The organism is Klebsiella sp. 28 (assembly GCF_018223905.1).
In the GTDB taxonomy this organism is placed as follows: Bacteria; Pseudomonadota; Gammaproteobacteria; order Enterobacterales; family Enterobacteriaceae; genus Klebsiella; species Klebsiella pneumoniae.
In genome coordinates this window covers 1-49049 of the sequence record NZ_JAGRQY010000083.1, presented here as the reverse complement: position 1 = coordinate 49049, position 49049 = coordinate 1, and the positions used below count along the sequence as shown (strand labels likewise).

Annotated in this window: 47 protein-coding genes and 1 pseudogene; 19 read left to right on the top strand and 29 right to left on the bottom strand. The window is 57.6% G+C overall.

Going from position 1 to position 49049, the window contains the following annotated elements; all coding sequences use genetic code 11:
- Positions 1 to 478: 478 nt before the first annotated feature.
- Positions 479 to 3256 carry a flavocytochrome c gene (locus tag KHQ28_RS14755; protein WP_211777626.1) on the top strand — a complete coding sequence of 926 codons (2778 nt, stop codon included), beginning with the start codon at positions 479 to 481 and terminating at the stop codon, positions 3254 to 3256.
- 67 nt (positions 3257 to 3323) lie between these two features.
- Positions 3324 to 4274 carry an FAD:protein FMN transferase gene (locus KHQ28_RS14750; RefSeq protein ID WP_032419015.1) on the top strand — a complete coding sequence of 317 codons (951 nt, stop codon included), beginning with the start codon at positions 3324 to 3326 and terminating at the stop codon, positions 4272 to 4274.
- Here the strand turns inward: KHQ28_RS14750 and dcuR are convergent.
- On the bottom strand, positions 4255 to 4974 hold the full coding sequence (gene dcuR / locus KHQ28_RS14745) for a two-component system response regulator DcuR (protein WP_004176303.1): 720 nt from the start codon (positions 4972 to 4974) through the stop codon (positions 4255 to 4257). The genes KHQ28_RS14750 and dcuR overlap by 20 nt on opposite strands.
- Positions 4971 to 6587: a sensor histidine kinase gene (locus tag KHQ28_RS14740; protein WP_004183910.1), complete on the bottom strand. Its 1617-nt coding sequence runs from the start codon at positions 6585 to 6587 to the stop codon at positions 4971 to 4973. The genes dcuR and KHQ28_RS14740 overlap by 4 nt, the downstream gene beginning before the upstream one ends.
- A 155-nt stretch (positions 6588 to 6742) precedes the next feature.
- Here KHQ28_RS14740 and KHQ28_RS14735 point away from each other — a divergent pair, with 155 nt between their 5' ends.
- The 3 genes from KHQ28_RS14735 (at position 6743) to mqo (ending at position 10102) form a co-directional block, all read left to right on the top strand.
- Positions 6743 to 7099, top strand: a complete 357-nt coding sequence (locus tag KHQ28_RS14735; protein WP_016529947.1) for a hypothetical protein — start codon at positions 6743 to 6745, stop codon at positions 7097 to 7099.
- Between the two features lie 163 nt (positions 7100 to 7262).
- The gene (locus tag KHQ28_RS14730) at positions 7263 to 8183 is read left to right on the top strand and encodes an N-acetylmuramic acid 6-phosphate etherase (RefSeq protein ID WP_032105167.1); all 921 of its coding nucleotides are present in this window, start codon (positions 7263 to 7265) and stop codon (positions 8181 to 8183) included.
- 308 nt (positions 8184 to 8491) lie between these two features.
- The gene (gene mqo / locus KHQ28_RS14725) at positions 8492 to 10102 is read left to right on the top strand and encodes a malate dehydrogenase (quinone) (RefSeq protein ID WP_076750587.1); all 1611 of its coding nucleotides are present in this window, start codon (positions 8492 to 8494) and stop codon (positions 10100 to 10102) included.
- Positions 10103 to 10262: 160 nt separating this feature from the next.
- Here mqo and KHQ28_RS14720 read toward each other — a convergent pair whose 3' ends face one another.
- On the bottom strand, positions 10263 to 10658 hold the full coding sequence (locus KHQ28_RS14720; protein WP_015958364.1) for a hypothetical protein: 396 nt from the start codon (positions 10656 to 10658) through the stop codon (positions 10263 to 10265).
- Positions 10659 to 10660: 2 nt separating this feature from the next.
- The gene (locus tag KHQ28_RS14715; RefSeq protein ID WP_032419483.1) at positions 10661 to 11839 is read right to left on the bottom strand and encodes a hypothetical protein; all 1179 of its coding nucleotides are present in this window, start codon (positions 11837 to 11839) and stop codon (positions 10661 to 10663) included.
- Positions 11840 to 12491: 652 nt separating this feature from the next.
- On the opposite strand from KHQ28_RS14715, the gene KHQ28_RS14710 reads away from it, so the two are divergent.
- Positions 12492 to 13418 carry a LysR substrate-binding domain-containing protein gene (locus tag KHQ28_RS14710; protein ID WP_032419014.1) on the top strand — a complete coding sequence of 309 codons (927 nt, stop codon included), beginning with the start codon at positions 12492 to 12494 and terminating at the stop codon, positions 13416 to 13418.
- Here the strand turns inward: KHQ28_RS14710 and mdcH are convergent.
- The 9 genes from mdcH to KHQ28_RS14665 all read right to left on the bottom strand — a co-directional run bounded on the left by mdcH (position 13408) and on the right by KHQ28_RS14665 (position 21726).
- Entirely contained in the window at positions 13408 to 14310 is a 903-nt protein-coding gene (gene mdcH / locus KHQ28_RS14705; protein ID WP_032419013.1) for a malonate decarboxylase subunit epsilon, read from the bottom strand. The two genes, KHQ28_RS14710 and mdcH, sit on opposite strands and share 11 nt — an antisense overlap.
- Complete coding sequence (locus tag KHQ28_RS14700; RefSeq protein ID WP_004152239.1) at positions 14310 to 14927, bottom strand: malonate decarboxylase holo-ACP synthase; 618 nt, start codon at positions 14925 to 14927, stop codon at positions 14310 to 14312. The genes mdcH and KHQ28_RS14700 overlap by 1 nt, the downstream gene beginning before the upstream one ends.
- 3 nt (positions 14928 to 14930) lie before the next feature.
- A complete protein-coding gene (locus KHQ28_RS14695) occupies positions 14931 to 15890 on the bottom strand; it encodes an AEC family transporter (protein ID WP_023341493.1) in 960 nt (319 codons plus the stop codon).
- Between the two features lie 136 nt (positions 15891 to 16026).
- On the bottom strand, positions 16027 to 16827 hold the full coding sequence (gene mdcE / locus KHQ28_RS14690; protein WP_032419012.1) for a biotin-independent malonate decarboxylase subunit gamma: 801 nt from the start codon (positions 16825 to 16827) through the stop codon (positions 16027 to 16029).
- Positions 16827 to 17660 (bottom strand): biotin-independent malonate decarboxylase subunit beta, encoded by an 834-nt coding sequence (locus tag KHQ28_RS14685; protein ID WP_004143105.1) that lies wholly within the window; start codon positions 17658 to 17660, stop codon positions 16827 to 16829. Before KHQ28_RS14685 ends, mdcE begins: the two co-directional genes overlap by 1 nt.
- Positions 17653 to 17952: a malonate decarboxylase acyl carrier protein gene (gene mdcC, locus KHQ28_RS14680; protein WP_004143106.1), complete on the bottom strand. Its 300-nt coding sequence runs from the start codon at positions 17950 to 17952 to the stop codon at positions 17653 to 17655. The genes KHQ28_RS14685 and mdcC overlap by 8 nt, the downstream gene beginning before the upstream one ends.
- Positions 17953 to 17969: 17 nt before the next feature.
- Positions 17970 to 18812, bottom strand: coding sequence for a triphosphoribosyl-dephospho-CoA synthase (locus tag KHQ28_RS14675; protein WP_032419011.1), 843 nt, complete (start codon positions 18810 to 18812; stop codon positions 17970 to 17972).
- Entirely contained in the window at positions 18812 to 20467 is a 1656-nt protein-coding gene (gene mdcA, locus KHQ28_RS14670) for a malonate decarboxylase subunit alpha (RefSeq protein ID WP_002903677.1), read from the bottom strand. The genes KHQ28_RS14675 and mdcA overlap by 1 nt, the downstream gene beginning before the upstream one ends.
- 224 nt (positions 20468 to 20691) lie before the next feature.
- Positions 20692 to 21726 carry an AI-2E family transporter gene (locus tag KHQ28_RS14665; protein ID WP_002903679.1) on the bottom strand — a complete coding sequence of 345 codons (1035 nt, stop codon included), beginning with the start codon at positions 21724 to 21726 and terminating at the stop codon, positions 20692 to 20694.
- Between the two features lie 442 nt (positions 21727 to 22168).
- Between KHQ28_RS14665 and kpnE the strand changes: the two genes are divergently transcribed.
- Positions 22169 to 22531: a multidrug efflux SMR transporter subunit KpnE gene (kpnE, locus tag KHQ28_RS14660; protein WP_002903681.1), complete on the top strand. Its 363-nt coding sequence runs from the start codon at positions 22169 to 22171 to the stop codon at positions 22529 to 22531.
- Positions 22518 to 22824 (top strand): annotated as a pseudogene (gene mdtI / locus KHQ28_RS14655) (multidrug/spermidine efflux SMR transporter subunit MdtI). The gene kpnE and the pseudogene mdtI overlap by 14 nt, the downstream one beginning before the upstream one ends.
- A gap of 43 nt (positions 22825 to 22867) precedes the next feature.
- Here the strand turns inward: mdtI and KHQ28_RS14650 are convergent.
- The 4 genes from KHQ28_RS14650 to KHQ28_RS14635 form a co-directional block, all read right to left on the bottom strand.
- On the bottom strand, positions 22868 to 22984 hold the full coding sequence (locus KHQ28_RS14650; RefSeq protein ID WP_002903685.1) for a hypothetical protein: 117 nt from the start codon (positions 22982 to 22984) through the stop codon (positions 22868 to 22870).
- A gap of 13 nt (positions 22985 to 22997) precedes the next feature.
- Complete coding sequence (locus tag KHQ28_RS14645; protein ID WP_002903687.1) at positions 22998 to 23810, bottom strand: serine protease; 813 nt, start codon at positions 23808 to 23810, stop codon at positions 22998 to 23000.
- Between the two features lie 938 nt (positions 23811 to 24748).
- A complete protein-coding gene (gene asr / locus KHQ28_RS14640; protein ID WP_002903693.1) occupies positions 24749 to 25168 on the bottom strand; it encodes an acid resistance repetitive basic protein Asr in 420 nt (139 codons plus the stop codon).
- A 164-nt stretch (positions 25169 to 25332) separates the two neighbouring features.
- On the bottom strand, positions 25333 to 26820 hold the full coding sequence (locus KHQ28_RS14635) for a carboxypeptidase M32 (protein WP_004176294.1): 1488 nt from the start codon (positions 26818 to 26820) through the stop codon (positions 25333 to 25335).
- Between the two features lie 216 nt (positions 26821 to 27036).
- Here KHQ28_RS14635 and KHQ28_RS14630 point away from each other — a divergent pair, with 216 nt between their 5' ends.
- On the top strand, positions 27037 to 27129 hold the full coding sequence (locus KHQ28_RS14630) for a hypothetical protein (RefSeq protein ID WP_004206050.1): 93 nt from the start codon (positions 27037 to 27039) through the stop codon (positions 27127 to 27129).
- A gap of 30 nt (positions 27130 to 27159) precedes the next feature.
- On the opposite strand, the gene KHQ28_RS14625 is transcribed toward KHQ28_RS14630, so the two are convergent.
- Entirely contained in the window at positions 27160 to 28410 is a 1251-nt protein-coding gene (locus KHQ28_RS14625; RefSeq protein WP_004176293.1) for an MFS transporter, read from the bottom strand.
- Positions 28411 to 28540: 130 nt separating this feature from the next.
- Between KHQ28_RS14625 and KHQ28_RS14620 the strand changes: the two genes are divergently transcribed.
- The 3 genes from KHQ28_RS14620 to bioD all read left to right on the top strand — a co-directional run bounded on the left by KHQ28_RS14620 (position 28541) and on the right by bioD (position 31610).
- Positions 28541 to 29443 (top strand): LysR family transcriptional regulator, encoded by a 903-nt coding sequence (locus tag KHQ28_RS14620; protein WP_032419009.1) that lies wholly within the window; start codon positions 28541 to 28543, stop codon positions 29441 to 29443.
- Positions 29444 to 29566: 123 nt separating this feature from the next.
- The gene (gene mlc / locus KHQ28_RS14615; RefSeq protein WP_032419482.1) at positions 29567 to 30787 is read left to right on the top strand and encodes a sugar metabolism global transcriptional regulator Mlc; all 1221 of its coding nucleotides are present in this window, start codon (positions 29567 to 29569) and stop codon (positions 30785 to 30787) included.
- A 127-nt stretch (positions 30788 to 30914) separates the two neighbouring features.
- Positions 30915 to 31610, top strand: a complete 696-nt coding sequence (gene bioD, locus KHQ28_RS14610) for a dethiobiotin synthase (RefSeq protein ID WP_002903703.1) — start codon at positions 30915 to 30917, stop codon at positions 31608 to 31610.
- Here the strand turns inward: bioD and clcB are convergent.
- From clcB to KHQ28_RS14580, 6 genes are all read right to left on the bottom strand, one after another.
- Entirely contained in the window at positions 31563 to 32858 is a 1296-nt protein-coding gene (gene clcB, locus KHQ28_RS14605) for a voltage-gated ClC-type chloride channel ClcB (protein WP_004148305.1), read from the bottom strand. The genes bioD and clcB overlap by 48 nt on opposite strands.
- A gap of 133 nt (positions 32859 to 32991) precedes the next feature.
- Complete coding sequence (gene dmsD / locus KHQ28_RS14600; RefSeq protein ID WP_004209765.1) at positions 32992 to 33600, bottom strand: Tat proofreading chaperone DmsD; 609 nt, start codon at positions 33598 to 33600, stop codon at positions 32992 to 32994.
- A 41-nt stretch (positions 33601 to 33641) separates the two neighbouring features.
- The gene (locus tag KHQ28_RS14595; protein WP_004892232.1) at positions 33642 to 34499 is read right to left on the bottom strand and encodes a DmsC/YnfH family molybdoenzyme membrane anchor subunit; all 858 of its coding nucleotides are present in this window, start codon (positions 34497 to 34499) and stop codon (positions 33642 to 33644) included.
- Between the two features lies 1 nt (position 34500).
- Positions 34501 to 35118 carry a DMSO/selenate family reductase complex B subunit gene (locus tag KHQ28_RS14590; RefSeq protein ID WP_211777625.1) on the bottom strand — a complete coding sequence of 206 codons (618 nt, stop codon included), beginning with the start codon at positions 35116 to 35118 and terminating at the stop codon, positions 34501 to 34503.
- A 10-nt stretch (positions 35119 to 35128) separates the two neighbouring features.
- The gene (gene ynfE / locus KHQ28_RS14585; RefSeq protein ID WP_004190280.1) at positions 35129 to 37564 is read right to left on the bottom strand and encodes a selenate/tellurate reductase subunit YnfE; all 2436 of its coding nucleotides are present in this window, start codon (positions 37562 to 37564) and stop codon (positions 35129 to 35131) included.
- A gap of 150 nt (positions 37565 to 37714) precedes the next feature.
- Entirely contained in the window at positions 37715 to 37984 is a 270-nt protein-coding gene (locus KHQ28_RS14580; protein ID WP_002903714.1) for a DUF1161 domain-containing protein, read from the bottom strand.
- A gap of 101 nt (positions 37985 to 38085) precedes the next feature.
- Between KHQ28_RS14580 and KHQ28_RS14575 the strand changes: the two genes are divergently transcribed.
- On the top strand, positions 38086 to 38796 hold the full coding sequence (locus KHQ28_RS14575; RefSeq protein WP_032419008.1) for a YnfC family lipoprotein: 711 nt from the start codon (positions 38086 to 38088) through the stop codon (positions 38794 to 38796).
- Here the strand turns inward: KHQ28_RS14575 and speG are convergent.
- Both speG and KHQ28_RS14565 read right to left on the bottom strand, forming a co-directional pair.
- Entirely contained in the window at positions 38790 to 39350 is a 561-nt protein-coding gene (gene speG, locus KHQ28_RS14570; RefSeq protein ID WP_002903719.1) for a spermidine N1-acetyltransferase, read from the bottom strand. The genes KHQ28_RS14575 and speG overlap by 7 nt on opposite strands.
- Positions 39351 to 39428: 78 nt before the next feature.
- On the bottom strand, positions 39429 to 39770 hold the full coding sequence (locus tag KHQ28_RS14565; RefSeq protein WP_002903720.1) for a DUF1283 family protein: 342 nt from the start codon (positions 39768 to 39770) through the stop codon (positions 39429 to 39431).
- Between the two features lie 108 nt (positions 39771 to 39878).
- On the opposite strand from KHQ28_RS14565, the gene KHQ28_RS14560 reads away from it, so the two are divergent.
- The 4 genes from KHQ28_RS14560 (at position 39879) to KHQ28_RS14545 (ending at position 44061) form a co-directional block, all read left to right on the top strand.
- Positions 39879 to 40241 (top strand): YnfA family protein, encoded by a 363-nt coding sequence (locus KHQ28_RS14560; RefSeq protein ID WP_072143281.1) that lies wholly within the window; start codon positions 39879 to 39881, stop codon positions 40239 to 40241.
- Between the two features lie 113 nt (positions 40242 to 40354).
- Positions 40355 to 41638: an MFS transporter gene (locus KHQ28_RS14555; RefSeq protein WP_004179732.1), complete on the top strand. Its 1284-nt coding sequence runs from the start codon at positions 40355 to 40357 to the stop codon at positions 41636 to 41638.
- Positions 41639 to 41901: 263 nt separating this feature from the next.
- A complete protein-coding gene (locus KHQ28_RS14550) occupies positions 41902 to 43365 on the top strand; it encodes a mannitol dehydrogenase family protein (protein ID WP_023328605.1) in 1464 nt (487 codons plus the stop codon).
- Between the two features lie 264 nt (positions 43366 to 43629).
- Positions 43630 to 44061: a universal stress protein gene (locus tag KHQ28_RS14545; protein ID WP_002903728.1), complete on the top strand. Its 432-nt coding sequence runs from the start codon at positions 43630 to 43632 to the stop codon at positions 44059 to 44061.
- A gap of 50 nt (positions 44062 to 44111) precedes the next feature.
- Here the strand turns inward: KHQ28_RS14545 and KHQ28_RS14540 are convergent, their stop codons facing one another.
- Together KHQ28_RS14540 and ydfG are read right to left on the bottom strand one after the other, a co-directional pair.
- Positions 44112 to 44798, bottom strand: a complete 687-nt coding sequence (locus KHQ28_RS14540; RefSeq protein ID WP_002903730.1) for a GntR family transcriptional regulator — start codon at positions 44796 to 44798, stop codon at positions 44112 to 44114.
- Between the two features lie 91 nt (positions 44799 to 44889).
- The gene (ydfG, locus tag KHQ28_RS14535; RefSeq protein WP_002903733.1) at positions 44890 to 45639 is read right to left on the bottom strand and encodes a bifunctional NADP-dependent 3-hydroxy acid dehydrogenase/3-hydroxypropionate dehydrogenase YdfG; all 750 of its coding nucleotides are present in this window, start codon (positions 45637 to 45639) and stop codon (positions 44890 to 44892) included.
- Between the two features lie 130 nt (positions 45640 to 45769).
- Here ydfG and dcp point away from each other — a divergent pair, with 130 nt between their 5' ends.
- A complete protein-coding gene (gene dcp / locus KHQ28_RS14530) occupies positions 45770 to 47815 on the top strand; it encodes a peptidyl-dipeptidase Dcp (protein ID WP_032419007.1) in 2046 nt (681 codons plus the stop codon).
- Positions 47816 to 47892: 77 nt separating this feature from the next.
- On the opposite strand, the gene KHQ28_RS14525 is transcribed toward dcp, so the two are convergent.
- On the bottom strand, positions 47893 to 48279 hold the full coding sequence (locus KHQ28_RS14525; protein ID WP_004179737.1) for a nuclear transport factor 2 family protein: 387 nt from the start codon (positions 48277 to 48279) through the stop codon (positions 47893 to 47895).
- Between the two features lie 27 nt (positions 48280 to 48306).
- On the opposite strand from KHQ28_RS14525, the gene KHQ28_RS14520 reads away from it, so the two are divergent.
- The coding region (locus KHQ28_RS14520) for a helix-turn-helix transcriptional regulator (protein ID WP_323131609.1) at positions 48307 to 49049 on the top strand (743 nt) is incomplete at its 3' end.

Here is a 49049-nt window from a genome sequence, read left to right as displayed (position 1 = left end):
TTTATATATTGCGCTTTCAATGGCCATTGCAATTGATCAAGATCAAGAAAAGCCGGTGATTTCACTATTTTTTTATTATCAGTATAACCCTATATGATGAGGTGTTATTTTGGCGAAAATATCGATAGATGTTAAAAGAAAAATGAACAATAAATGCTGGAATTATTTTCTGTTTTAGTATCTTTATGATTTTATTGTATTTTTTGTTGTTTCCTTGTCATTGTTTATGTTAACAAAAGTATCCTAATTGTTATCACGCATTTGTATTATGTAAATGCTATTTATTATTTTAATAATACAATAGAGGTAGCGATGTTATTGCTGGGGTTAAATAGTTTTATAACTAACGTAATTGGTTTAGTAATTAAAAAAGGCGCTATATTATTGGCATGACAACAGGAATTAAAAAACCAAAACCATTAATGATTCCGTCACCCCATTCTGAGCTTTTAATATTTTAAAATCTGGAGCGTAACTTATGACCAGTAACGAACGTATTTTGCAGCCATTTACTTTACCAAATGGTACCGAGCTGAAAAACCGTTTGCTCATGGCGCCAATGACCACCTGCACCGGTTATTTCGATGGTACCGTCACCAGCGAGCTGGTGGAGTACTACCGCGCGCGCGCCGGAAGCATCGGTACCATTATTGTCGAGTGCTGCTTTATTGATGACTACGGTCTGGCCTTCCCGGGAGCGATCGGCATCGATAATGATGAAAAAATTGCCGGCCTGGCGAAAATCGCTGAGGCGATCAAAGCCGAAGGTTCAAAAGCGATTCTGCAGATCTACCACGGCGGCCGTATGGTCGACCCGCAGCTGATCGGGGGGCGCCAGCCGGTGGCGCCGAGCGCTATTGCCGCGCCGCGTGAGGGCGCCGCCATGCCGCGGGCGCTGAGCGGAGAAGAAGTGGAAGGGATGATCGCCAAGTTTGGCGACGGCGTTCGTCGCGCCATTCTCGCCGGTTTCGACGGGGTCGAAATTCACGGCGCCAACACCTATCTCATTCAGCAGTTCTATTCGCCGAACTCCAACCAGCGCGATGACGAGTGGGGCGGTAGCCGCGACAACCGCGCCCGTTTCCCACTGGCGGTGCTGGGTATTACCCACAAAATGGCCCGCCAGTATGCTGACGATGCCTTTATCATCGGCTATCGCTTCTCGCCGGAGGAGATGGAGGTCCCGGGGATCCGCTTTGACGACACCATGTATCTGCTGGAAAAGCTGGCCGCCCGCGGTGTCGACTATCTGCACTTCTCGGTGGGTGCCACCCTGCGTCCGTCTATCGTCGATACCAGCGATGCGACGCCGCTGATCGAGAAATACTGCGCGATGCGCTCTGACACCCTCGCCCAGGTGCCGGTGATGGGCGTCGGCGGGGTGGTGAACGCCGCTGATGCCGAGCAGGGCCTCGATCATGGTTATGACCTGATCGCCGTGGGCCGCGCCTGCATCGCCTATCCGGACTGGGCGTCACGTATCGCCGCCGGCGAAGAGCTGGAGCTGTTTATCGACAGCACCCAGCGTGAAGCGCTGCACATTCCGGAACCGCTATGGCGTTTCTCGCTGGTGGAAGCGATGATCCGCGACATGAGCATGGGCGACGCCAAATTTAAACCGGGGACGTTTGTTGAGACCGTCCACGATGACGCCAATGAGCTGGTGATCAACGTCAGCCTCGAAAATGACCATATTGCCGATATCGAACTGGCGGCGAGCCCGGTCCAGACCGTGGAATTCACCACCAGCTTCGAAGAGATCCGCGAACGTATTCTCACCGCCAATACCCCGCACGTCGATGCCATTTCCGGGGCCACCAGCCAGAGCGAGGCGGTGAAAAAAGCGGTCGCCAAAGCGATGCTGAAATCGAGTAAAGCGCTGGCGGCGGAAGAGGGCGGCAATGACGTCGCGCCGAAAAGCTATGATGTGGTGGTAGTCGGCAGCGGCGGCGCCGGTCTGGCGGCAGCCATTCAGGCCCACGACGAAGGGGCCAGCGTGCTGATCGTTGAAAAAATGCCAACCATCGGCGGGAACACCATCAAGGCTTCCGCCGGGATGAACGCCGCGGAAACCCGCTTCCAGCGCGTGAAAGGTATCGAAGACAGTAAGGAGTTGTTCTATCAGGAAACCCTGAAGGGCGGCCACAACAAAAACAACCCGCAGCTGCTGCGCCGTTTCGTTGAAAACGCGCCGCAAGCCATTGAGTGGCTGGCGGACCGGGGCATTATGCTCAACGACATTACCACCACCGGTGGGATGAGCATTGACCGTACCCACCGTCCGCGCGACGGGTCAGCGGTTGGCGGCTATCTGATTAGCGGCCTGGTGCGCAACATCACCAAACGCGGTATTGACGTCCTGCTGGATACCTCGGTGGAAGAGATCCTGATGCGCGGGGATGAGGTTAGCGGTGTACGTCTGATCAACGACGAAAAAGAGGTCATTGAAGTACAGACCAAAAGCATCGTAGTGGCCACCGGCGGCTTCAGCGCTAACAGCGCGATGGTCGTGAAGTATCGTCCTGACCTTGAAGGCTTCGTCACCACTAACCACAAAGGGGCTACCGGGAGCGGTATCGCGTTGCTGGAACGCATCGGCGCCGGCACCGTGGACATGGGCGAAATTCAGATTCACCCGACCGTCGAGCAGCAGACCTCGTATCTGATTTCCGAATCGATTCGCGGCGGCGGCGCTATTCTCGTAAACCAGCAGGGGAACCGCTTCTTCAACGAGATGGAGACCCGCGATAAAGTCTCGGCGGCGATTATCGCTCTGCCGGAACACTATGCTTACATCGTCTTCGACGAGCATGTGCGGGCGAAAAACAAAGCTGCCGACGAGTACATCGCCAAAGGCTTCGTCACCAGCGCCAGCTCACCGCGGGAACTGGCGGAGAAACTGGGGATGGATTACCATGCCTTCCTCGCCACCCTCGAGTGCTATAACGGGGCGGTGGAAAAACAGCATGATGAACAGTTTGGCCGGACCACCGCGCTGCGCGCGCCGATTAACGAAGGCCCGTTCCACGCCATTCGCATCGCCCCCGGCGTGCACCACACCATGGGCGGCGTGACCATTAATACCGATGGCGAAGTGCTGAATGTGGCGCAGCAGCCGATTCGCGGCGCCTACGCCGCCGGTGAAGTGGTGGGCGGGATCCACGGCGGCAACCGTATCGGCGGTAACGCGGTGGCGGATACCATCATCTTCGGTACCCTCGCGGGCCATCAGGCGGCGAAACGTGCCAGAGGATAACCTGTAACCTTGATCCTGCCGGGTTGGCGCTTTCGCCGCCCGGCTTGCCCCTTCTAAGGAGAGCCCGATGTCCGATAACCGCGTCTATAGCTACTCCGCCGTGTTGATGGGCTCGCCCATCCTGCTCAAACTCTGTTCCCACGATGAGGCGATGGCCTCCCGCGTTTTCCAGCTTATCAAGCGCTACGAAGACCTGCTTACCGTTAACCGCGCCGAGTCGCAGGTGATGGATATCAACCATGCCGCCGGGCGTCATCCGGTCACCGTCAGCCGACCGGTCTTTCAGCTGATCCAGTGCGCCAAAGCCGCCAGCATGGTGCGCGACAGCGCCTTTAACCTCGCCATCGGCCCGCTGGTGAAGCTGTGGCGAATTGGTTTTCACGGGCACAGCGTGCCTGACGCGGATGATATCAGAGCCCGACTGGCGCTGACCCGCCCACAGGAGGTGATCCTCGATGAGGCAACCTGCAGCGTGTTTCTCCAACAGCCGGGGATGGAGCTGGATCTCGGGGCGATCGCCAAAGGTTATATCGCTGACCGCGTGCGCGATTATCTCCGTCAGCAGCAGGTGGAGAAGGCGCTGATCAACCTCGGCGGCAATGTGCATACCCTCGGCGAATGGGCCATTGGCCTGAAAAAACCATTTGCCGACGCGCAGGCGCTGATCGGTTCCCTGACGGTCAACGGGCAATCGGTAGTCACCTCCGGGACCTACGAGCGCTATTTCGAACAGGATGGCAAACGCTGGCACCATATTCTCGACCCGCGCAGCGGTTATCCGCTGGACAACGAACTCGACAGCGTGACGGTCATTTCCGCGGATTCTTTAGACGGCGACATCTGGACCACGCTGCTGTTCGGCCTCGGCGTGGAGAAGGGCTGCGCAGCGCTGCGTCAGCGGCAGGATATCGACGCGATTTTCGTTACCAAAAATCGCGACATTATTCTCTCATCGCCGCAGCGGCTGCGTTTTGCGCCGCTGGACAGCGGCTATCGGGTTATTGACTGTACTGCTTAAGCAAACTGTACTGTTCGGCGACCAGGCGGTAGCGATAGACCGGCCGCCCGGTAGCGCCGTAGTGGATAGTGGTATAGAGAATATTGATCTGCGCCAGCCAAATCAGATATTTGCGGCAGGAAACGCGGGAGATATTCACCGCCGCCGCCAGCTCATCGGTAGAGAATTCGACATCCGGATGGGCGTCAATCCACTGGCAGAGTGTGCGCAGCGTTTGCGCGGTTAACCCTTTAGGCAGCTTGCGCGCGTCGCTGGCCTCCGGCGCGCCGCCGTGCAGCAGGCGGTCGACATCGGCCTGTTCGTAATAGGGCTGGCCGGTTATTAGCTTGCGCTTCTCCCGCCAGGTGGTGAGCGCCTCTTCAAAGCGCGGAAACTGGAAGGGTTTAATCAGGTAATCGACCACCCCGTAATGCATCGCGGTCTGTACCGTGGCGGCATCCGCCGCCGAGGTAATCATGATAACGTCGATGGCGCGCCCCGACTCGCGGATGGTCGGCAGGAGATCGAGCCCGCTGTCCTGCTGCATGTAGACATCCAGCAGCACCAGATCGATCTCCTGCTGCGGATCGTTAATCATCTCCTGGGCCTGACTGAGCGTCGAAGCGCTCCCGCTGCAACGAAAGCCGGGAACCCTTGCCACGTACAGGCGATTCAGTTCGGCCACCATGGCATCATCGTCAACAATTAAAACATTTATCACGCAGGTTTCCTTTTACTATCCCAGGGGAGATGAACAAAAAATTGGGTAAATACGCCGGGTTCCGATTCGACGGCGAGGGTGCCGCCGAGCTCGCGCAACTGCTGGTTGGCAAGAAACAGCCCGACGCCGCGATTCTCGCCTTTGGTGGAGAAGCCTTTGTTAAAGATAGCGTCGATGTTGTTCTCCGGGATCCCCGGCCCATCGTCGCTCACTTCACCGCTTAGCCAGCCGTCCTGGTAGTGCAGCAGCAGGCCGATCTCACCCTCCGCCTGGCCGCTCATGGCGTCCAGCGCGTTCTCAATAAGGTTGCCCAGCACCGTCACCAGCACCGTGACCTGTTTCTCGTTCGGACAATCCGGCACCAGGCTCTCCTCCGCCAGCGTCAGGGTAAAGCCGCACTCTGTGGCGCGCTGAATTTTACTTATCAGGAAGCCGGCCACCACCGGGGATTTAATGCGATGTTGAATGTCGCCGATGTCCGCCTGGTAGCGGTGGGCGGTCTGCAGCACGTATTCCTCGAGTTTGCCGTAGCTTTTCATATTCAGCAGACCGAGGATCACGTGCAGTTTATTCATAAACTCATGGGAGGTGGTGCGCAGGGCATCCACATAGCTCATCATGCCGTCCAGTCGCTGCAACAATTGGCTGACCTCAGTTTTATCGCGGAAGGTACAGATGGCGCCGACCACCGCACCCTGGCTGCGAATGGGCACTGTATTGCCGATCAGCAGCAGACCATTGCACCCCAGTTCGCGGTCGTACATTGGCTCGCCGCTCTGCAGTACGGTCTGCAGATCGTCGAGCAGGGGGCTGTGAACGAGAGTCTTATCCGGGCCGGAAAAGAGGATCTCTTCCGCCGCGGGGTTGATGAGATTTACCTCGCCATGGGCATCGACCGCTACCACCCCCTCCTTGAGGGCGTGAAGCATGGCCTGACGCTGCTGAAACTGGGTGGATATTTCGTGCGGCTCCAGCCCCAGCAGCACGCGCTTCAGGCCGCGAACCAGGCTCCAGGTGCCCAGCGCGCAGACCAGCGCGCTGAACAGGATGGTCAGCAGCACGTCCCAACGGCTGTTGGCGATCTGTTCGTCCACTTTACTCAGTGAAATGCCGACCACCACCACGCCGATTTGCTGATGCCGTTCGTTGAACACCGGCGTAAACACCCGTAGCGCCGGGGCCAGCACCCCGTGGTTGATGGCGACATTCTCTTTTCCCTGCAGCGTCGGCTGAATATCGTGGCCGATGAACGGTTTGCCGATGATTGAGCTGTCCGGATGCGAATAGCGAATACCCTGCATATCGGTGACGATAGCGTACAACAGGTCGTTGCGGCGGGTAATGGCCTGCGCCAGCGGCTGAATGATCTGCTGCTGCGGGGGCGCCTCCAGTCCGCGCTTCACCTGCGGCATATCGGCCATGGTGCGCGCCACCGCCAGTGCGGTTTCTTTCAGACCGTCGCGGGTGGCGTTGCTGATCTGCATATACCACAAGGCATACACCAGCAGCAGCACGGCGCCGATGACGCTGCCGATCATCAAGGACACGGCGGTGCTCAGCTTTAACGGTAAGGCGCGTTGGCGAACGCGAGGCGGGTGCTCTGAAGCCTTCATGACGACCCCGGGTAGATTCAGTGAAAGATTATTATCGCCGATAGCGCGGCATACATAAAGCCGTGTAATCAAAGCAAAAGGCCGCTTTTGCTACGGCAGACTCCTTCTGCGCGCGGTACACTGCGGCTTTTCGCCACAGGCTTAAGGGAGACACTATGGAACTGGCTTCTCTGGTCCGGGATATCCTCCGGCAGCGGCACGTTGAACGTCTGGCGCAGCATCGTGAACAGGATAATGAAGCGGAAGCAGAGTGGGAGATCGCCCGCTGGCGGCATCGCAGCGGGGTGGTGATCCAGCGCCGCTATGAGCTCGAGATCGCGCAGCAGGATAGCGCATCCTGCCCGGAGTGCTGGATTGACTGGCAGGTTATCGACGCCGCCGACCAGGAGATCAACCCGATGCGCAAACAGTTTTATAACCTTTGCCAGCAATCCTTCTGGCTGGCTATGCAGGCGGGTGGTGAAGATGAGACCTCAGACAGAATTGCTCAGATAACCGACAATCACCCGTAAACGCGCGTTGGGGACGGTAAACTGTGACCCCGACGGCGGTAAAGCGCAGAACATTCCACTTATAGTGGCGGCAGAGGTTAAATAGTCCTGATGAATATAAGGATATGCATCAGGCCGCTGATTTTGCCGAGATGCGCTTTTTCTGTCGTAAATGGAGGTTGTTATGAGCAGTTCGCTAACCGCGTCAATGCAGGCTCGTCGTCACCCGGAGACCACCCACATCGATCGCCTCGCCACCGCCGATATGCTGGCGATGCTGCATCAGGATGATAAGCAGATATCGGAGGCGGTCGGCGCCTGTCTGCCGGATATCGCCCGGCTGATTGATATCGCCACCGCGACGATAAGCCGGGGAGGGCGCCTGGTCATTATTGGCGCCGGCGCTTCGGGCCGGACGGCCATTGAGGCGGTCAGCGACTTTTCGCCGGACGAGAAACACGCGCTGGTGGGGCTGATTGCCGGTGGGCAGACGGCGGCGATGGCCGAGCGGGAGACTGCGGCGAATAATTATGACCTGGGCGCCTTTGAGCTGCAGTCGCTGGACTTCAGCAACCGCGATATGCTGCTGGCGCTGACCGTCAGCGGCAAGACGCCATGGGTGTGGGGGGCGATGCGCCACGCCTGGTCGCTGGGCGCCCCGATAGCGGTCATCACCCAGCAGCCGACCAGCGAGGCGGCGCAGCTGGCGGATATCATTATTGCTCCGCAGACCGGGCCGGAGGCGGTGGCGGGGTTAGCCAATCCGAAGGCTCAGTTGGCCCAGAGGCAGATCGTCAATATGCTGACAACCGGACTCGCCATCCGTGACGGTCGGGTGTACAGCAATTTGCGGGTGGACGTGCAGGCTGACAATTCGCACTGGGCGGAGCGGCAGATAGCGATTGTGATGGCGGCCACCGATTGCACGCGCAGTGAAGCAAAGGCCGCCCTGGCCAGCTGTCATCAGCACTGCCGCACCGCGATCCTGATGCTGCTCAGCGGGCTTGACGCCTGGCACGCGCGGGAGCTGCTAACCAAACATCACGATCATCTGCGCCTCGCCCTGCGTGAAGCCCAGCGTAGCGCTGTCACTCCCGCCCAGTAATCCCTTCTCTGCCAGGCGCGCGATGAGCATGCGCGCCTGGACTTTTGTAATTAAAGAAATTCTTATCTTTTATTTTACCCGGCAATAGATATTGAATTTTCGACCTTATTTTTTATCCGTCTTCGCTCTGTTTTTAAAATTGATTTTTTAAGTTAAATAACTGTTTGGTTTAAAATGTGAGAGTGTAAATGATATTTTAAAATAAAGTAAAAGTGCGTTAATATGCTGCCTCTTATGACCGTGTGCTACGTGATAATTCTATTATGCCTGCAATGAAAAAAACGATTATTTCCTTAACCGCATTAGCGATGTTCGTCAGCGCGGCGACGCATGCTGAAGCGGATACCTCGAAAAAAACCGACTTCCTGCTGATTGGCGGCGGGATCATGAGCGCCTCGCTCGGCACCTGGCTGCAGGCGCTGCAGCCGGACTGGGATCTGACCATGGTGGAGAAACTGGACGGCGTGGCGCTGGAGTCTTCCAACGGCTGGAATAATGCCGGTACTGGCCACTCGGCGAATATGGAGCTGAACTATACGCCGGAGCGGGCGGACGGGTCGATTGACGTCAGCAAAGCGCTCGATATTAACGAGCAATTTATGATTTCCCGTCAGTTCTGGTCGGCACAGGTGAAACGCGGTATTTTGCACGATCCGCACTCGTTTATTAATTCCACGCCGCATATGAGCTTCGTCTGGGGTGATAATGTGGATTATCTGCAGAAGCGTTATAACGCGCTGCAGCAGACCACCTTATTCCAGGGGATGAAATTCTCCACCGATCACGCGCAAATTAAACAGTGGGCGCCGCTGGTGATGGAAGGCCGCGATCCGCAGCAGAAAGTGGCAGCCACCTGGACGCCGGTGGGTACCGATGTCAACTATGGCGAAATCACTCGCCAGCTGATCGGCAGCCTGAAGAAAAATAACCACTTCACCCTGCAGACCTCCTCTGAGGTAACGGATTTCAAACGTAATGCCGACAACTCCTGGCACGTAACGATTAAGAATGTGCAGAGCGGGGAAGCGCAGACTATTGACGCCAAATACGTCTTTATCGGCGCCGGCGGCGGCGCGTTGAAGCTGCTGCAAAAAACCGGTATTCCGGAAGCGGACAACTATGCCGGCTTCCCGGTGGGCGGCTCGTTCCTGATGACCGAGAACCCGGCGGTCACTGCGCAGCACCTGGAGAAAGTGTATGGCCAGGCTTCAGTCGGCGCGCCGCCGATGTCGGTGCCGCACCTTGATGCACGTTACCTCGACGGTAAGCGCGTGGTGCTGTTCGGGCCATTCGCCACCTTCTCGACCAAGTTCCTGAAAAATGGTTCGTTCTTCGATCTGCTCAGCACTACCACCACCAATAACGTGCTGCCGATGACCCACGTCGGTCTCGACAACTTCGATCTGGTGAAATACCTGGTTAGCCAGGTGATGCTCAGCGATGATGACCGTTTCGCTGCGCTGAAAGAGTACTACCCGGACGCGCGTAAAGAAGACTGGAAACTGATCCAGGCCGGCCAGCGCGTACAGATCATCAAGAAAGACGCAGAGAAGGGCGGCGTGCTGAAGCTCGGTACCGAAGTGGTGGTCGATCAGCAAAAAACCATTTCCGCGCTGCTCGGCGCTTCGCCGGGGGCTTCCACCGCCGCGCCGATCACCCTGAACGTGCTCAAGCAGATGTTCCCGCAGCAGTTTAACTCGCCGGAGTGGCAGAGCCGCATTCACGCTATTGTGCCGAGCTACGGCCAGAAGCTGAACGGTAACGTGGCGCTGACCCAGCAGGTTTGGGATGACACCGCTGCGACCCTGCAGCTGACGAAACCGCCGGTGATCCAGATGCCAGCGGCTGCGCCTACCGCGACCGCCAAGCCGGCAGAGACGCCGCGCGAGGCCTCGCCGCAGCACGATATGGCGCTGTAAAAGCAAACTCGACAGTGAACAAAAGGGAAGACCATGGTCTTCCCTTTGCGACTGGCATCAGTTTGGATTTCGATAATTATTGAACTTCCTGGTTATTTTGTTAATTACCTGGGGGCAAGGTATTTTGATGCATGATGGCAACAGCACCTCATAAAATATCTTAAGAAGAATCTTCTGAATTCTTAATCCTAATCGTATAGGTTTTATCAAATTCTCCGCCTGTCGCGACATTTGTACCAAACAGTCCGCCAGATATTCGTATGGTGACGATCCCATGTTTTACGGGTACTCCCTGCACCCTGACACAATTATGCGCAGGAGAATCATTACAATAACTCAAAGTTAATCCGGTGTCGGATGGGGTTATTTCACCTACAAATCTTTCCTTCCCGTTTTCATCTAAAGCTGATACGGCGCCTCCCTTTATTATTATTTCGCTGGAATAAGCTTTTCCAACTGCTGCATCAGCAAGTGAGCTACCATATGGAGTAACGTCAGCATGTAAAACACAAGCTGACAATAAAGAGGTAATACATACAACGCTCAATTTTTTCATAATCACTTCAATGGCTTGAAAACCATTCCCCCAAAGAATCTGTTGAGAAAAAAACGCACATCTTTTCCCTTTTTTATCCAGTAAGTTGAACGGCCCCAAGAAAATAATTTTAAATTAACATATCCATTATCGTCTTGTGTTACAGAACTATCCCATACAACCCAGTGTGTAGGTAACGTTTTGTTATTTGTACTGCCTTCGAGCAGTCCGTCATTTATTAATGTGACGACTTTAAAGCCTTGCGCTACATACCTATTTAAATCTCGGATTCCTTGGACACCAGCTTGAGTGATTCCTACATTACTAAAGACCATTTCATAACCTGCTTTTTCAAACCATTCCGCTAGTGTGGGCCACATGGTGATACCTGCCACTGGAGAATCGAGAGCATCGAAGCTCAGCGCTGCATTCTCTGAATCCCTCAGGCCAGCAAGCGTTATCCAGTCTAGTCCTAATATTCTTGGCTGCCCATCACTGGTAAAAAACATACCCGTTGGATTTCTACATCCCTCTCCTGGTGAGATTGTCAGTGCGCCTATTTTAGTTTTTCCATATCGCCACAGTTCCCTGGCGGCCTGGGCATATACATCAGGACGGTCTTGTTGCAGACAGTAAAAGAATGCAGCAGGGCCGCACACGCTCGCTCCGGACTGAGAAGGATATGAGAGATTATAGAATCTGTCCTGAATTTCTGATTCTATCTTCTTTTTTTTAAACGGATCTTGCGGTGAACCTATGGGATACTCTCGCGCAATAAATGGACGTTCAGGAATAGTAATTCTTATCTCCTTTGTTTCCCCACCCTCGCTTGCAGGCTTCATTGTTCCTTTTGTCTCAAAATAACAGAGGTTCTCTCGCTTTACCGAAGACCAGGCGTTGCCTGATGCAAAGGCTTCAAGTGTGTACATTTTAGTGAATGGAACGGGGGTCACACAGACCGTATGCAACATGGTTTTGCGGTAAAGATTCATTTCCATAATATAAATTGTCGAGAGTGACTCATCTACATTTCCTGTCATGTGAGTTTGTGTTTCATAAGTTCCAGAAAATGGCTGTTGCTTCACATCTATCAGGCAATATTTATTCCTGCGAGAGTCCATACGATAAATACACAGGTCATAAAGCAAAGAATCTGTTGGAACATTAGATCTTATGCGTGTACTAAGCTTGTAAACTGCCATCATTAATCTCTCAATGTTTAAGTGGCTATCCTTGCCGGCATCATACAACATTCATATCCAACCCACATCCCCGTTTTTGATGGTACTGTACAATGTCTGAAGCAGTCGTTTCCGGGAAAGGCTCAACCTCATTATTTTCGTTATTTACATAACCGCCTGTCCGGGACGAAAATTAAGGTCAACCTTATTAAAAGATTATCTTTAACTTGATTTTGAGCGGCCTGATAGTCTTCACCTTAGTCTCTATTGATATCTCCTTGCCAGTAATGCCAATGTTGGCCACGCAATTGTCGGCGAAGCCGATCTCATTATCACCGGATTTCTGATGGTTTTGCGTACGTACAGCTGGTATGGGCCCGATAAGCGACCGGCTGTCGTGTTTTACAGGCACTGGGCACCTGCTCCGTGTCCAGGCTGGTGCAGGCGAGAGCGCGCGTTTTTTGCCCATATCTGCGTATCGTGAAAGTGATTACGCCGATTGCGGTCCGATGATCGGCGGACAACTGATAAAATTCACAAGGTGATACGTGATTTTTTTGGTTGCTGGTGGCATCGGTCGACAATAGTGGTCGCAATCAAAATAGTTTTCGTGGTTATTGTTATACTGGCTTGAATTTGTAAAAGAAAATTAAACCAGGAGTGTGGAAGGGCCATGCAAGAGGATATTAACCAGGAGATCACCTTCCGCAAGCTGTCGGTCTTTATGATGTTTATGGCGAAAGGTAATATCGCCAGAACCGCCGAAGCGATGAAACTCAGCAGCGTCAGCGTTCACCGCGCGCTGCATACCCTGGAAGAGGGGGTGGGCTGCCCGCTGTTTGTCCACAAAGGGCGCAACCTGCTGCCGCTGCAGGCGGCGTGGACGCTGCTTGAATACTGCCAGGATGTGATAAGTCTGATGAACCGCGGGCTCGAGGCGACGCGCAAGGTTGCAGGCGTCGGTCAGGGGCGGTTGCGCATCGGTACCCTCTATTCTCTGACCCTGGAAACCGTTCCGCGCATCATTATGGGGATGAAGCTGCGTCGCCCGGAGCTGGAGCTGGACCTGACGATGGGTTCAAATAAGATGCTGCTGGATATGCTGGAAGACGATGCCCTCGATGCCATCCTGATCGCCACCAACGAAGGGGAGTTCAATAATACCGCTTTCGACGTGGTGCCGCTGTTTGAGGACGATATTTTTCTCGCTGCCCCGGCGACTGAACGGCTGGATGCCTCACGGCTCGCCGATCTGCGCGATTACGCCGACCGCAAGTTTGTTTCGCTGGCGGAGGGGTTCGCCACCTATGCGGGATTCCGGGAAGCATTCCATATCGCCGGCTTCGAGCCGGAAATCGTGACCAGGGTGAATGATATCTTTTCGATGATAAGCCTGGTGCAGGCAGGCGTCGGGTTTGCGCTGCTGCCGGGGCGGATGAAGAAAGTGTATGAGAAGGATGTACAGCTGCTAAAGCTGGCGGAACCCTACCAGATGCGCCAGCTGATCTCTATCGTCTATTCGCACCATCGCGAGCGCGATGCCGACCTGCTGGCGCTGGCGGCGGAAGGGCGCATGTACGCCCGCAGTATTAATCGCTAAGCCGCTGCGCCAGATGGCGGGCGACGTCCAGGCCGCTGCGCTCCAGCGCAATGGTCTCCCCGCGCCAGCCCGCCTGGCGGGTCAGGCAGGTGAGTACCCCGCCGGGCGGCATCTCGATTGCCAGCCTGGCGTCGCGTTCATCGGCGGCGACCATCGCCTCCTGCCAGTGGACCGGGCGCGCCATGTTCATCGCCAGATCGTCGGCGATCCGCTGCGGATCCCACAGCACGCGCGCCGACGAGCCGCTTAAATAGGCGCGCTGAGGGCGCGTTAAGGTGACGTCGGCAAAGGCTTTTGCCAGCGCTGCGGCGGGTTTATCCAACAGCGCGCAGTGCGACGGCACGCTGACCGCCAGCCGCTGGACTTTACTGGCGCCAGCCCGCAGCGTCAGCTGCGCCACCTCGGCCATTGCCTCATCACGGCCCGCAATCACGAACTGCGTTTCGGCGTTCAGGTTGGCGAGATAAACCTCGTGGCCCTGCATCAGCGCCTCAACCCGCGGGCGGGTCAGGCCCATAATCGCCGTCAGTCCGTAACCTTCAGGATACGCCTGTTCCATTAAGTCCCCGCGCAGGGCCACCAGCCGCAGCGCGCTGGCGAAATCGAGCGCGCCGGCAATCACCGCGGCCGGAAACGCGCCGATAGAGAGGCCGCTGACCATCTGCGGATCCACGCCCTGACGCTGTAGCTCGCGCGCCCAGGCTACCCCGGCGATCAGCAGACAGAGCTGGACCGCACGGGTGTGTTGTAGCGCGTCGGCGCTATCGAGGGTATCGACTTCATCCCCCAGCACGGCGCGCGCCTGGGTGAGGATCGCCTCGCGATCGGGGAGCGCCGCCAGCATGCCGGGGCGCTGGCCGCCCTGGCCGGGAAAGGTAAATAAAATCTTCATTATTCCTCCCTGTGCCACGGCGTCGCGGTTAAGCGCGCGCCGCGGGACGTTTTCAGCAGCGCGCGCCCGTCGCGCAGCCATTCATTAAGGGCGAAGGCGCCGTACGGCGTTTCGACCTGGGTATCCGCGCGGCATGGGAGTTGGGCCACCCGGGTCTGCCATTCCAGCAGCGCCTCGCGGTCCAGCGGCTGTGGCGCGCGGATCAGCAGATCCAGATCGCTGGCCGCATGCAGCACCGGGATCTCGGTTGCCAGCGCGTAGCCGGTACTGCCGGTGACGCCCCAGCCCCAGGGCCAGCGGTGTAAGGTGAGGGCGATAGCCCCCTGGACCGGCGGCTGAGAGACAAAAGGCGAATGGAGTAAGACCTCACGATCAACAAGCATCTCCGGGGTGACGCTGCGCACGATATTGCGCGCCTGTACCCAGCCGGCGGCGCGCTGCTCGCGCTTCATACCCCGCACCCCAACCGGGACGCGGGCCTGGTCGTCAACGTCGCGCCTCACCACCACCGGCAGCGCGGCTCGCCACTGCTGAGCCACCCACGGCTCGGCAATGTCTTCCAGGGCGCTGGCGTGGTTTAACCAAACTAAATCGTGGGGACGCGGCGTTGCTGACATGGTTTACAGTCCTGAAGTCAAAGAGATAAACAGCGGTAGTGACAGGATACACAGAACCGAGCTCAACAGCAGCACGGCTTCAGCATCCGGAGACTGTACGCCGAAGCGGTTGCCGAAGACCACGCCGAAGAAGCCGGCGGCCAGGGCAATCATCAGGATCGCGGTAATGGCAATGGAACCGTGCAACCCAAGTAACATCACCAGACCCCAGGCAATAAACGGCTGCACCAGCAGTTTCACGATGGTTGATGTAGCGATCAGCGCATTGAGCTGCAGTTTACGCGCCGACAGGATCACCCCGGTGAGGAACAGCGCGGCGGCGGTGGCGGCAAGGCCCAGCGGTTTGATCGACGCCAGCAGCAGGTCCGGCATTTTAATGCCGATCGCGGAAAGCACCACCCCAAGCAGCGGGCCCCAGACGATCGGTTTTTTCACCGAACGCCACATCAGCACCGGCAGCATTGCCAGCGTAGAACCGCTGTTTTCTCCCGCGGCGCGGGCTTTTTCACGCTCCAGAATCAGCAGGCAGAACGGGGTCATCAGTACCGAGCCACAGGCGATAGAGACCGCCACCGACAGCGAGGTTGACGCGCCTTCACCGAGTACGCTGCCGAGGATCGGCAGACCTAACGCGGCATAGTTTGGCAGGGCGACGGTGAGGGTCAGCACCGCGGCATCCTGCGGCGTGCGTTTGAACACGCTGGTGGCGAGGAAGTAGATCGCGGCATAGGTGATCCACATCGCGCCGGTCAGCACCACCACCAGCGGCGACTGGGCGACGATCCCGGCCCACGGCGTTTGTACCGTGGCGCTAAACAGCGTGGCGGGTAAGGCAAAATCCATTACAAAAATATTAAGCAGCGAGACGTTTTTGTTATCTACCATCCCGGCCTTACCGGCCCAGAAGCCCAGCAGCATGATAACGAAAATCGGGGCAAGAGCATGAATAATCACATAAGTCATAAATCACCTGTAAATAAGATAGAGTACTGGCGCGATTGTTATTTTTTCTAAAAGCCGTCCCTACCCGGCGCGGTTATTACGCGCTCCGGGGGACGGCTTCCGGCAGGTTTTCTTCTACTACTTACGTACGAACGTCTTACCAGCTGGCGCGCATGCGATCGCGGACCAGCTGCGAGCTGCGGCGGTTTTCCGCGCCCAGACGGCACTTCAGTGAGGTATCGGTGCGCGCGTCAGCGATAGCGTCGCGCAGGGTACGGCTGACCAGCGACAGATCGCCTTCGTCTGGCGCATCCGGATGGTTGATATCGAGCAGGGCGGAGAGCAGGCCGAGCGTCGCATAGTTGCTGACGTCGTAGGCCATCGGCGGAATGGTAGCCGCCAGTTTCTCCAGCGCCTCTACCGTACGCAGCGTAATGCGCGCCGCCGATTCTTTACCCATCGCGTGGACCAGCACGCCGCTATCGTTAAAGGCGATCAGACGGTTGGCCTGGTAGCCATGGGCCAGAAACGCCCCGGACATCGCTTTTCCGACGATCAGGCCAATCACCGGGTGGCCGGCAAGACGGGCTTTGGCGTAGGCGCCTGCTGCACCGGCCAGGGCCTGGTGGATGCCAAAGGCTTCTTCGCGGCGGCCATAGGCCTGGCTCGGGACATCAATTACCGCGACGATCGGCCGTTTGACAGGCTGATCGGCGTCGGCGGCGATGGTTTCGTTGACCACTTTCGCCAGCGTCCAGCCTTCCAGCAGTCCGACTTCGCCGCCGGCGGCGCGCGGGTAGTGGTTGTTGGCGTCAGGCACCACGGCGATAAAGCGGACGCTTTCGCCATCAATCTGGCCATCTGCGACCTGCACCGAAGGGCACAGACCACTCATCAGCGGCGCGTCGGGCGCCAGTTTATTCAGCCACAGCGCGGCGCGGTTTGGGAACTGACTCATTATTTATCCTCCCGGGCAAAAAGCTGTTTAATCTGCGCGGTATCCGCCTGCTGGCGGGTGTCGAACTGGCTCAAGCGACGCAGATAATCGTCATAGTTGTCGCTGCGGTGCTGTACCGGTACGCCTTTGGCGATCGCCTCATTCATTGCGGTTTTAACGGCGTTAACGCCATCGTTAACCAGCGCGTCGACCAGTCCGCTGGCGGCGCGAATTTCGCCGCCGGTCATGCTCCAGATAAACGGCCGGTTGCGGGAGTCGTACTCTTCAATGCCGGCTTCCTGCTCGATAACCTGCGGGCCGTTGAGGCCGAGACGGGCTTCACGAGTGACAATGAGATAGCTGCACAGCGCGGCGGCGATAGACATACCGCCAAAGCAGCCGACGGTGCCGGCGATGATGCCGACTACCGGCGTGTAGCGGCGCAGATCGACAATCGCCGCGTGAATATCAGCGATGGCGGCCAGACCGAGGTTGGCCTCCTGCAGACGTACGCCGCCGGTTTCGAGGCACAGCACCGCCTGCGTCGGGATACCGTTGCGGTTATCTTCCGCCGCCAGCTCCAGCGCGGCGGCCATTTTGGCGCCGGACACTTCGCCCATACTGCCGCCCTGGAAGGTGCCCTCGATGGCAATCACCACCGCAGGCTGGCCGTTGATCGTGCCTTTGGCGACCACCATACCGTCATCGGATTGCGGGACGATGCCCTGGGCGCCGAGCCACGGCGACATAATACCGTCAAACGGATCCAGCAGTTCGCGGTAGCTGCCGTCGTCCAGCAGGGCGTGGGCGCGTTCGCGAGCGCGCAGTTCGATAAAGCTGCGATCGTTACGCATGAGCGGCCTCCTCAAAAACCTGTTCAATACGAATACGGGCGACGCCCGGCGTGGCGCCGAAGTCGTGGATAATCAACTGCCCGGCGGGCAGGCCGTTGATCAGGTTCAACCTGTCGAACAGCGCCTGCCAGCGCGCCTGGCTGTTATCTACTGAGGTGGTGATCTGTACGTTGAGCGTGGCGCTCTGTGCGGCGGTATAAAGTACTTCCATATCGCCTGAACCCACGACTCCTGCCAGCGCTCGGCCGCTCAGGGCGCGGCTGGCAGGAAATGACAATGTAATCTGTTCCATAACATCCTCTGAATGCGTTAGCCGGCAACTCTGTCGAGAAACAGGGTGGCGGCAAGGAGATCGGCGGCGCCTCCCGGCGAGGCGTTTTGCGCCAGCATGATTGCGTCCAGGCGGGCCAGGGCAGCGCGCCCGGCGAAACTGGCGCAACCGCCAGCCGCCAGCACCTCGCAAGCGCCTTGCTGCATGGCCTGCAGCCCGGCCATACCGGCGCGCGACAGCACGCAGGTATCGCTCAGCGAGGTCATGATGGCCATCAGCGCATCAAGCTGCGCCTGCGGCTCACTGGCGCCTCGCGCCCGGCTTTGCTGCAGTTGCGGCAGCGCCAGGCGGGTGATATGCGGGAAACCACACTGCGCTTCCTCGCGGGCGCCTGGCACCTGCCAGCGGCGGCTGGCGCGAAGCCCTTTACTAAAGCTTTTCGGCGCGAAGCCGTCGGGCAGGCGGGCGAGGGCGGCGGCGGCGGCGGCGATCGCCTGTGACTGACCCTCTCCACCCAACATCGCCACCGCGCTGACCAGCAGGCCTAGCGCCCAGATAGCGCCGCGGTGGGTGTTAACCCCTCCCGTCGCCAGCATCATCTGCGCTTCGCCTTCGCGGCCAAGGCGGCCGACGGTTTCGCGCAGCGCGATGTCCGCAGGGCGACGCCAGCTTTGCTCGGCCAGCGCGTGAAAGGTCGGCTGCAGGCTGCGGGCGGAGCGCTCCATCAGCGCCAGATTCAGGTCCTGATGCGCGCCGTTGCCGCGGCTATCCACCAGACCCGGTTTCGGGCTCAGACGGGCTTCGTCAATCAGACAGGCGCTGGCGGTATGCGCCAGCCAGCTGACGCGGCTTTCTGCGTGCAGGGGGGAGAGATTTTTCATTACCAGCTCCGGAATTTTGCCGGTGGGTTGTACAGTCCGTCGGACCACTCCACCAGCTCGGCGACGCTGCCGGCGGCCAGCAGGGAGCGGGTGGCATCGCTGCGGCGAATCCCGAGATCTTCCGGGTAGACCACTTTGCCGCTCTGACGCAGCGCGGCGACGCGTTTGGCGTCCACACCAAGGCCGATATCGGTGATCCCGGCCACCGCGGCGACCATCGCCCGGCGCTCTTCAAGGCTCTCCGCACGGTACAGGTAGGCGATACCCTCTTCGGTCAGGACGTGGGTGACGTCATCACCATAAATCATTACCGGCGCCAGCGGCATGCCGGAGGTTTTCGCCACCTCAACTGCATCCAGCGTCTCAACGAAGGTTGGTTTCACGCCGGCCTGGAAGGTTTCGACCATCTGCACCACCAGCTTTTTACCGCGTTGCATCGGGTCCGGCTCGGTGATCATATTGAGCCATGCCGGGGTGGCGTGGCGGCGACCGTGCGGGTCGTGGCCCATGTTCGGCGCGCCGCCGAAGCCGGAAAGACGGCCGCGGGTGACGGTCGAGGAGTTAGCCAGACCATCCACCTGCAGGGTTGAACCAATGAACATATCTACCGCGTACTGGCCCGCCAGCTGGCAGAAGGCGCGGTTAGAGCGCATCGAGCCATCCGGGCCGGTAAAGAAGATATCCGGGCGGGCACGGATGTACTCTTCCATCCCCAGTTCGCCGCCGAAGCAGTGCACGCTCTCCACCCAGCCGCTCTCGATGGCCGGGATTAAGGTTGGATGCGGATTCAGGGTCCAGTGTTTACAGATTTTGCCTTTCAGGCCGAGCTGCTCGCCATAGGTCGGCAACAGCAACTCGATGGCGGCGGTATTAAAGCCGATACCGTGGTTAAGCGACTGCACCTGATGTTCCGCATAGATGCCCTTGATCGCCATCATCGCCATCAGTATGTGTTCTTGCTTAATCAGGCGCGGATCGCGGGTGAAGAGCGGTTCGATAAAGAACGGCTTGTCGGCAACCACCACGTAATCGATCCACGAGCCGGGAATATCGACGCGCGGCAGATCGCATTCGTCGTCCACCAGTTCGTTGACCTGGGCTATCACAATGCCGTCGTGGAAGGCGGCGGCTTCCACCAGCGCCGGGGTATCTTCGGTACTCGGTCCGGTATACAGGTTGCCTTTGCGGTCAGCTTTATAGCCGGCAATCAGCGCGACGTTTGGCGACAGATCGACGTACAGGCGCGAGTAGAGTTCGATATAGGTATGGATGGCGCCGATTTCGAGCAGGCCATCTTCCAGTAGTTGCGAAATGCGCAGGCTCTGGGTGCCGGAGAAAGAGAAATCCAGCTTGCGGGCAATACCTTTTTCAAACAGGTCCAGATGCTCGCTGCGCCCGACGCTGGGCATAATCATATGCAGGTCGTGGATTTTTTGCGGATTAACTTCCGCCAGCATGCGCGAGAGGAAATCGGCCTGTTTCTGGTTGTTGCCTTCCAGCACAACCCGGTCGCCGGGGGCGAGCAGGTTTTCCAGTACGCTGACCAACTGGTCAGTCGGGATGACCTTACCTGGCATGTTCGCCTCGGCCAGCCGCCGCTGTTTTTCCGTTCGGCGACGGTTCCAGACCCGCCCCGTCGTTTGTTCGGCATTCATTAATAACCTCCTGATTCGACAAATCGTTTTGTTTGTCCTGGTGGAGATTAGTGTGCGACGCGAGGCTATGAGCATCAATTAAGCGCGGTGGCCGATCGTTAGCATCAGAGTAACGATTCCGCCGCAACGTTTGTGATGCGGATCAATAATACATAAGGCGTAGTGGTCTACGGAGAGCGTGTAGGGCAGGGAGCAGGCCGGCGAAGCGCCGGCCTGCGGAAGGACTACTGTTTACTGACATCGCTTAATAAGAAAGCGATACTCTGCCCGCCGCTGGTCTGCTCGAGGGCAATTTTGACGATAATCGTCAACGGCACCGAGAGCAGCATGCCAACCGGACCCAGCAACCATCCCCAGAAGATTAAGGACAGGAATACCACCAGCGTCGAGAGGCCCAGCCCGCGCCCCATGATACGAGGTTCGAGAATATTGCCGAATACCAGGTTGACGATCAGGTAGCCGGCCAGCACTACCAGCGCCTCGTACAGACCACCGAACACCAGCACCTGCAGGATCGGCGGAATGGCCGCCAGCACGGAACCGATATTGGGAATATAGTTAAGCGCGAAGGCCAGTAGCCCCCACATAAAGGCGAAGCGCACATCCAGCAGCACCAGCATGCCCCAGACCACCAGGCCGGTGATCAGGCTTATCGCAGTTTTCAGCACCAGATAATGCGATACGCTGTCGATGGCCCGCTGGATGGCGCCCATGCCTTCTACTGGTCTGGACATTAACTGCTGCAGCTTAGCGGGAAGCTGCGGCACCTCCAGCAGCATAAACACCACCGTCAGCAGCAGCAGAAAAATGGAGGACATGGCGTTCGACAGCTGAGTGAGCAGGCTGGTGACCAGGGTCATTACGGCGTTAGGGTCGATGTACTTATTGAGCTCGACCACCGAAACGGTGAATCCCATACGCTGCAGCCAGGGCGCGATGGTTTGCATCGGCTCATAGAGATAGTTGCGATACTGCGGCAGGGTGCGCGCCAGCTCGTTGAGCGAGGTCCCCAGCGAGGCCAGCAGCACAATGGCTAACATAACAATCAGGCCAATCAGTAGCGAGATCGCCAGCACGCGCGGCACCCGGCAGCGGACCAGGAGCTGGACCAGAGGATTGATGATCACCGCCAGAAAAAGCGCCAGGATAAACGGGACGATTATGTCCGCCGCAAAGCGAATGCCGGTAAGGATGATCACCAGCATGCCCAACATGATGACCATCTTTAATCCGTTAAGTGTAATAATGGGTTTAGCCATAGGATCCCGACCTCAAACTTCCTTGCCTATTAACAGGTTGCGTTACATTAGCATAATGACGCTTTTTTGCAGAACAAACGCATTGAAGAAAAACCGCGGCGTAAAGAATTGCAAAGTCTTTGAATTAAATGTAGCACTATGCTACAAATCTACCTGTGTTTAACTACTGAGGACAATTTTCATCCGCACCGGACGAGAAGCAACACCGCGGATAATTGTAATTTTATGGACAATCAGTTCAGGATGTATATTTTAAATCACCCCGCAGTATCCCTCACTTTTTCCCGTTTTGCCGGCGAACAGCACTGGCATTCGGCGCTATAGTCACCTTCTTTCTGCCTGAGCTGGCGCCAAGCGCACAGCGATATCTACGTCAGAAATTTTCCTGTTTACGTCTCGCGTAAACGGTAATGGATTATATTCTCAAGCAGGAGAAGGGATCATGTTTTATTGGATTTTATTAGCTTTAGCAATTATTGCTGAAATTACCGGCACCTTGTCTATGAAATGGGCAAGCGTGAGCGGCGGGCACACCGGCTTTATTTTAATGCTGGCCATGATTGCCCTGTCATATATTTTTCTTGCCTTTGCGGTTAAAAAGATTGCCCTCGGTGTGGCCTATGCGTTGTGGGAAGGGATCGGTATTTTACTGATTACCCTGTTCAGCGTGCTGCTGTTTGATGAGAGTCTGTCCCTGCTGAAAATAGCCGGCTTGACCACCCTGGTGATAGGGATCGTCTTAATTAAGTCCGGCACCCAGAAAAAAGCGTCTTCCAAGCAGGAGGTGGCCCATGCAGCAGTTTGAGTGGATCCACGCCGCCTGGCTGGCAATCGCCATTGTGCTGGAAATTATTGCCAACGTCTTTTTGAAGTTTTCCGACGGCTTCCGCCGCAAGATCTACGGCTTCCTGTCCCTGGCGGCAGTATTGGGCGCGTTCAGCGCCCTGTCGCAGGCGGTTAAAGGGATCGATCTCTCNNTTCGGTATCGCGGCGACCATCGCCGCCGGCTGGGTGCTGTTTGGTCAGCGTCTGAATAACAAAGGCTGGGCGGGGGTTATCCTGCTGGTAGCCGGCATGGTGTTAATTAAACTCGCCTGACGTCTCGCCGCCTGCAAAGCCAGGCGGCAAATGGAAACTTCCTTCACGCCTGGCCCCGCTGTAATTGTGTCAGGTGACGCTGAGGGCTGCGCAGGTTCACTGCTTTCGGCTGGCGGAAAATCATTTCCGCCAGGACGATGTCAATAATGATATTCTTCACCGGCCTCGGTCCATTACTCACCGGCAAGCGCCTCCAGCTTATCGCGAAAGCCAGTCACCGCAATGGCGCGATTGTCCGCCCGCCAGCGATCCTGCGGGCCGGGGGCCGAACTCTGCACGGCGATCACCTGCCAGCCGTCCTCCGTTTTCAGCAGCAGCGGCGAGCCGCTGTCGCCAGGCAGGGTGTCACACTGATGCGACAGTACGCTGGTTTGCGCCCACCCTGTCACGATGCAATCCTGGTGGCTGTAAAGATTATCGAGATGATCTTCAGGATAGCCAGACTGGGTAACTTTACGGTCCGCCGCCTTCAGCGCGGCGGTGAGATCGGCCTTGCTGCCCGGAAAGAGCGGGATCGGCGTAATGCCAGACGGAGCATAGCGCAGCACGATCAGGCCAAAATCGGACGGCGCCGCAGCGGAAGGGACAATCCAGCCGTCGCCATCGGCTTTCAGGCGTCTGCCTAAGCTGGGATCGACTCGCCCGTCAATGCCGTGGATCTCATAGACCCAGTTGCCCTTGCGGGAAATAAAGCGCAGGGCGACCGCTTTGTCCGGCTTGCCGCGCGGGGGCGTTAATAGACAGTGGCCCGCGGTCAGCGCCAGATGCGGAGAGATGAGCGTCGCCGTACACAGATTGCCGCTGGCGGTTTCCAACTGGCCAATCGCGTCCCACGGACTCTCCTCGGGGCGGTTCACCGCTTTGCGGTCATCGTGACCGAAAAACAACGTCTTAATATCTTTGGCGCTCAGTCCGCTATCATCGGCATGTGCGCCCAGAGGTAACAGATAAAATGAACACAGTAATAACAGAACGTCTCTACGCATATCACTCTCTGGGGAGGCTATGATGTCTATTGACAGTAGCAGGAGATTTAAGTTTTTGAAAGTAAACAATAATTCTAAACAGGCCAAACCGTATACCACATCAGCGCGCGGTGGGGTCTGGCGCTGGTAAAACCTCCTGATTTCAAGCGGTTAATACCAGTGTTCTGCTTGTGCTATTTCCGCAGAAAGTGGCGTCTTGCGCAACAAAATTCATGTATCAGAACGTACTGAATTCGGTTAATAATGCAGCAATTCATCCGTGGGATTATTCCTGGTTTGTCAGCATAATGCCCAAAAATAATACTTTTACCCACCAGATCTTCACCGGAATTCGCACTTCTTTACGCCTCTCGTAATTATTTTCAATGCGAAACATTTTCTCACCGAAAACGTTGTTACCGTCGCCCTGCCGTTGAGTAAATAGAGAGGTAGTACCGGCGATGATAGCCTGAACTCTATTTCCCCTGCGTTCGGAGGGCTTATGTCTAAAAAAGGTATTCGCGCACTGGTTTATGTTTCCCTGGTCTCAGTCGCTATCTGGGGCGCGACCGGCTATCTGGTGATGGAAGCCGTGCGTGCATTGTGATGGGCGCGCCACCCGGCAAGGGCCAGGCGTGCGACATATTACGACTAACATGTCTGGCGTCTTCTGGCGCCGGACATTTTTTTGCGCCGCAGAGAGTCACAGGATAATGGGAAGCGGGGAGCGGGTCAGCGATAGCCGCACGGTATTCATTTTAATGAAAAGCTGGTAGAAGCAGCAAAATGCGAGCGCGGGATAAATAATTAAGAGAGGAAAAAACGGGTTGCAACCACTGCGCATATAATTAGCAGGATCAGGATGAGCTCAAAACGATAGCGCCGCAGCATAGTGCTCTCCAGAAAAAACGGCGCTGAAACAGCGCCGATTATTAAGAAGGTTGGTTCGCCGGGAGGAATTATGCTGCCGGTTGTGCAGTCGGTTTAGCGGCCTGGTGTTTAGTGGTTTTGTGATGTTTTTTCGCTGCCTGCGCTTTCTGGGCTGCCGGTTTAGCCGCAGCTTTGTGATGCTTTTTCGCCGCCTGAGCTTTCTGCGGAGCAGCTGGTTTAGCTGCTACTTTTTTGTGTTTTTTAGCGGCCTGGGCTTTCTGAGCAGCGGCTGGTTTAGCTTCTGCTTTTTTGTGTTTTTTGGCAGCCTGAGCTTTCTGCTCTGCGGCCGGTTTTGCCGCGGCTTTGTGGTGTTTTTTGTGATGGGTGGTCTTGGCAGCCGTGCTGTGGGTGGCAGCCGGTGCCTGAGTGGTGCTTACTGCGTCAGCAGCGAAAGCGGCGGAAGAGAGACCCATAGCAGCGGCAACGACCAGAGCTAATACTTTTTTCATTCTGATATCCTCGAAAAGTTTTCTTAATTTCAACCCCACTGCGGGGCCGGTGAAATCACTATATGCTTGTCTTTTCGAGCTTTCCGTGAGTGTTTGGTATCGGCGTGTAACCGAATGTACAAGACGGGAACGACAGGACGCGCCGGGTAGCCCGGCGCGTATGATTACAGGTAGCGAGTGGTCAGGTGCTCGCGGAAGTAGCGGCTATTAAGATCCTCACCGGTGGCCTGCTGAATCAACTGCGAGGTGGTGAAGCGGCTGCCATGCTGCCAGATATTCTGCCGCAGCCAGTCGAACAGGGCGCTGAAATCGCCTTCCTCAATATCGCGATCTAATGTCGGCAGCGCGCGGCGGGCCGCGGCCATCAGCTGCGCGGCATACATCGCGCCCAGGGTATAGGAAGGGAAATAGCCGAATCCGCCGTCGGTCCAGTGAATATCCTGCATGCAACCATCCCGATAGTTGCCGGTGGTCGACAGCCCCAGCCAGTGCTGCATTTTCTCGTCCCACAGCGACGGGATATCATCTACCTCAATCTCGCCGTCGATCAGCGCACGTTCAATTTCATAACGCAGGATGACATGCGCCGGGTAGCTCACCTCATCGGCATCGACGCGAATAAAGCCGGGTTTCACCTGCTGATTCCAGGCGACAAAATTGTCCTGGCTAAAGGCCGGCCGATCGCCAAACCGCTCGCGCACCGCCGGTAACAGGCGGTTAAGAAACCGCTCGCTGCGTCCCAGCTGCATTTCAAAAAACAGGCTCTGCGACTCGTGGATAGCGGTGGAGCGGGCGAGTCCTACGGGCTGGTCGACCCACGGGCGAGGCAGATTCTGCTCGTAGCGGGCGTGGCCGGTTTCGTGGATCACGCCGAACAGAGCGCTGAGCAGGTCGTTTTCGTTGTAGCGGGTGGTGATGCGCACATCCTGGGGTACGCCGCCGCAGAACGGGTGGGCGCTGATGTCGAGGCGCCCGCCGTCGAAGTCAAAGCCAAGGATACGCATCGCCTGCAGGCCCAGCTCCCGTTGTTCAGCAATGGGGAAAGGCCCCTGCGGGGCGATTAGCGTCTGCTTCGCCTGCTTCTCCACCGCCTGGCTAAGCAGGGAAGGTAGCCACGATTTGAGATCGGCGAACAGGCTGTCCAGCCGCGCGCTGGTCATATCCGGTTCGAAAATATCCAGCAGCGCGTCGTAGCGTGAGCCGCCCCTGGCATCGGCGCGGATCTGCGCTTCCTGACGGCTCAGTCTGACCACCTCGCGTAGGTTGTCGGCAAAGCCCGTCCAGTCATTGGCGGGACGCTGGCTGCGCCAGGCATGTTCGCAGCGGCTGCCGGCCAGCGATTTTGCTTCCACCAGGCTCTCCGGCAGCAGCGCCGCCTGATCGTACTGACGCTGCATTTCCCGCAGGTTGGCCTGTTCAACATCATTAAGATCCTGCTGGCGGGCCTCCTGTAACCATTGTCCCACTTTTTTATCGGTCAGGATCTGATGCTGCAGCACGCCGAGCTCGGCCAGCGCTTCGCTGCGGGCGACGCTCCCGCCCGGGGGCATCATCGCGAACATATCCCAGCCGGCGATGGCGGCGAGATGCGAAAAGCGCGACAGGCGCTGAAAGGTACGGGTAAGCTGCTGATAAGGCGTATTTTCAGTCATAGTGGCGTTCGGTCCGTGACAGGTGAATAAAGAGATTATCGCTTTGCCTCTACACTATCCTGATACGCCCGGCGGGTCGAGCGTTGCGCACAGGGGAAGGGAAAGACACATGGCGGGAGAATAAGCTCACCTCTGTGATCGGTGTGACAGAAAACGGTAACATAACGGTACTAAACTGTGATCGATTACACAGGTCTGGAGGTTCGGGGGTGGTTTATGAATCCGTTCACCTGGCTGTTTATTGCACTGCTGTCCGTTGATGCCGTCAGAGAGCTGATGGGCTTGTCTTCCATAATGGGCATGTGGTGAAACGTGGCCCGCAGGCCACGTCACACGCGACTATTTCAGTCGCTGATGTAAGCAGGTGCCGGTCAACAGCGCGGCAAGGAGCAGCAGCGCGATAAACCCACCGACGCCGTTCCAGCCGTAGTGATGCCAGAATACCCCGCCTAACGTCCCGGCAAGACTTGAACCCAAATAATAGCTGAACAAATACAGCGATGATGCCTGACCGCGGGCGCGGCGGGCGCGTGGGCCAATCCAGCTGCTGGCGACGGAATGCGCGGCGAAGAAGCCAGCGGAAAACAGCAGCATGCCGATGAAAATAAGCCACAGGGAAGAAAAGAGCGTCAGCAGCAGGCCGCAGAGCATCACCGCTGTAAAGCCAAGCATCACCGGCCCGCGGCCAAAGCGTACGGTCATGGCCCCTGCCTTCGGTGAACTCCAGGTCCCGGTGAGATAAGCTACCGACAGCAGGCCTACCACCGCCTGGCTTAACGACCACGGCGACATCATCAGCCGGTAGCCAATATAGTTAAACAGGGTGACAAAAGCGCCCATCAGCAGAAAACCTTCGACGAACAGCAGTGGCAGGCCACGGTCGCGCCAGTGCAGACGGAAGTTAATCAGCAGCGTTTTCGGTCGCAGCGAGGTCGGGCGGAAATGGCGCGACTCGGGCAGGATACGCCAGAACATAATCGCCGCGGCCAGCGCAAAGCCGCTGATCGCCGCCAGCGCCACGCGCCAGCCGAAGAAATCGGTAAAGACCCCGGTCAGCAAGCGGCCGCTCATGCCGCCGATGGAGTTGCCGCTGATATAGAGTCCCATCGAAAAGGCGACGAAACTGGGGTGGATCTCCTCGCTCAGATAGGTCATGCCGACCGCCGCTACGCCGCTCAGCGACAGGCCGATGAGCGCGCGCATAATCAGGATGCCGTGCCAGCTGGTCATCATAGTCGACAACAGTGAACAGCAGGCGGCCAGCAGCAGGGCGGTGACCATCACCGGCTTGCGGCCTATTGCGTCCGACAGCGGGCCGGTAAACAGCAGGCCCACCGCCAACATCGCCGTGGAAATTGAAAGCGAAATACTGCTGCTGGCCGGCGACACCCCAAACTCGTTCGACAGCACCGGCAGGATCGGCTGCACACAGTAGAGCAGGGCAAAGGTGGCCAGACCGGCGGAGAACAGCGCGAGAGTGACGCGCATAAACTGCGGGGTGCCACGCTTAATAAACGGATCCGGGCGGGATGCACCAGCGACGCTGACCTCGCCCGCCGGCACGGTGTCAACGGTTGTTGTACGACTCACAGAGAATTCCTTGCGTAGAAGTTGCTGCTTACCAACAGAGTGTTGTGACCATTCAGCTCACATTTTTAGGGTATGAAAATGTAAATATTCTGTCTAATATATTAATAATCTCAAATAAGACGTTTTAAATATGAATATCGAGTTGCGTCATTTGCGCTACTTTGTCGCCGTCGCTGAGGAGCTACATTTTGGCCGCGCCGCGGCGCGACTGAACATCTCTCAACCACCGCTAAGCCAGCAGATTCAGATCCTTGAGCAGCAGACCGGCGCTCGCCTGTTTGCCCGTACCAACCGCAGCGTCAGCCTGACGGCGGCCGGAAAGCAGTTTCTCGCCGATAGCCGACAAATCCTCGCCCAGGTGGATGAGGCGGCTGCTCGCGCCGCCCGTCTACACCATGGCGAAACGGGTGAGCTGCGCATCGGCTTTACCTCCTCGGCCCCTTTTATTAAGGCCGTCTCCGATACGCTATCGATGTTTCGCCAACGCCTTCCGGATGTGCATATTCTCACCCGCGAGACTAACACCCGCGAACAGATAGTGCCCCTGAGCGAAGGGGCTCTGGATTTGGGGCTGCTGCGCAATACTCAACTGCCGGACACCCTGGCGTGGGAGCGGGTTCTGCGCGAGCCGCTGTTGGCGATGGTCCCGGCGAATCACCCGCTGGCCCGCCAGCGCTCGGTCAGCCTGGCGGCGCTGGCGCGCGAGCCCTTCGTCTTTTTCGACCCGCACGTCGGCACTGGCCTGTATGACGACATCCTCGGCTTGCTGCGCCGCTACGGCCACACGCCGAAGATTGCCCAGGAGGTGGGGGAGGCAATGACGATTATTGGTCTGGTGGCCGCCGGCCTGGGGGTATCGATCCTCCCGGCCTCCTTTCAGCGCGTCCAGCTCAGTGAAATGCGCTGGCTGCCGATCGACGAACAGGATGCGGTATCGGAGATGTGGCTGGTGTGGTCTAAACACCATGAGCAAGGGGCACTGGCAAAACGCTTTCGTGAGGCGCTGCTCTCCTGGAAAAGCGAGCATAATTGAGGCGAAAAGGGGCTGGAAATGTGCGGTAAATCACAAGGCTAAGTAAAAATTTGACGTTCACCGTCGAAGTGCTTCACCATAGCCGAAAGTTTATTTCGAAGCGCGAAAATAAGGGAGTCAATGGTGGTAGCGGATAGTCAACCAGGCCATATCGATCAAATAAAGCAGACCAATGCGGGCGCCGTGTATCGCCTGATTGATCAGCTCGGCCCGGTATCGCGTATCGACCTTTCCCGATTTGCGCAACTGGCGCCGGCCAGCATCACCAAAATCGTCCGCGAAATGCTGGAAGCGCATCTGGTTCAGGAGACCGAGATCCAGGAGCCCGGCAGCCGCGGCCGCCCGGCGGTGGGGCTGATGGTGGAGACCGAGGCATGGCACTATCTGGCGGTGCGCATCAGCCGCGGTGAGATCCATCTTTCGCTGCGTGATTTAAGCAGTCAGCTGGTGGTGGAGGATCAGCTGGAGCTGGCGCTCACCGACAGCACGCCGTTTCTGACGCGCGTTATCGACCATATTGATCGCTTCTTTATTCGCCATCAAAAGAAGCTGGAACGCCTTACCTCCATCGCCATGACGATGCCCGGTATTATCGATACCGAAAATGGCATTATTCATCGCATGCCGTTTTATGAGGATGTTAAAGATGTCCCGCTCGGCGAAGCGCTGGCCAATCATACCGGGGTGCCAGTCTATATTCAGCATGACATCAGCGCCTGGACTATGGCGGAATCTTTGTTTGGCGCCTCGCGCGGCGCCCGGGACGTCATTCAGGTGGTCATCGATCATAACGTCGGCGCCGGGGTGATCACCGATGGGCGCCTGCTGCACGCCGGCAGCAGCAGCCTGGTGGAGATTGGCCATACCCAGGTCGATCCCTACGGCAAACGCTGTTACTGCGGCAACCATGGTTGCCTGGAGACAATTGCCAGCGTAGAAAGCGTGCTGGAGCTGGCGCAGATGCGCATGGCGCAGTCGATGAGCTCGCTGCTGCACCAGCGTCCGCTGAGCGTGGAGTGGCTTTGTCAGGCGGCGCTGCTGGGCGATTTGTTAGCCCGGGACATCATCAGCGGCGTGGGTAATCACGTTGGGCGGATTCTGGCGATCATGGTCAATCTGTTTAATCCGCAGAAAATTCTGATTGGCTCGCCGTTCAATCTGGCGGCAGAAATTCTTTTTCCGGCAATTTCCAGCTGTATTCGGCAACAATCTCTCCCAGCCTATAGCCGGCATATTACCGTTGAAAGTACTCAGTTCTCCAACCGCGGAACGATGGCTGGCGCGGCGCTGGTCAAAGATGCGCTCTATAACGGATCCTTACTCATACGACTGTTACAGGGTTAACATTTTTTCATAGTCACACCAAAAATTGCGCTATCTCAAGCTGACCTCAGACGGCTTCACGTAGACTTTGCCCACCGTTGATTATTTCTCTCCCGTATATTTCATCGACAAAACTGTGGGGTTAGTGATGTTTAAGCGTTTCTTTATTACAGGTACAGACACCTCTGTCGGGAAGACAGTGGTTTCCCGTGCGCTGTTGCAGGCACTTGCTGCCAGAGGCAAAAGCGTGGCCGGGTATAAGCCTGTGGCGAAGGGCAGCAAAGAGACGCCGGACGGTTTACGTAACAAAGATGCGCTGGTGTTGCAGAGCGTCTCCACGCTGGCGTTACCTTATGAGGCTGTCAACCCCATCGCCTTAAGCGAAGACGAGAGCAGCGTGGCGCATAGCTGCCCGATCAACTACGGTCTGCTGTCCGATGGTTTGCAGCGTCTGGCCGCGCAGGTCGAACACGTGGTGGTTGAAGGCACCGGCGGCTGGCGCAGCCTGATGAACGACCTGCGGCCGCTCTCCGAGTGGGTGGTTCAGGAGCAGCTCCCAGTGCTGATGGTGGTGGGGATCCAGGAGGGGTGCATCAACCATGCGCTACTGACAGCCCAGGCGATCGCCAATGACGGTTTACCGCTGATTGGCTGGGTGGCCAATCGGATCAACCCCGGTCTGGCGCACTACGCCGAAATCATCGATGTCCTCAGCAAAAAGCTGCCGGCGCCGCTGATCGGCGAGCTGCCTTATCTACCGCGCGCCGAACAGCGTGAGCTGAGCCGCTACGTCGACTTAGACATGCTCGGCAACGTGATGGCGATAGATCGAATCCCGGCGTAACGTCCGCGACAGCACAGACGACACGACGCAGGTTATCAGCAGACCGGGCAGCAGCGTATACTGCCCGGTCATCTCGCAAATCATCAGGGTTGACATGATCGGCGCATGGGTCGTGGCGGCCAGAAACGCCGCCATGCCGGTCAGACCCATCATGATGGCCATTTCTTCACTTCCCGGCAGCCACAGCCTGCTGAAGCAGGCAAACAGCATGCCCATCGCCAGGCCGACAAACAGCGTCGGGGTAAAGACCCCGCCAGGCGCGCCGGAGCCGCTGCTGGCCAGCACCGCCAGCAGTTTGCAGATAAATACGCCCACCAGCAGCGCACCGGACGGCGGCAGCAGCAAATAGCTTTGCACTACGCTGTAGCCGTTGCCCCATACTGCCGGGGTGATGAGCGATAAGCCGCCGACAATTAGCCCGCCCAGCGCCAGCTGCCACGGCGGCGCCAGCTTCAGTTTAACGAACCCGCGGTGGCTGTAGTCCATCAGCCAGATAAACAGCGGCCCGCACAGCCCGGCCAGCAGGCCAGTCGCCAGCATTAAGCCATAGTGCAGGGCGCTGAGGTTCTGCTGTAACACGACGTGATACAGCGGCGCGGCGCCGCCATTAAGAAACTGCGTCAACAGCAGGGCGATCACCGCCGAGATCACCACCGGCCCAAGCGAGGCCAGCATCAGCGTGCCAAAGAGAATTTCAGCAATAAACAGGCTGCCGGCCAGCGGGGCATGATAGGCGCTGGCCATCCCGGCAGCCGCGCCGCAGGCGACCCATAGCTTCCATTCACTCTGCGGCGTGAAGCGACGGGCAAACAGCGAGGCCGCCAGCGCGGCCAGCAGGATCATGGCGCCTTCCCGGCCAATCGCGCTGCCGGTCACCACGACCAGCAATGACGCCAGCGATTTCACCAGGCTTGCCGGCGTATCGAAACAGCCGTCGCCGGTCTCCAGGGCTTCCATATAATCGGTGGCGGCATGCGGACGCGCGACGCTGCGTCGTTGCCAGAGCCAGAGTAAGGTTCCCGCCGTCAGGCCGCCCAGCGCGGGGGTAACCAGCCGACGCCACGCCGGCAGCGACTGTGCGGCGTTGACCAGGCTCCCGCTGTCATTACTGAGCAACAGCGTCTCCAGCACCACCATAGCGTGGCGAAACAGCGCCACCGCCAGGGCGGCGAGAAGGCCAATCAGGGTGGCGATCAGCAGGCGGCGAAACATCACCTGCACATCAGGATAGGGATGAAGACGATGCATTAGTCACGGCGAGGTTCGGAAAACATTGGCTTATTGTGATAGGGAATAACCTTAGATGCAAAAGCGATAAGTGCGGGTGAAAGGCTGGGAAGCGGCAAAATAAAACCGCGCCGGATATCGGCGCGGCGAAGGGTTAACGATAGAGCGGTTTTTGCGCCACGGCGATCGGCAGATTCTCCTGCCACTGCGCCAGAGTCGCCTGCGCCAGCTGACCCAGCGCCTGATAGAAGGGGTGGGCGGCATGGTCGACAAAGACGCTCAGGAAACGCCCGGACCACGGCAGCAGGTGCCAGGCCAGCAGCTGAGCGAACAACGCATCCTGCTCCGTTTCGCACAACCATGCCGCCAGGAGTAGCACGGTGCCGAAATGATCTTCCGGTTCGTTGCCATCGGCCTCCAGTGCGATACCGTTCTCGCGCATCCACTGGCGCAGAGCCAGCGTGGAATCGCCAAACAGCACAGACTCTTTATCCAGCCAGACAGAGCCCCAGGGCGGCGCCGGCAGGGCCCATGGCCCGATAAACAGGCGCTGCCAGGCTTCCGGCAACGTTTCTTCAGCCGATGCGGCAAACCCTGACGCCAGCGGGGCTGCGACCGGGAAGGGCCACTGCTGCTGCCAGCTCCCGTCCTGGAAGGCGGCGACCAGCGGCGCAATTTCCGCGCTATTCGGCGCATAAGAGAACAGCGCGCCCAGGGTGCGGGCGCTTAACGCGACGGCGTCGCGATTTGGGATCGGCATCATCACTTATTCCTTTCTGCGGCGCGCGCCTGCGCGCCGTCTCATTAACCGGCAACCGCCATACCGACGGTCATATGCAGACCATAAAACAGGCCGCGGCCAATACATTCGGCGATCAAGACCAGCAGCAGGCCGATCAGCAGCCCCGTAGCGCGCGGCGGCTGGCGGCGGATCAGCGGACATAGCCAGCAGCCGAGGCCCAGCGCCAGCAGTACCAGGCGTAGCGCCTGGAGTTTGCCGTAATCTGGCAGCAGGGTGGCCGCCTGCTGAACCGAGCTGTGAAGGGTACTGAGCCCGGCGCTTTGCATAATGATAACTGCGGCGCTGATGACCAGCGCGGCCACGCTCAGTCCGGCAAAAAACCAGCCGTTAAAGTCGACTTTCGCCAGCCGCAGCAGCAGGGCGGCAAACAGCGGCCCGCTGAGGAGCACCGTCAGAAAGAACGCGCTGGTGGTGTAGCCATTGTACCATGTTGGCACGGTATTGATTTGGTAAACCCGGGTCATTGCGAGGACAAACAGCAGCCCTAACAGCATGGCGATCGCCAGCCAGACTTTACCCAGCGTCGCCGGCATTTTTTCCAGCACCGCCAGCAGCCACCAGAATCCGCCCACGGCGAAGAACAGAGCGCCGCTGGCGATTTCGTTGCTCAGCGCCGAGGCGCCGATGTGGTTCAGCGAGTTAAACGCGCGCAGCGGTGAACCGAGATGCATCACCGAAGCAAGAAAACCAATGCCCATCAACAGCCAGATAAAAAACATATTGCGCACCAGCCGCCGCCGGGCTTCCCGTTGGTCCCCCAGCGCCAGCCAGCCAAGACCGCTGACGATGGTCGCGCCGACCACGCACTGACCCAGCACCGTAAACAGCACCAGCGGCCATTCATGCCATCCGTTTCCCATCTCACACCTCCTTCGGGTTCGCCAGGTAACCGGTGGTATCGCCACACGGCCGGGCATTGGCGTTAGGTTTGATAACGATACTCGGCCGGGTAAAGTGCGCCGACGGCAGCGGCGCTACCGCGGCCAGCTGGCCGTGCTTAGCGCGCAGTTCGGCAATCGGCCCGAAATCCAACGCCCGCAGCGGGCAGGACTCGACGCAGATCGGCTTTTTCCCCTCGGCGACGCGCTCGTGACAGCCATCGCACTTGGTCATATGGCCTTTGTCGGCGTTGTACTGCGGGGCGCCGTACGGGCAGGCCATATGGCAGTAGCGGCAGCCAATGCATACCTCTTCGTTGACCACCACAAAACCGTCTTCGCGCTTATGCATCGCGCCGCTCGGACAGACCTTGGTGCAGGCCGGATCTTCACAGTGGTTACAGGCGATGGAGAGGTAATAGGCAAACACGTTCTGCTGCCAGACGCCGTTGTCCTCCTGCCAGTCGCCGCCGGCATACTCATAGATCCGGCGGAAGCTGACCTCCGGAGTCAGGTTCTTGTAGTCCTTACAGGCCAGCTCGGAGGTTTTGCATCCGGTACAGCGAGCGGAGTCGATAAAGAATCCATATTGCGTGCTCATGGTTTACTCCTTAAACCTTCTCGATATCGACCAGGTTGGTATGCTGTGGATTCCCCTTCGCCAGCGGCGACGGGCGGTGGGTGGTCAGGGTATTCATGCAGGCGCCATGGTCGATCCGATCTCCGGTCATATTGGCGTCGTGCCAGGCGCCCTGGCCCATCGCCGAGACCCCCGGCATGATGCGTGGCGTCACTTTCGCCGGAAGACGGACTTCGCCGCGCTGATTAAAAACGCGCACCATATCGCCGTTTTTAATCCCGCGTTTTTCCGCGTCAAGCGGATTGATCCATACTTCCTGGCGACAGGCCGCTTGTAATACATCAACGTTGCCGTAGCTGGAATGGGTGCGCGCTTTATAGTGGAAACCAAACAGCTGCAGCGGATACTGGCTGCGCAGCGGATCGTCCCAGCCTTCAAATGTGGAGGCGTAGACCGGCAGCGGGCTGATAACTTCGTCTTTCTCCAGCTGCCAGCGGGCGGCAATCTCTGCGAGTCGGCTGGAGTAGATTTCAATTTTGCCGGACGGGGTTTTGAGCGGATGCGCTTCAGGATCGCGCCGGAAGTCGCGATAGGCGACGAAGTGGCCGTTCGGGTCTTTGCGCTTGTAGATGCCCATTCGCTTCAGATCCTCGTAGGCCGGCAGCGCCGGATCTTTCGCCACCATTTTGGCGTACAGATACTGCAGCCACTGTTCCTGGGTACGCCCCTCGGTAAAACGTTGATGCACGTCGTCGCCGAGCCGTTTCGCCACTTCGCTTAGGATCCAGTAAATCGGTTTGCGTTCGAACTTCGCTGAGGTGGCGGGCTGAATAAAAATCAGATAGCCCATATTGCCGGCGTAATCGTTAGGAATGATATCCTCCTGCTCAACGGTCATCAGGTCGGGCAGCAGCAGGTCGGCGTATTTCGCCGACGAGGTCATAAAGTTGTCGATAACCACAATGGTTTCGCACTTGCTTTCATCCTGCAGAATTTCGTGGGTCTTATTGATGTCGGAGTGCTGGTTGATGATGGTGTTGCCCGCGTAGTTCCACAGGAACTTGATCGGCACATCCAGCTTCTCTTTTCCGCGTACGCCATCGCGGCTGGCGGTCATCTCTGGACCGCGCGCGATGGCGTCGGTCCAGGTAAAGCAGGAGATGGCGGTCTTCACCGGGTTTTCCAGCACCGGCAGGCGCTCAATGGTGATGGTGTAGGTTGATTCGCGGGCGCCGCTATTGCCGCCGTTGATGCCGACGTTGCCGGTTAAGATCGGCAGCATGGCGATCGCCCGGGCGGTGAGTTCGCCGTTGGCCTGGCGCTGGGGCCCCCAGCCCTGGCAAATGTAGGCCGGCTTGCTCATGCCGATTTCGCGCGCCAGCTTAATGATGCGCTCGGTGGGGATACCGGTAATACGCGAGGCCCACTGCGGCGTTTTAGCGATCCCGTCGTCGCCCTCGCCGAGGATATAGGCTTTGTAGTGACCATTCGCCGGCGCCCCGGCCGGGAGCGTTTTCTCGTCGTAGCCAACGCAGTATTTATCAAGGAAAGGCTGGTCCACCAGATCTTCGTTAATCAACACCCAGGCGATACCGGCCACCAGCGCGGCGTCGGTGCCGGGGCGAATGGGGATCCACTCATCTTCCCGACCGGCGGCGGTATCGGTGTAGCGCGGATCGATGACGATCATTCGCGCGTTAGAGCGCTCGCGGGCCTGCTCCAGATACCAGGTAATGCCGCCGCCGCTCATCCGGGTCTCCGCCGGATTGTTGCCGAACATCACCACCAGCTTGCTGTTTTCAATATCCGAGGTGCTGTTGCCGTCGTTACTGCCGTAGGTGTAGGGCATGGCGCAGGCAATCTGCGCAGTACTGTAGGTACCGTACTGGTTAAGCGAGCCGCCGTAGCAGTTCATTAAACGCGCCACCGGCGACGCGGAAGGCGACGAACGGGTGATGTTGCCGCCGACGATCCCTGAAGAGTAGTTAATGTATACGGCTTCGTTGCCATACTGCGCAACCACGCTCTTCAGGCGGTCGGCGAGGGTATCCAGCGCCTCCTGCCAGCTGATGCGGACAAATTTGCCTTCTCCGCGCTTGCCGACGCGCTTCATGGGATAGTTAAGGCGATCCGGATGATTGATGCGCCGGCGAATCGAACGCCCGCGCAGGCAGGCGCGGACCTGATGGTCGCCGTAGCGGTCGTCGCCGGTGTTATCCGTTTCGACGTAAACCACTTCATCATCACGCACGTGCAGCCGCAGGGCGCAGCGGCTGCCGCAGTTAACCGAGCAGGCGCCCCAGACAATGCGGGTTGTGTCGCCTGTAGCCTGCTGAACTGCCGCCGCGGCGCGGCGCAGCGTAAAGGGCAGGGTCAGCCCGCCGGCGGCCAGCGCCAGGGAGCCGAGGGCTGTAGATTTTAGTAGCGCGCGTCGGCTGACGCCGCCGGGAGATTCCTGATTCGACATTGCTCACTCCATGATAGTTATGCTGTGCGGAGAAGGACCGCCACGTCATTAACAGACGCAGGGGTGAGCGATAATACGTTATGGGTAGCCAGTAGACCTTATCCCTGGTCAATGCAGGGATAAGATCTTTCATTTGAAACCGAAGAGGGCTTACTGAGCGTCGTTTTCGGCGGGACTGTCGCTGTTACGCGTATAGGTGATTTTGAAGGTGTCGTTGGCGCAATGACCGACCACCTGAACCCCGGGCTGGTCTGCCTGATCGTTTGGCACAATGGCCAGGCTGAAGGCGGTTTCCGGTACGCCATTGTTGATGATCTTCTGCTGGATGTCGCTTTTGACCCGTTCACAGGAGTCGGGAGCCGCCAGTACGGCCGTGGAGCACAGCAGTAGCGCAGCGCCGGTGCAGAGGGATAGTTTCATCTTACGCTCCTTATCGATGTTATCCAGATTTAAGCATAGCAGAACTGGTGTAAACAATTGTATTTGCTAATATGATCGGATGTACACAAAAGGAATCGTCTGTGAAAAGATTGTATTGGCTGATCCCGGCAGCGCTGCTGCTGACGGCATGCGACCGTAAAAGCGCCCCGGACGCCTTCACCCCGGAAATGGCGAGTTTTTCCAATGAGTTTGAGTTTGATCCCCTGCGCGGGCCGGTGAAAGATTTTAGCCAGACGCTGCTGGATGAACACGATGTGGTGGTCAAGAAGGTGAGCGCTCAGCTCTCCAGGGAAGGGTGTTTCGATCTGCTGACCCTGGAAGATGTGGAGAACAAAACCGGCGCCACGCTGCTGCTGGACGCCAACTATTACGTCGACGGGCGCACCCACGAGAAGCGGCTGCGCCTGCAGGGCAAGTGTCAGCTGGCGGAGATGCCTGCCGCCGGGGTGAGTTGGGAGACGGATGATAACGGTTTTATTATCAGCGCACGCGGCAAAGAGACCACCGCCACCTACCGCTATGACAGCGATGGCTATCCGCTGGGAAAAACCACCACCGCCAAAGAGGAGCGATTTACCGTCGTCTCAACGCCGTCAAAGGATCCGCGTAAGAAATTGGACTATACCGCCATCAGCACCTTCAACGATCGCACGCTGGGCACGGTGCGTCAGACCTGCGACTACGACGATCACGACAATCCGCTGAGCTGTGAGCTGCAGGTGGTCGATGAAAGCGTCCAGCCGCCGCTGACCCGCCACTACACCATTAAAAACCGTATCGATTATTACTGAGCCGTCGGCTTCAGCAGGGACGGCCCGGGCGTTTTGTGCTCGGCCAGATACTGGTGCTGGAACAGGCACATGCGGATGGTGTTGCGGTACTCGCCGTTAATGAAAAACTCATGGATCAGTTCACCCTCGACCATAAAGCCGAGCTTACGGTAAATATGGATCGCTTTTTCATTCTCTTTATCAACGATTAAATACAGCTTATACAGATTGAGCACGGTAAAGCCATAGTCCATCGCCAGGCGTGCGGCGCGGGTGGCGAGACCTTTTCCCTGGAAGTCGGGGGAGATGATGATCTGGAACTCGGCCCGGCGGTGCACATGGTTGATTTCAACCAGCTCCACCAGTCCGGCTTTATCGCCATTGCATTCGATGACAAAGCGGCGCTCGCTTTGATCGTGAATATGTTTGTCGTACAGATCGGAGAGCTCAACGAAGGCCTCGTACGGCTCTTCAAACCAGTAGCGCATGACGCTGGCGTTGTTATCGAGCTGGTGGACGAAGCGCAAATCTTCGCGCTCAAGCGGGCGGAGTTTGACGTGTAGCGCGTCGGTCATGGAGATTCCTGTGGTTAAAACGGAAAAGGGATTACAGAAAGGCGGCGCCCGCAGGCGCCAGCGTGGTTAGGGAGCGGCTCAGGGATTGATCGCGCGGCCGGTGCGACGGTCAAGACAGCGCAGGGTGTTTGGCTCCCAATAGGCATTGACGTTGGCGCTCTTCTGGCAGTTATCCTGCGCGTCGAAAGCGACATCGGCTTTATCCCACTCTTTTTCCGCCCGTTTGTTCACCTTCTGGCGCAGGCTGCGGGTGTCGTTCCATTGCTCTTTTTCCATCGACGCCTGCTGACGGCTCTGCGCGCTGTCGCCAGATTCAATCACCAGCCGGTCGGTGGCGGCATAGGAGCTGGAGGTGTAGACCACAGCGCTTAACGCCAGAATGGCGGTCAGGCACCAGCGTTTGTTCAGTGTCATGTTCATCACGATTTCCTTTAAGTGATGGGTTAACCCTCAGGTTCAGTTTACTACAGCTCTTTTGTCGGGCATAGCCGGCAAAACAGCGTGGGGCAGAGGCCATTATCGCGTAGAATGGTTCAACGCTTTGTCTCTTTTACGAATCTTTTAATGCTCAAAACAACGCTGCTGTTCTTTGCTACCGCTCTGTGTGAAATCGTCGGCTGTTATCTACCGTGGCTATGGCTCAAGCGCGGGGCAACGCCGCTGCTGCTGATCCCCACCGCCCTGGCGCTGGCGCTATTCGTCTGGCTCCTGACGCTCCATCCGGCCGCCAGCGGGCGGGTATATGCCGCCTACGGTGGGGTGTACGTTTGTACCGCATTGCTCTGGCTGCGGGTCGTTGATGGGGTCAAATTAACCCATTATGACTGGGCGGGCGCGGCCGTCGCCCTGTGCGGCATGCTAATCATCGTGGCGGGGTGGGGACGGGCCTAAGCTCGTCATGTGTGATCCCTGCCGCTTTTTTCAACCCTAATTCTTGTATGGTAGTCGACCTGTTGCCTTACTTATCAGACATCCTATTTCATATGACTCTGTAAGGAACAACGATGGCTATCGAGACTCTTGCCGCCCGGACCGGGGCGACGCCGTTACGCATCCGTCGGGTGCAGAAGATCACCCTGACGCTGCTGTTTATCGCCGGTATCGTCAACTTTCTTGACCGCTCTTCGCTGAGCGTCGCTGGGGAGGCGATACGCGCCGACCTGGGCCTTAGCGCCACCGAGTTCGGGGTGCTGCTCTCCGCCTTTTCGCTCTCTTACGGCTTCGCGCAACTGCCCTCCGGTATTTTGTTGGATCGCCTGGGGCCACGGATTGTGCTGGGCGCCGGGCTGATTTTCTGGTCCGCAATGCAGGCCCTGACCGGGATGGTCAATTCGTTCTCGCATTTTATTCTGCTGCGCATTGGCCTCGGGATCGGCGAAGCGCCGTTTATGCCAGCCGGCGTGAAATCGATCAACGACTGGTATGCGCAAAGAGAGCGCGGCACGGCGGTGGGAATATTCAACTCCTCGACGGTGCTGGGCCAGGCTATCGCCCCGCCGGCCCTGGTCATCATGCAGTTGGCCTGGGGTTGGCGAACGATGTTTGTGGTGATTGGTTTAGCCGGGATCGTGGTCGGCCTGTGCTGGTATGTGGGCTACCGTAACCGTCGGCAGTTTACCCTGCAGGAGGAGGAGCAGCAGTATCTGGCCAGTGAGGAGGCGGCCCGCCCGGCGCTGAAGTTTAGCGAATGGCTGGCTCTGTTTAAACGGCGGACTACCTGGGGGATGATCCTCGGCTTTTCCGGTGTGAACTACACCGGCTGGCTGTATATCGCCTGGTTACCCGGCTATTTGCAGGCGCAGCAGGGGTTAAGCCTGGCCCGTACCGGCTGGGTGGCGGCGATCCCGTTTCTTGCCGCGGCGGTGGGGATGTGGGTCAACGGCCTGGTGGTCGATGCCCTGGCGCGCAGAGGCTACGATCTGGCGAAAACCCGCAAAACGGCGATTGTTATCGGTCTGGTGCTGTCGGCGCTGGGCACCTTGCTGGTGGTGCAATCGTCGACGCCAGCCCAGGCGGTGGCTTTTATCTCCATGGCGCTGTTTTGCGTTCATTTCGCCGGGACGTCCGCCTGGGGGCTGGTGCAGGTAATGGTGGCGGAGCATAAAGTGGCTTCGGTGGCGGCGATCCAGAACTTCGGCAGCTTTGTGTTTGCCTCCTTCGCGCCGATCGTGACCGGCTGGGTAGTGGATACGACTCACTCTTTCAATCTGGCGCTGGTGATCGCCGCCGGGGTGACCTTTGCCGGGGCGCTGTGCTACTTCTTTATCGTCAAAACTCGCATCGATTAACAACGCTCGGCGATTCGTCAACAGCAGGCCCGCAGGGACGCGCGGCCGCCATGTTCTTCTCCTCCCGTTACCTGCACTATCCTGTCACTGCGGCGATTGCAGCCTCGTGCCCCGTGCTTTATCACGCAAGATCTTCTTGTATGGTAGTTGACAGAAATCAAAGATGTTATACCAATTGCGTGAGATGGTTGAGGCACAAAGGCATTCTCCTCGAGAGTTCTCCCCGAGAATGGTTGATGGGCTACATAACAACGAGAGTCATCATGGAAAACACCCTCTTAACCGCTAACGCCACGCTGCCGACCTACGATCGCAGCGCACTGATCCCCCGTATCGTTCATCTTGGTTTTGGCGCGTTTCATCGCGCTCATCAGGCTGTGTATGCCGATATACTGGCCAGCGAGCACGGCAGCGACTGGGGCTACACCGAAGTTAATCTGATTGGCGGCGAGCAGCAGATCGCCGATCTCCAGCAGCAGGATCTGCTGTATACCGTCGCCGAAATGTCCGCCGACGCCTGGACCGCGCGCGTGGTTGGTGTGGTGAAGCAGGCGCTGCACGCCGGGGTTGATGGTCTCGAAGCGGTGCTGGCGGCGATGTGCCAGCCACAGGTGGCCATTGTCTCCCTGACGATTACTGAGAAAGGCTATTGCCATTCGCCAGCCAGCGGCGAACTGCAGCTCGATCACCCGCTGATCGCCGCCGATCTGCATAACCCGCACCAGCCAAAATCGGCGGCGGGGGTAGTGGTGGAGGCCTTATCTCGCCGCCGGGCGGCCGGCCTGCCTGCTTTTACCGTGATGTCCTGCGATAACATGCCGGAAAATGGTCACGTTATGCGCAACGTCGTCTGCGCCTACGCCCGGGCTTTAGACGAGGATCTTGCCGCATGGATAGAGCAGAATGTCACCTTTCCGTCGACCATGGTGGACCGGATTGTCCCGGCGGTGACTGCCGAAACCCTCGATAAAATTACCCAGCTGACCGGGGTGCGCGACCCGGCCGGGGTGGCCTGCGAACCTTTCCGTCAGTGGGTGATTGAGGATAACTTTGTTGCCGGACGTCCGCAGTGGGAGAAAGCGGGAGCGGAACTGGTCGCCGACGTGGTGCCTTTCGAAGAGATGAAGCTGAGAATGCTCAATGGTAGCCATTCGTTCCTCGCTTATCTCGGCTATCTGGCCGGTTATCAGCATATCAACGACTGTATGCAGGACGATAACTACCGTCGCGCGGCGCTGTCGTTGATGCTGGACGAACAGGCACCAACGCTGAAGGTGCAGGGGGTGGATCTGTCACGCTATGCCAGTTTGCTGATTGACCGTTACTGCAATCCGGCGCTGAAGCACCGCACCTGGCAGATAGCCATGGACGGCAGCCAGAAGTTGCCCCAGCGCATGCTGGACTCAATACGCTGGCATTTGGTGCATCAGCGTGATTTTACACTGCTGGCGCTGGGCGTGGCAGGGTGGATGCGCTACGTTGGCGGCGTTGACGATGCGGGCCAGGCAATCGAGATATGCGACCCGTTGTTGCCGGTTATCCAGCAAGCGGTGGCTGCCAGCGCCGATGGCGAAGCGCGAGTCAAAGCGCTGTTGGGTATTGAGGCGATTTTTGGCGTCGAATTGCCGCAGGAGTCACGCTTTGTCACGGCGGTGACCCGCGCCTACTTAGCGCTGCAGCGGCAGGGGGCTAAAGCTACCGTCGCCGCGTGGGCCGCCGCGCAATAATCTTTTTCCGGTGTCGGTCCCGGGGTCGACACCGGCTCTTCAGTTATTTCTACGATACTCCGCTGATGTCTATTTTTTGCTAGCGATCGGTTTTAGCAGACGCAGAATATGATCGAACGCAATGTCTATACATAACTCTATATTTCCCTGATTTACTAAAGATAATTAGCTGTTATTTTTCCGAACAATGACTGGTATTTCACCGCAATAATGGCATAGTTAAGTTATTGAAAAAGAACTTTCTCTGCAAAAGGAGTACGGGTCATGTATAAAAAAATTTTATTGCCTGTTGATGTCTTTGAAATGGATTTAAGCGATAAAGCGGTGCGTCACGCGGAATTTCTCGCTTCGGCCGAAAATGGCGAGATCACCTTGCTCAACGTTCTGCCGAACAGCAGCCGTTCGCTATTGCGCGGTTTTACGGCGGATATTCGTAAGTTTGAAGCCTATATGAAAGAAGAGTCGGAGAAAAAAATGCGCGAGGTGGCGCGACTGTTCGCCATCCCCATGACGCGGATCCATACCCGCGTAGTCTTTGGCAACGTGCGTGACGAAATTCTGGCTATCAGTAACAACGAAGAGTTCGATGTCATTGTGATTGGTTCCCGCAAACCGGGGATCTCCACCCATCTGCTGGGCTCCAACGCCGAGTCAATTCTGCGCTACGCCAAAACGCCGGTATTGGTCGTTAGATAATCCCTTCAATGAGGACGGCTGCGTCGGCCATGCCGGCAGCCGTCTGACTCTTATTCTTCACTAAACCAGTCGCGGTTCTCCTGGCGAATCAGCAGTACGGATTCGCTGATTTCATGCAAATGGATACTCATGGCTTTTTCTACCGCCTCGGCATCGCGTTTTTCCAGCGCGGTGAAAATCTCATGATGCTGGCGCAGAAGCATCTCAGGAGAGGTGACATGGTCCAGACTCATATAGCGGACGCGATCGATGGCGGCTTTAATATTTTCCACTGTCTCCCAGGCCAGCTGACAGTCGGCGATAATCGACAGCTTCTGGTGAAATTCATCATCGAGCAGGAAAAAGTCGTTTAACTGCTGCCGATCAACGGCAATACGCTGCTGGTGAAGATTCTGTTCCAGCTGATAAAGTTGCTCTTCGTTAATCATGCCGGCGGCACGGCGAACCACCGCGCACTCGATCGCCTGGCGGACGAAGCAACCATTACGCACCTGCGACAATGAGATTTTATTGACGTAGCTACCGCGCTGGGGACGAATCTGGATAAGTCCGTTTTCCGCCAGCTTAATGAAGGCTTCGCGCACCGGCTGACGAGACACCGCAAAACGCACGGAGACTTCTTTCTCCGACAGCGGTGTACCAGGCGGGATCAGGCAGTGAACGATATCCCGGCGGAGGATGCGATAAATTTGCTGATTGACGGGTTGCGTAGGATTCAGTTGCGATTCTGCGGCCATTGATGGTTACTTTTTAGGGGGTTATGCGCACTATTTTACGCGTTTTTTGCGTTTCCGCCCATACCCGGCCCGCAGGCCGGGTGGCTGACGGTTAGCCCTGACGGTGAACGCTGAGTCCGGCAAAGCTCTGACTCACCGGCATCATCTCCAGGGTGTTGATGTTGACATGTTTCGGCAGGGTGGCGACCCACCAGACCGCCTCGGTCACATCTTCCGGCGTTAGCGCTTGGGTATTTTCGTAAGCTTTTTCGGCTTTAGCGTCATCGCCCTTAAAGCGGACGTTAGAAAACTCGGTGCCGCCCACCAGACCCGGCTCGATGTCGGTCACGCGCACCGCGGTGCCGTGCAGGTCGGTACGAAGATTGAGGCTAAACTGACGGACAAAGGCTTTGGTCGCCCCATAGACGTTTCCGCCGGCGTAAGGCCAGCTGCCTGCCGTAGAGCCGATATTGATGATATGGCCGCGATTGCGCTCCACCATCCCCGGCAGCACGGCGCGGGTCATGTACACCAGCCCTTTATTATTGGTGTCGATCATATCTTCCCAGTCTTCCACACTGGCGCGGTGCGCCGGCTCCAGACCAAGCGCCAGGCCGGCGTTGTTCACCAGCACATCGATAGCCTGCCACTCGGCCGGCAGGTCAGCAATCAGCGTCTCAATGGCGGCGCGGTTGCGGACGTCAAGTTGCGCGATATAAAGATTATCGCCCAGCTCGTCTTTCAGCGTCTTCAGGCGCTCTTCACGACGACCGGTGGCAATCACTTTATGACCGTTAGCGATAAAACGGCGAGTAATACTTTCACCAAAACCGGCGGTGGCGCCGGTGACCATGATAATCATCTTACTGTTCCTCAACGCTTTTTGTGTTTTCATACCATAGCACGCACAGGCGGCGACCGGTAACGGAAATCATTGCGACCCCTTAAGGAGAGGCCTAATCTTACAGCATTAGCCTGTACAGGAGAGAAAGATGTCCGAACGAAACCCCTTTTTTAGCGTCAGTACGTTGCCTTACCAGGCGCCGCCGTTCGATGTGATTGACGACAGCCACTATCGCCCGGCGTTTGATGAGGGCGTCCGGCAGCAGCGGGCCGAAATTCGCGCTATTATCGACAATCCGCAGCCGGCCAGTTTCGCCAACACGCTCGAGGCGCTGGAGCAGAGTGGTCAGCTGCTGGCGCGGGTGACGCGGGTCTTTTTCGCCATGGCTGGCGCCCATACCAATCCTTATATTCAATCACTGGATGAACAATTTTCCGCCGAACTCGCCGAGCTGGGGAATGACATCTGGCTTAATGCGGCCTTGTTTCAGCGCGTGAACAGCGTCTACGAGCAGCGCGACGCGCTGGCGCTGGACAGCGAGTCCTATCGTCTCCTGACCCTGACGTGGCAACGTTTTGTTCACGCCGGGGCGACGCTGGCTCCCGAGCAGCAGGCGGCGCTGCGCACACTGAACACCGAAGCGGCTACGCTGCAAAGTCAGTTCCAGCAGCGACTGCTGGGAGCGGCAAAAAGCGGCGGCCTGGTGGTTGATTACCGGCATCAACTGGCTGGCCTGAGCGATGAGGAGATAGCGGCGGCGGCTGACGCAGCGCGTGAAAGAGGGCTTAGCGACCGCTGGTTGCTGACGCTGACCAATACCACCCAGCAGCCGCAGCTGCTTGCGCTGCGCGACCGGCAAACGCGGGAGAATCTCTTCGCCGCCGGCTGGACCCGCAATCAGCAGGGCGATGAGCATGATACGCGTGACCTGGTACTGCGGCTGGCGGCGATCCGCGCGCAGCAGGCTGAGCTGTTGGGAGCCGCTGATTACGCCAGCTGGGCGCTGACCGATCAAATTGCGGCTTCCCCGGCGGAGGCATTGGGCTTTATGCGCCGGATAGCGCCGGCGGCGCGGGCGAGGGCGGAACGAGAGCTGGCGGACATCCAGCAGGTGATCGACAACGAAGGCGGGGGTTTTCGCGCGACGGCATGGGACTGGCTTTACTACAGCGAGCAGGTGCGGCGGGCTGCCTATGCCATTGATGACGCGCAGCTCAAACCCTATTTTGCCCTCGAGCGGGTGCTGCAAGACGGTGTATTCTGGACGGCCTCGCAGCTCTTTGGTCTGCGCTTTGTTGAGCGCTTCGATATACCGGTCTATCACCCGGATGTGCGGGTCTGGGAGATCTTCGATCACAACGGCGAAGGGATGGCGCTGTTTTACGGTGACTACTACGCTCGTGACTCAAAGAGCGGCGGCGCATGGATGGATGTGTTTGTCGAACAGTCGACTCTGCGCGCGCAGCGCCCGGTTATCTACAATGTCTGCAACTACGTCCGCCCGCAGGCAGGGCAAAGCGCGCTGCTGTCGTGGGATGAGGTGATCACCCTGTTTCATGAGTTCGGCCATACCCTGCATGGGCTGTTCGCCAGCCAGCGCTACGCCAGTCTCTCAGGGACCAATACGCCGCGCGATTTTGTCGAATTTCCTTCGCAGATCTTCGAACACTGGGCCAGCCAGCCGCAGGTGTTTGCCCACTACGCGAAGCACTACCAGTCCGGGGAGCCGATGCCGCAGGCGCTACGCGACAATATGTTGCGTGCGGCAACCTTCAATAAAGGGTACGACATGAGCGAGCTGTTGGCTGCTGCGTTACTCGATATGCGGTGGCATAGCCTGTCGACCTCGGCATTACCGGAGGAGGTGGACGCGTTTGAGCAGCTGGTGCTTCGGGAAGAGAACCTGGATCTGGCGGCGGTCCCCCCGCGCTATCGCAGCAGCTATTTCTCCCATATCTTCGGCGGCGGCTATGCGGCAGGCTATTACGCCTATCTGTGGACCCAGATGCTGGCCGACGACGGCTATCAATGGTTCGTGGAGCAGGGCGGTTTGACCCGTGAGAACGGTCAGCGTTTCCGTGAGGCGATTTTATCACGCGGGAACAGCACTGATTTAGCTGAACTGTATCGCCAGTGGCGCGGACACGATCCGCAGATTGAGCCGATGCTGAAAAATCGCGGATTGAGTGCGTAGGGCAATTTTAGTCTGACAAGATAACCGGGCGCGCTGCCCGGTTTTTTGTCTGATCTAGTCGTAACCTTATATTTCTTTTACCTCACGCTGCCTAAATCTTTATCGCTCTCTCTCCCTTTAAGCATTAGCGTGGCTTCTTCGATACGAATGAAGCGCCCGGAATCATCTATTTCAGCGAACATATAAACTTCCATGTCCACCTCTTCTCCGCTGCGCCTGGTGCACAGAACGCGATGCCTTGTGGCATAAAGATTCCCGTTACGAAGTTCGTCATGTAACTCAATTTTAGCGAAGGCGATAATTTCCCGGAGTCTACGCGCATGCTGAGCAAAGCCATCTAATCCTTCCCACTTGTTATCAGTACGCTGCCGATAACCGGGACTAAAATAACGACTGAGTATCCGATCCAGTGGTATCTGTTGGTGGTTGATAATGTCATCCAATACCCTAGTAATAGTAATCATTTTGATGGTTAGTCCTCTGTGAAAGTGATGAATACTTTACAATCGACTAACTGGCTTCAGTACGGTATAAATGACATTAAACGCCTCAAACACGCCAATATGCACGATCCATTGATTCCATTCGAACCGGTATTTTCACCCCAGGGACCCACTTTACTCGTCGCGGTACGTCAGTCTGAGGTAATACGGGAGACTCCACGCCACCATCACAGCTGTGGGCAGTTAATCGGTGCCATACGTGGGCTACTTACGGTCGATGGCGGTGATTGTCGCTGGGTGGTACCGGCAACACATGCCGTCTGGATACCGCCAGGTGTTCCGCACGGCCTGCGCTCGCACGGTCCATATTCAGGATGGAGTGTTTATGTTTCTGCCAAAGCCTGTGGCGAGCTACCTGATAAGCCATCTGTTCTCTCAATGACAAATCTGCTGCGTGAAGCGATAACGCGAGCGGCTGCATGGCAAGGTGTAGAGCTTACTGCGTCCCAAAAACGTTTAGCTGGCGTTATTCTTGATGAAATTGGTTCCCTTCCCAGGGTTAATCTTGGGCTTCCAATGCCGCAAGATAGCCGATTGCTCAGAATCGCGCAGGCGCTGTCAGCAAACCCGGACGACGGGCGCAGGTTGGAAGAATGGGCAGCCTGGGCCGGCATGTCATCACGCACGCTCACGCGACGATTCCGAGCCGAAACGGGTTTTAGCTTCAATGAATGGCGACAGCGGATACGCTTACTCAGGGCTCTTGAGCTACTGGCTGCCGGCAAGCCAGT

Bases quoted from the DNA above. Each gene is read 5' to 3' on its own strand.
- KHQ28_RS14755 (WP_211777626.1), top strand. From the start codon at position 479: ATGACCAGTAACGAACGTATTTTGCAGCCATTTACTTTACCAAATGGT.
- KHQ28_RS14750 (WP_032419015.1), top strand. From the start codon at position 3,324: ATGTCCGATAACCGCGTCTATAGCTACTCCGCCGTGTTGATGGGCTCG.
- KHQ28_RS14740 (WP_004183910.1), bottom strand. From the start codon at position 6,587: ATGAAGGCTTCAGAGCACCCGCCTCGCGTTCGCCAACGCGCCTTACCG.
- KHQ28_RS14735 (WP_016529947.1), top strand. From the start codon at position 6,743: ATGGAACTGGCTTCTCTGGTCCGGGATATCCTCCGGCAGCGGCACGTT.
- KHQ28_RS14730 (WP_032105167.1), top strand. From the start codon at position 7,263: ATGAGCAGTTCGCTAACCGCGTCAATGCAGGCTCGTCGTCACCCGGAG.
- mqo (WP_076750587.1), top strand. From the start codon at position 8,492: ATGTTCGTCAGCGCGGCGACGCATGCTGAAGCGGATACCTCGAAAAAA.
- KHQ28_RS14720 (WP_015958364.1), bottom strand. From the start codon at position 10,658: ATGAAAAAATTGAGCGTTGTATGTATTACCTCTTTATTGTCAGCTTGT.
- KHQ28_RS14715 (WP_032419483.1), bottom strand. From the start codon at position 11,839: ATGGCAGTTTACAAGCTTAGTACACGCATAAGATCTAATGTTCCAACA.
- KHQ28_RS14710 (WP_032419014.1), top strand. From the start codon at position 12,492: ATGCAAGAGGATATTAACCAGGAGATCACCTTCCGCAAGCTGTCGGTC.
- mdcH (WP_032419013.1), bottom strand. From the start codon at position 14,310: ATGAAGATTTTATTTACCTTTCCCGGCCAGGGCGGCCAGCGCCCCGGC.
- KHQ28_RS14700 (WP_004152239.1), bottom strand. From the start codon at position 14,927: ATGTCAGCAACGCCGCGTCCCCACGATTTAGTTTGGTTAAACCACGCC.
- KHQ28_RS14695 (WP_023341493.1), bottom strand. From the start codon at position 15,890: ATGACTTATGTGATTATTCATGCTCTTGCCCCGATTTTCGTTATCATG.
- mdcE (WP_032419012.1), bottom strand. From the start codon at position 16,827: ATGAGTCAGTTCCCAAACCGCGCCGCGCTGTGGCTGAATAAACTGGCG.
- KHQ28_RS14685 (WP_004143105.1), bottom strand. From the start codon at position 17,660: ATGCGTAACGATCGCAGCTTTATCGAACTGCGCGCTCGCGAACGCGCC.
- mdcC (WP_004143106.1), bottom strand. From the start codon at position 17,952: ATGGAACAGATTACATTGTCATTTCCTGCCAGCCGCGCCCTGAGCGGC.
- KHQ28_RS14675 (WP_032419011.1), bottom strand. From the start codon at position 18,812: ATGAAAAATCTCTCCCCCCTGCACGCAGAAAGCCGCGTCAGCTGGCTG.
- mdcA (WP_002903677.1), bottom strand. From the start codon at position 20,467: ATGAATGCCGAACAAACGACGGGGCGGGTCTGGAACCGTCGCCGAACG.
- KHQ28_RS14665 (WP_002903679.1), bottom strand. From the start codon at position 21,726: ATGGCTAAACCCATTATTACACTTAACGGATTAAAGATGGTCATCATG.
- kpnE (WP_002903681.1), top strand. From the start codon at position 22,169: ATGTTTTATTGGATTTTATTAGCTTTAGCAATTATTGCTGAAATTACC.
- KHQ28_RS14645 (WP_002903687.1), bottom strand. From the start codon at position 23,810: ATGCGTAGAGACGTTCTGTTATTACTGTGTTCATTTTATCTGTTACCT.
- asr (WP_002903693.1), bottom strand. From the start codon at position 25,168: ATGAAAAAAGTATTAGCTCTGGTCGTTGCCGCTGCTATGGGTCTCTCT.
- KHQ28_RS14635 (WP_004176294.1), bottom strand. From the start codon at position 26,820: ATGACTGAAAATACGCCTTATCAGCAGCTTACCCGTACCTTTCAGCGC.
- KHQ28_RS14630 (WP_004206050.1), top strand. From the start codon at position 27,037: ATGAATCCGTTCACCTGGCTGTTTATTGCACTGCTGTCCGTTGATGCC.
- KHQ28_RS14620 (WP_032419009.1), top strand. From the start codon at position 28,541: ATGAATATCGAGTTGCGTCATTTGCGCTACTTTGTCGCCGTCGCTGAG.
- bioD (WP_002903703.1), top strand. From the start codon at position 30,915: ATGTTTAAGCGTTTCTTTATTACAGGTACAGACACCTCTGTCGGGAAG.
- clcB (WP_004148305.1), bottom strand. From the start codon at position 32,858: ATGCATCGTCTTCATCCCTATCCTGATGTGCAGGTGATGTTTCGCCGC.
- dmsD (WP_004209765.1), bottom strand. From the start codon at position 33,600: ATGATGCCGATCCCAAATCGCGACGCCGTCGCGTTAAGCGCCCGCACC.
- KHQ28_RS14595 (WP_004892232.1), bottom strand. From the start codon at position 34,499: ATGGGAAACGGATGGCATGAATGGCCGCTGGTGCTGTTTACGGTGCTG.
- KHQ28_RS14590 (WP_211777625.1), bottom strand. From the start codon at position 35,118: ATGAGCACGCAATATGGATTCTTTATCGACTCCGCTCGCTGTACCGGA.
- ynfE (WP_004190280.1), bottom strand. From the start codon at position 37,564: ATGTCGAATCAGGAATCTCCCGGCGGCGTCAGCCGACGCGCGCTACTA.
- KHQ28_RS14580 (WP_002903714.1), bottom strand. From the start codon at position 37,984: ATGAAACTATCCCTCTGCACCGGCGCTGCGCTACTGCTGTGCTCCACG.
- speG (WP_002903719.1), bottom strand. From the start codon at position 39,350: ATGACCGACGCGCTACACGTCAAACTCCGCCCGCTTGAGCGCGAAGAT.
- KHQ28_RS14565 (WP_002903720.1), bottom strand. From the start codon at position 39,770: ATGAACATGACACTGAACAAACGCTGGTGCCTGACCGCCATTCTGGCG.
- KHQ28_RS14560 (WP_072143281.1), top strand. From the start codon at position 39,879: ATGGTTCAACGCTTTGTCTCTTTTACGAATCTTTTAATGCTCAAAACA.
- KHQ28_RS14555 (WP_004179732.1), top strand. From the start codon at position 40,355: ATGGCTATCGAGACTCTTGCCGCCCGGACCGGGGCGACGCCGTTACGC.
- KHQ28_RS14550 (WP_023328605.1), top strand. From the start codon at position 41,902: ATGGAAAACACCCTCTTAACCGCTAACGCCACGCTGCCGACCTACGAT.
- KHQ28_RS14545 (WP_002903728.1), top strand. From the start codon at position 43,630: ATGTATAAAAAAATTTTATTGCCTGTTGATGTCTTTGAAATGGATTTA.
- KHQ28_RS14540 (WP_002903730.1), bottom strand. From the start codon at position 44,798: ATGGCCGCAGAATCGCAACTGAATCCTACGCAACCCGTCAATCAGCAA.
- ydfG (WP_002903733.1), bottom strand. From the start codon at position 45,639: ATGATTATCATGGTCACCGGCGCCACCGCCGGTTTTGGTGAAAGTATT.
- dcp (WP_032419007.1), top strand. From the start codon at position 45,770: ATGTCCGAACGAAACCCCTTTTTTAGCGTCAGTACGTTGCCTTACCAG.
- KHQ28_RS14525 (WP_004179737.1), bottom strand. From the start codon at position 48,279: ATGATTACTATTACTAGGGTATTGGATGACATTATCAACCACCAACAG.